Origin of the sequence: Streptomyces ureilyticus (genome assembly GCF_011045025.1) — a bacterium.
In the GTDB taxonomy this organism is placed as follows: domain Bacteria; phylum Actinomycetota; class Actinomycetes; order Streptomycetales; family Streptomycetaceae; genus Streptomyces; species Streptomyces ureilyticus.
Genome location: NZ_JAAKZX010000003.1, coordinates 56687 through 113768, shown reverse-complemented (window position 1 = coordinate 113768; position 57082 = coordinate 56687). Strand labels below are relative to the sequence as shown.

The 57082-nt window shown below is 70.7% G+C and carries 49 protein-coding genes and 6 pseudogenes (2 of these 55 cut by a window edge); 30 read left to right on the top strand and 25 right to left on the bottom strand.

Features of this window, described 5'->3' with window-relative positions; genetic code table 11:
- The 7 genes and pseudogenes from G6048_RS01720 to G6048_RS01695 all read right to left on the bottom strand — a co-directional run.
- On the bottom strand, positions 1–505 hold the start of the coding sequence (locus G6048_RS01720; RefSeq protein ID WP_165337600.1) for an NAD(P) transhydrogenase subunit alpha. Its footprint begins 611 nt before the window's first position; only the first 505 of its 1116 coding nucleotides appear in the window; its start codon is at positions 503–505; the stop codon falls past the left edge of the window.
- A 48-nt stretch (positions 506–553) separates the two neighbouring features.
- The gene (locus tag G6048_RS01715; RefSeq protein WP_206341049.1) at positions 554–1594 is read right to left on the bottom strand and encodes a zinc-dependent alcohol dehydrogenase; all 1041 of its coding nucleotides are present in this window, start codon (positions 1592–1594) and stop codon (positions 554–556) included.
- A 66-nt stretch (positions 1595–1660) separates the two neighbouring features.
- A pseudogene (locus tag G6048_RS50820) lies at positions 1661–1990 on the bottom strand (DUF779 domain-containing protein); the annotation flags it as partial.
- A gap of 41 nt (positions 1991–2031) precedes the next feature.
- A complete protein-coding gene (locus tag G6048_RS01710) occupies positions 2032–3552 on the bottom strand; it encodes an aldehyde dehydrogenase family protein (protein ID WP_165337598.1) in 1521 nt (506 codons plus the stop codon).
- 41 nt (positions 3553–3593) lie between these two features.
- A complete protein-coding gene (locus G6048_RS01705; protein WP_165337597.1) occupies positions 3594–4946 on the bottom strand; it encodes a sigma-54-dependent transcriptional regulator family protein in 1353 nt (450 codons plus the stop codon).
- A 431-nt stretch (positions 4947–5377) separates the two neighbouring features.
- Positions 5378–6406: a type I glyceraldehyde-3-phosphate dehydrogenase gene (gap, locus tag G6048_RS01700; RefSeq protein ID WP_165337596.1), complete on the bottom strand. Its 1029-nt coding sequence runs from the start codon at positions 6404–6406 to the stop codon at positions 5378–5380.
- A gap of 137 nt (positions 6407–6543) precedes the next feature.
- A complete protein-coding gene (locus G6048_RS01695; RefSeq protein WP_165337595.1) occupies positions 6544–7236 on the bottom strand; it encodes a response regulator in 693 nt (230 codons plus the stop codon).
- A 320-nt stretch (positions 7237–7556) separates the two neighbouring features.
- On the opposite strand from G6048_RS01695, the gene G6048_RS01690 reads away from it, so the two are divergent.
- The 6 genes from G6048_RS01690 to adhE all read left to right on the top strand — a co-directional run bounded on the left by G6048_RS01690 (position 7557) and on the right by adhE (position 17411).
- Positions 7557–8429 carry a universal stress protein gene (locus G6048_RS01690; RefSeq protein WP_165337594.1) on the top strand — a complete coding sequence of 291 codons (873 nt, stop codon included), beginning with the start codon at positions 7557–7559 and terminating at the stop codon, positions 8427–8429.
- A gap of 128 nt (positions 8430–8557) precedes the next feature.
- Entirely contained in the window at positions 8558–9568 is a 1011-nt protein-coding gene (gene adhP, locus G6048_RS01685) for an alcohol dehydrogenase AdhP (protein WP_165337593.1), read from the top strand.
- A 116-nt stretch (positions 9569–9684) separates the two neighbouring features.
- A complete protein-coding gene (ppdK, locus tag G6048_RS01680; protein ID WP_165337592.1) occupies positions 9685–12369 on the top strand; it encodes a pyruvate, phosphate dikinase in 2685 nt (894 codons plus the stop codon).
- Positions 12370–12588: 219 nt separating this feature from the next.
- Positions 12589–13017: a hypothetical protein gene (locus G6048_RS01675; RefSeq protein WP_165337591.1), complete on the top strand. Its 429-nt coding sequence runs from the start codon at positions 12589–12591 to the stop codon at positions 13015–13017.
- A gap of 636 nt (positions 13018–13653) precedes the next feature.
- Positions 13654–14379, top strand: a complete 726-nt coding sequence (locus tag G6048_RS01670) for a CBS domain-containing protein (protein ID WP_165337590.1) — start codon at positions 13654–13656, stop codon at positions 14377–14379.
- Positions 14380–14735: 356 nt separating this feature from the next.
- Positions 14736–17411: a bifunctional acetaldehyde-CoA/alcohol dehydrogenase gene (gene adhE / locus G6048_RS01665; protein WP_165337589.1), complete on the top strand. Its 2676-nt coding sequence runs from the start codon at positions 14736–14738 to the stop codon at positions 17409–17411.
- A gap of 408 nt (positions 17412–17819) precedes the next feature.
- Here the strand turns inward: adhE and G6048_RS01660 are convergent, their stop codons facing one another.
- Positions 17820–18044 carry a hypothetical protein gene (locus tag G6048_RS01660; RefSeq protein WP_165337518.1) on the bottom strand — a complete coding sequence of 75 codons (225 nt, stop codon included), beginning with the start codon at positions 18042–18044 and terminating at the stop codon, positions 17820–17822.
- 44 nt (positions 18045–18088) lie between these two features.
- On the opposite strand from G6048_RS01660, the pseudogene G6048_RS01655 reads away from it, so the two are divergent.
- The 8 genes and pseudogenes from G6048_RS01655 to G6048_RS01625 form a co-directional block, all read left to right on the top strand.
- Positions 18089–18655: pseudogene (locus G6048_RS01655) on the top strand (glycosyl hydrolase family 65 protein); the annotation flags it as partial.
- 140 nt (positions 18656–18795) lie between these two features.
- Positions 18796–19668, top strand: coding sequence for a potassium channel family protein (locus G6048_RS01650; RefSeq protein ID WP_165337588.1), 873 nt, complete (start codon positions 18796–18798; stop codon positions 19666–19668).
- A gap of 263 nt (positions 19669–19931) precedes the next feature.
- Positions 19932–20300, top strand: a complete 369-nt coding sequence (locus G6048_RS49145; protein WP_235989411.1) for a cation transporting ATPase C-terminal domain-containing protein — start codon at positions 19932–19934, stop codon at positions 20298–20300.
- Positions 20237–20500, top strand: a complete 264-nt coding sequence (locus G6048_RS51270) for a cation transporting ATPase C-terminal domain-containing protein (RefSeq protein WP_328825647.1) — start codon at positions 20237–20239, stop codon at positions 20498–20500. The genes G6048_RS49145 and G6048_RS51270 overlap by 64 nt, the downstream gene beginning before the upstream one ends.
- A 76-nt stretch (positions 20501–20576) precedes the next feature.
- Positions 20577–20741, top strand: a complete 165-nt coding sequence (locus tag G6048_RS01640; RefSeq protein WP_408056108.1) for a CBS domain-containing protein — start codon at positions 20577–20579, stop codon at positions 20739–20741.
- 123 nt (positions 20742–20864) lie between these two features.
- Positions 20865–21614, top strand: coding sequence for a glucose 1-dehydrogenase (locus tag G6048_RS01635; protein ID WP_165337620.1), 750 nt, complete (start codon positions 20865–20867; stop codon positions 21612–21614).
- 28 nt (positions 21615–21642) lie between these two features.
- Positions 21643–22308, top strand: coding sequence for a hypothetical protein (locus G6048_RS01630; protein ID WP_165337587.1), 666 nt, complete (start codon positions 21643–21645; stop codon positions 22306–22308).
- 23 nt (positions 22309–22331) lie between these two features.
- Positions 22332–23006, top strand: a complete 675-nt coding sequence (locus G6048_RS01625; RefSeq protein ID WP_165337586.1) for a hypothetical protein — start codon at positions 22332–22334, stop codon at positions 23004–23006.
- A 95-nt stretch (positions 23007–23101) separates the two neighbouring features.
- Here the strand turns inward: G6048_RS01625 and G6048_RS01620 are convergent, their stop codons facing one another.
- Entirely contained in the window at positions 23102–24442 is a 1341-nt protein-coding gene (locus tag G6048_RS01620; protein ID WP_206341029.1) for a wax ester/triacylglycerol synthase family O-acyltransferase, read from the bottom strand.
- 144 nt (positions 24443–24586) lie between these two features.
- Positions 24587–24871 (bottom strand): cupredoxin domain-containing protein, encoded by a 285-nt coding sequence (locus G6048_RS01615; RefSeq protein ID WP_235989410.1) that lies wholly within the window; start codon positions 24869–24871, stop codon positions 24587–24589.
- A gap of 227 nt (positions 24872–25098) precedes the next feature.
- Here G6048_RS01615 and G6048_RS01610 point away from each other — a divergent pair, with 227 nt between their 5' ends.
- On the top strand, positions 25099–25362 hold the full coding sequence (locus G6048_RS01610) for an SHOCT domain-containing protein (RefSeq protein WP_165337619.1): 264 nt from the start codon (positions 25099–25101) through the stop codon (positions 25360–25362).
- Positions 25363–25413: 51 nt separating this feature from the next.
- Positions 25414–25665, top strand: a complete 252-nt coding sequence (locus G6048_RS01605) for a DUF2933 domain-containing protein (RefSeq protein WP_165337584.1) — start codon at positions 25414–25416, stop codon at positions 25663–25665.
- 548 nt (positions 25666–26213) lie between these two features.
- Here the strand turns inward: G6048_RS01605 and G6048_RS01600 are convergent.
- The 3 genes from G6048_RS01600 to G6048_RS01590 all read right to left on the bottom strand — a co-directional run bounded on the left by G6048_RS01600 (position 26214) and on the right by G6048_RS01590 (position 30327).
- A complete protein-coding gene (locus G6048_RS01600) occupies positions 26214–26840 on the bottom strand; it encodes a hypothetical protein (RefSeq protein WP_165337583.1) in 627 nt (208 codons plus the stop codon).
- Positions 26841–26984: 144 nt separating this feature from the next.
- Positions 26985–29369, bottom strand: a complete 2385-nt coding sequence (locus G6048_RS01595; protein WP_165337582.1) for a phosphoketolase family protein — start codon at positions 29367–29369, stop codon at positions 26985–26987.
- Between the two features lie 127 nt (positions 29370–29496).
- Entirely contained in the window at positions 29497–30327 is an 831-nt protein-coding gene (locus G6048_RS01590; protein ID WP_206341028.1) for a universal stress protein, read from the bottom strand.
- 623 nt (positions 30328–30950) lie between these two features.
- Between G6048_RS01590 and G6048_RS01585 the strand changes: the two genes are divergently transcribed.
- From G6048_RS01585 to G6048_RS49140, 4 genes and pseudogenes are all read left to right on the top strand, one after another.
- The gene (locus G6048_RS01585; protein ID WP_165337581.1) at positions 30951–32492 is read left to right on the top strand and encodes a cytochrome ubiquinol oxidase subunit I; all 1542 of its coding nucleotides are present in this window, start codon (positions 30951–30953) and stop codon (positions 32490–32492) included.
- Between the two features lie 73 nt (positions 32493–32565).
- The gene (gene cydB, locus G6048_RS01580; RefSeq protein WP_165337580.1) at positions 32566–33564 is read left to right on the top strand and encodes a cytochrome d ubiquinol oxidase subunit II; all 999 of its coding nucleotides are present in this window, start codon (positions 32566–32568) and stop codon (positions 33562–33564) included.
- A 55-nt stretch (positions 33565–33619) separates the two neighbouring features.
- Positions 33620–37114, top strand: a complete 3495-nt coding sequence (gene cydD / locus G6048_RS01575) for a thiol reductant ABC exporter subunit CydD (RefSeq protein WP_165337579.1) — start codon at positions 33620–33622, stop codon at positions 37112–37114.
- Between the two features lie 121 nt (positions 37115–37235).
- Positions 37236–37519 (top strand): annotated as a pseudogene (locus G6048_RS49140) (5-formyltetrahydrofolate cyclo-ligase); the annotation flags it as partial.
- A gap of 150 nt (positions 37520–37669) precedes the next feature.
- Here G6048_RS49140 and G6048_RS01565 read toward each other — a convergent pair.
- The 7 genes and pseudogenes from G6048_RS01565 to G6048_RS01535 all read right to left on the bottom strand — a co-directional run bounded on the left by G6048_RS01565 (position 37670) and on the right by G6048_RS01535 (position 44475).
- Positions 37670–38614, bottom strand: a complete 945-nt coding sequence (locus G6048_RS01565) for a DUF3644 domain-containing protein (RefSeq protein ID WP_235989409.1) — start codon at positions 38612–38614, stop codon at positions 37670–37672.
- A 340-nt stretch (positions 38615–38954) separates the two neighbouring features.
- Entirely contained in the window at positions 38955–39701 is a 747-nt protein-coding gene (gene pflA / locus G6048_RS01560) for a pyruvate formate-lyase-activating protein (protein WP_165337578.1), read from the bottom strand.
- Positions 39698–41956 (bottom strand): formate C-acetyltransferase, encoded by a 2259-nt coding sequence (gene pflB / locus G6048_RS01555; protein ID WP_165337577.1) that lies wholly within the window; start codon positions 41954–41956, stop codon positions 39698–39700. Before pflB ends, pflA begins: the two co-directional genes overlap by 4 nt.
- 158 nt (positions 41957–42114) lie before the next feature.
- Entirely contained in the window at positions 42115–43038 is a 924-nt protein-coding gene (locus G6048_RS01550; protein WP_165337576.1) for a carbamate kinase, read from the bottom strand.
- A 3-nt stretch (positions 43039–43041) separates the two neighbouring features.
- Positions 43042–43221 (bottom strand): annotated as a pseudogene (locus G6048_RS01545) (ornithine carbamoyltransferase); the annotation flags it as partial.
- Positions 43222–43240: 19 nt separating this feature from the next.
- Entirely contained in the window at positions 43241–44149 is a 909-nt protein-coding gene (locus G6048_RS01540; protein WP_165337574.1) for a universal stress protein, read from the bottom strand.
- Between the two features lie 125 nt (positions 44150–44274).
- A complete protein-coding gene (locus tag G6048_RS01535; protein ID WP_165337573.1) occupies positions 44275–44475 on the bottom strand; it encodes a hypothetical protein in 201 nt (66 codons plus the stop codon).
- A gap of 194 nt (positions 44476–44669) precedes the next feature.
- Between G6048_RS01535 and G6048_RS01530 the strand changes: the two genes are divergently transcribed.
- The 4 genes from G6048_RS01530 (at position 44670) to G6048_RS01515 (ending at position 48018) form a co-directional block, all read left to right on the top strand.
- Positions 44670–45134: a Crp/Fnr family transcriptional regulator gene (locus G6048_RS01530; protein WP_165337572.1), complete on the top strand. Its 465-nt coding sequence runs from the start codon at positions 44670–44672 to the stop codon at positions 45132–45134.
- Positions 45135–45175: 41 nt separating this feature from the next.
- The gene (locus G6048_RS01525; protein WP_165337571.1) at positions 45176–45829 is read left to right on the top strand and encodes a CBS domain-containing protein; all 654 of its coding nucleotides are present in this window, start codon (positions 45176–45178) and stop codon (positions 45827–45829) included.
- A gap of 304 nt (positions 45830–46133) precedes the next feature.
- Complete coding sequence (locus tag G6048_RS01520; RefSeq protein ID WP_206341027.1) at positions 46134–47126, top strand: Acg family FMN-binding oxidoreductase; 993 nt, start codon at positions 46134–46136, stop codon at positions 47124–47126.
- A 178-nt stretch (positions 47127–47304) separates the two neighbouring features.
- On the top strand, positions 47305–48018 hold the full coding sequence (locus tag G6048_RS01515) for a polyphosphate kinase 2 family protein (protein WP_165337570.1): 714 nt from the start codon (positions 47305–47307) through the stop codon (positions 48016–48018).
- A gap of 13 nt (positions 48019–48031) precedes the next feature.
- On the opposite strand, the gene G6048_RS01510 is transcribed toward G6048_RS01515, so the two are convergent.
- The 3 genes from G6048_RS01510 to G6048_RS01500 all read right to left on the bottom strand — a co-directional run bounded on the left by G6048_RS01510 (position 48032) and on the right by G6048_RS01500 (position 51144).
- Positions 48032–48937, bottom strand: a complete 906-nt coding sequence (locus G6048_RS01510) for a universal stress protein (RefSeq protein WP_165337569.1) — start codon at positions 48935–48937, stop codon at positions 48032–48034.
- A 30-nt stretch (positions 48938–48967) separates the two neighbouring features.
- A complete protein-coding gene (locus G6048_RS01505; RefSeq protein WP_165337568.1) occupies positions 48968–49873 on the bottom strand; it encodes a universal stress protein in 906 nt (301 codons plus the stop codon).
- Between the two features lie 272 nt (positions 49874–50145).
- Positions 50146–51144, bottom strand: coding sequence for an Acg family FMN-binding oxidoreductase (locus G6048_RS01500; RefSeq protein ID WP_165337567.1), 999 nt, complete (start codon positions 51142–51144; stop codon positions 50146–50148).
- Positions 51145–51437: 293 nt separating this feature from the next.
- Here G6048_RS01500 and G6048_RS01495 point away from each other — a divergent pair, with 293 nt between their 5' ends.
- The 3 genes from G6048_RS01495 to G6048_RS01485 all read left to right on the top strand — a co-directional run bounded on the left by G6048_RS01495 (position 51438) and on the right by G6048_RS01485 (position 53746).
- Positions 51438–51869, top strand: a complete 432-nt coding sequence (locus G6048_RS01495) for a PPOX class F420-dependent oxidoreductase (RefSeq protein ID WP_165337566.1) — start codon at positions 51438–51440, stop codon at positions 51867–51869.
- A 401-nt stretch (positions 51870–52270) separates the two neighbouring features.
- A complete protein-coding gene (locus G6048_RS01490) occupies positions 52271–53233 on the top strand; it encodes a universal stress protein (protein WP_165337565.1) in 963 nt (320 codons plus the stop codon).
- 255 nt (positions 53234–53488) lie between these two features.
- Positions 53489–53746 (top strand): hypothetical protein, encoded by a 258-nt coding sequence (locus tag G6048_RS01485; RefSeq protein ID WP_165337564.1) that lies wholly within the window; start codon positions 53489–53491, stop codon positions 53744–53746.
- 31 nt (positions 53747–53777) lie between these two features.
- Here G6048_RS01485 and G6048_RS49135 read toward each other — a convergent pair.
- A pseudogene (locus G6048_RS49135) lies at positions 53778–54670 on the bottom strand (NAD(P)-dependent oxidoreductase).
- A 308-nt stretch (positions 54671–54978) separates the two neighbouring features.
- A complete protein-coding gene (locus G6048_RS01475; RefSeq protein WP_165337563.1) occupies positions 54979–55419 on the bottom strand; it encodes a pyridoxamine 5'-phosphate oxidase family protein in 441 nt (146 codons plus the stop codon).
- Positions 55420–55734: 315 nt separating this feature from the next.
- Between G6048_RS01475 and G6048_RS51740 the strand changes: the two are divergent.
- The 3 genes and pseudogenes from G6048_RS51740 to G6048_RS01465 form a co-directional block, all read left to right on the top strand.
- Positions 55735–55884, top strand: a pseudogene (locus G6048_RS51740) (STAS domain-containing protein); the annotation flags it as partial.
- Between the two features lie 79 nt (positions 55885–55963).
- Positions 55964–56125, top strand: a complete 162-nt coding sequence (locus tag G6048_RS51735; RefSeq protein WP_408056109.1) for a hypothetical protein — start codon at positions 55964–55966, stop codon at positions 56123–56125.
- Positions 56126–56335: 210 nt separating this feature from the next.
- Positions 56336–57082 carry the beginning of an oleate hydratase gene (locus tag G6048_RS01465; protein WP_165337562.1) on the top strand. 825 nt of this gene lie beyond the right edge of the window, so the window shows 747 of its 1572 coding nt (coding positions 1–747); the start codon lies at positions 56336–56338; its stop codon lies off the right edge, out of view.

Sequence of the window (57082 nt, the reverse complement as noted above, 5' to 3'; positions counted from 1 at the left end):
GCATGGTGCCCGCCGCGGTGGTCAGCATCGGGAAGAACCGGTCGTACGAGTCCGCCGCCACCAGTGCCGCCTTGTAGCCCGCGACACTGGCCTGGGACGTCAGCGCGTCCATGGACTGGGCGCGGCTGAGGGTGCGCGGCAGCAGGTCGAGACTCACCGTGCGCACCCCGCGTCCGGTCAGTTCCTCGGCCAGGGCGGGGTTGCGCAGTGGTTCGAGCAGGCCGATCAGTGTCTGCCCGGCGCGCAGGGCCTGAGCCGTCTCCACGTCCGGCGGGCCGACACACAGCACGGCGTCGGCACGCGCGTACAACTCGTCCGGCGGTACGACGGTCGCGCCGACGTCGGTGTACTCGGCGTCGGTGAACCAGGCACCGGAGCCGGCGCCGGTCTCGATCAGGACCGCAAGTCCGGCTCGGCGCAGGAGGGTTACGGCCTCGGGGACGAGGGCGACACGGCGTTCGCCGGGCGCTCGCTCCCGTACGGCACCTATGGTGAGGGTTCCCATGATCTGCTGCCTTTCTCTGTGACCCGGTGGTGCCGGGCCACGGAACTCTCAGAACTCGAAGACGAGCCGTGCTTCGGCCCGTCCGCCGAGGACCTCGTCGAAGGATTCGTTGACCTGGTCCAGGCGCCGCGGTTCGGCGATGACCTGGGTGCGTCCGGCGGCGTGCAGCGCGAACACCTCGGCGAGGTCCTGGCGGGTGCCGACGATGGAGCCGATGACGGAGATCCCGCTGAGCACGGTCTCGAAGATCGGCACGTTGATCGCCGCGTTGTCGGCGGGCAGGCCGACCATGACCAGGCGCCCGCCCCGGTTGAGGGACCGGTAGGCCTGCTCGAACGCCTTGGGCGAGGCGGCCAGTACGACGGCCACGTCCGCGCCGCCGGCCTTCTTGATCTCCTCGACCGGATCGTGCGTACGGGCGTTGACGATCTGGTCGGCACCGAGCTTGTGGGCCAGGCCGAGCTTGTCCGGTTCGAGGTCGACGGCGGTGACGAAGCCGCCGACGAGCCGTGCGTACTGGACGGCCAGGTGGCCGAGGCCGCCGACGCCGAAGACGGCGACCCGCTCGGCCGGCACCACGTGCGCGACCTTGATCGCCTTGTACGTGGTGACGCCGGCGCAGGTCAGCGGCGCCGCGTCGAACGACGACACGCCGTCGGGGACCGGGACGACGGCGCCCGCGTCGGCCACGGCGTACTCGGCGTAGCAACCGTCCACGGAGTAGCCGGAGTTGACCTGGCTCTCGCAGAGGGTCTCCCAGCCGGAGACGCAGTGGCGGCAGGTGCCGCAGGACGAGCCGAGCCACGGGATGGCGACCCTCCCCCAGACTCCGTCCGGGCGGTGCCCCCAGCCGACCAGGTCGGCGCTGACGCCTTCGCCGACAGCTTGCACGGGGCCTACGCCCTCGTGTCCGGGGATGAACGGCGGCTGCGGCTTGACCGGCCAGTCGCCGTGGGCCGCGTGGATGTCGGTGTGGCAGAGGCCGGAAGCCTCCATACGGACGAGTACCTGGCCGGGGCCGGGTTCGGGGACGGGGAGTTCCTGGATCTCCAGGGGCTTCCCCAGGTGAGTGACGACTGCTGCCTTCATGATCTGCTCCTCAACTGGGCTGTATGCCGGAAGCCGGCTCTCTGCCGGGTCCTCGATCCGTGTGACGAAACGCAGCCCGTCCCCTGCTGCGAGGGAGAAGCCGCCCGGTGTGCCCTCTTCGACGTCCAGGACGAAGCGCGGGCGGCCGAGTGCCTCGTACAGGTCGGCGTCGATGTGGAAGGTGCCGCCGTCCAGGACGCCGAGCATCATGTCGCCGTCGCCGAGGGCGAATTCGCCGCCGGGGAAGCACATCGGGTCGCTGCCGTCGCAGCAGCCGCCGGACTGGACGAACATCACCGGCCGGCCGTGGGCGGCGCGCAGGGCCTTGATGGCCCGGTGCGCCGCCCGGGTGGCGGTGATGCGCCCGGAGTTGCCGTTCACTAGCCTCGCGGGCATGTCGGTGCACCCTTTCGGATCCGCTGGAATCGCTGGCTCGGCTAGAACAGCCCGAGCGGCTTGGTGCCGTAGCTGACCAGGAGGTTCTTGGTCTGGCTGTAGTGATCGAGCATCATCTTGTGCGTCTCGCGGCCGATGCCGGAGACCTTGTAGCCACCGAACGCGGCACCCGCCGGGTACTGGTGGTAGCAGTTCGTCCAGACTCGGCCGGCCTTGATGGCGCGGCCCATCCGGTAGTTGCGGTTGGTGTCGCGGCCCCACACGCCGGCCCCGAGGCCGTACAGCGTGTCGTTGGCGATCTCCAGTGCCTCGGCCTCGTCCTTGAAGGTGGTGACCGCGAGGACGGGTCCGAAGATCTCCTCCTGGAAGACCCGCATCTTGTTGTGGCCCTTGAGGACGGTCGGCTCGTAGAAGTAGCCGTCCGCGAACTCACCGCCGAGGGCGGGGCGGTGGCCGCCGACGAGCAGTTCGGCGCCCTCCTTCAGACCGATCTCGACGTACGAGGCGATCTTCTCGACCTGCTGCCGGGAGACCTGGGGGCCGATCATGGTGGCGGGGTCGAGCGGGTCGCCCTGCTTGATGGCGCGGATGCGCTCCAGGCAGCGGGCCATGAACTCCTCGTAGATGTCCTCCTGGATGAGGGCGCGCGACGGAGCGGTGCAGACCTCGCCCTTGTTGAACGCGTACAGCACGAGTCCCTCGACGGCCTTGTTCAGGAAGTCGTCGTCCTCGGCGGCCACGTCGTTGAAGAAGATGTTCGGCGACTTGCCGCCCAGCTCCAGCGTGACCGGGATGATGTTCTGCGCCGCGTACTGCATGATCAGGCGGCCGGTGGTGGTCTCGCCGGTGAAGGCGACCTTGGCGATGCGCTTGTTGGTGGCGAGCGCCTTGCCGATCTGGGCGCCGGGGCCGTTGACGACGTTGAGGACGCCCGGCGGCAGGTGGTCGCCGATGACCTCCATCAGCTTCAGGATCGACCACGGGGTCGGCGACGCGGGCTTGATCACCGTGGCGTTGCCGGCGGCGAGCGCCGGGGCCAGCTTCCACGCGGCCATCAGCAGCGGGAAGTTGAACGGAATGATCTGCCCGACGACACCCAGCGGCTCATGGAAGTGGTAGGCGATGGTCTCCTTGTCGATCTCGGTGATCGAGCTCTCCTCGGCGCGGATCGCGGCCGCGAAGTAGCGGAAGTGATCGGCTGCGAGCGGGATGTCGGCGGCGAGTGTCTCGCGGACCGGCTTGCCGTTGTCCCAGCTCTCGGCGATGGCGAGTTCCTCGCGGTGCGCGTCGATGGCGTCGGCGACCGCGTTCAGGACCGCGGCCCGCTGCGTGGTGGACGCCTCGCCCCACTTGTCCTTTGCGGAGTGGGCTGCGTCCAGGGCGAGTTCGATGTCCTCGGGTCCTGACTTCGGGACCTCGCAGATCGGCTTGGCGGTGGCGGGGCACAGGTTGGTGGAGTACTCACCCGTGGTGGGCGCCTCCCACTTGCCGCCGATGAAGTTCTCGTACCGGGGCGCGACGTCGACGGGACTGCCCTGCCTGCCCGGAGCCTCGTAGGTCATGATCGTCACCTTTCGTGAGGATTGTGGTGATGTTCAGCACGCTAGGACCGGGAACGCTGCAGCAACGCTGCATGCCGTCGGACCTGCGGCAGTCGGGGAAGGAGAGACGACTCGGTGTCCAGTGCGCGGGCCCGGGCCGCCGCTGCGGCGCGCTGCGGCGAACCGCCCGGCAGCGCGCGGGCGAGCGCCTGCCACGCGGGGGCGTCGTCGGCTCCCCAGGCCGCGTCCACCCAGCGGCGCAGCAGCCGGGCGTCGCCGCTGCCGAGGACGGCACCGCGCAACTGCTGTTCCAGGGCCCGCCGTTGCTCCACGACGACCGGCGCGTCGGAGCGCGGCAGCAGCGGACCGGGGTAGCCGGCCAGCGCCTCGCTCACCCGTCCTTCGGCGAGCAGCGCGGTCACGTCGGCGAAGTCGGTCCGCACCGGGCTCAGCAGTGCGTACGGCCGTGACCCGAGCAGGGCGGGGCCGAGCGCCGTGCGCAGCCGGGTCAGCTCGGCCCGCAGCGTCGAAGGGGACAGCTCCCGCTCCGACAGGTCCACCGCGAGCCGGTCGCCGGTCACGCCGCGGCCCTCCAGGGCGAGCGCGACCACGATCTCGCTGTGCCGCGGGCTCAGTCGGTGGACTCTCCCGTCACACTCCAGCAGTGCGCTGTCCCGGCCCAGCGCCATCAGATGTACGGCGCCGTCCCGTCCCGGGCGGGACGCGTCCTGCGTACGCACCACGCGCCCGTCGGGACCGAGCAGTACCGCCGGCGCGGTCAGCTTGCGGGCGAGTTCTGCCTCGGCCGCCAACGCGGCACCCCGTACCGCGGCCAGAGCAGGGGGCGCGGCGATGGTGCCGCCGCCGGAGAGGTCGACGACACCGAGCACCCGGCCGGTGCCCGGATCACGTACCGGGGCGGCGGCACACGACCAGCCGTGCGCGGCGGCGCTGTAGTGCTCGCCGGCCACGATCTGGACGGGCCGGCCCAACTCCAGTACCAGTCCGGGGGCGTTGGTCCCGGCCTGTGCCTCGGACCACACGGCGCCCTCGGCGAAGTGCATCCGCTCGGCGCGCTCCACAGCCGCGGTGTCGCCCTCGACCCACAGCAGAGTGCCGTCGGTGTCACCGACCGCGAAGACGTGACCGTCGTCCGCGGCACCGGCTCCCAACAGCTCCCGGAACAAGGGGAGCACCGCGACCAGCGGGTGGGTACGCCGGTAGGCCGCCAGCTGTTCGGCCGTCCCGCGCAGCGGCGGCAGACGGCTGCCGTCGGGCTGTACGCCGCGCGCCGCGCAGCGCTGCCACGAGTCGGCCACCAAGCGCCGCACACCCTCCGGCGTTCCGAGCGAGGTCAGGAACCGCTCGTGCGCGGAGCGCAGCGCGGATGCCGAGGTAACGGTGGAAGCATCCATGCGGCCAGCACCTCCCACGTGTCTTCGTCCAGTGCGGTCGCACCAGCCTCACCCGCATCCGGGGAAGGGTGCAGGGGCCGAACGGCCCCTGTGCCAGGGACGCTTGGGCCTTCGGCCATGGCGCACGGGCCGCCCCACCGAGTGCGGGGTCGGGTACGGACGCAGGAGCGGGCAGGCAGGTCGCGCAGGGCGAGGGCGTTGGCGCCGACGTCGGTGTCATGGCCGACGTGCACCGGCCGAGCGCGCTGGCACCGAGGACGACCCCGCCGATCGTGAGCTGCCGCTCGCGGCCTTGGCGTCGGTCCACGATCAGTACCGCCAGGGACGGCGACAGCACCCCCCAGAGAGCGAACTGCGCGACGGCACAGAGCCGCCGACCGGCTTCGGTGTCCGGTCCGGCGGCCCCATGCCGCCTGTCGGTTGTCGGTCTGTCAGCTCTGCGGGAGCCGGGCGGCGACGTACTCGGTGAGGTCGAGGAGCCGGTTGGTGTATCCCCATTCGTTGTCGTACCAGCCGAACACCTTCACGAGGTTTCCGTGGGCCTGGGTGAGCGGGGCGTCGAAGACGCAGGAGGCGGGGTCGCCGACGACGTCGCGGGAGACGATCGGGGCGTCGGACACCCGCAGGATGCCCTTCAGCGGCCCGTCGGCGGCCTCCCGGAAGGCGGCGTTGATCTCGTCCGCACTCACGGGCCGGTCGAGCACCAGGGTCAGGTCGGTCAGGGAACCGTCCTCGACCGGCACGCGTACGGCGATGCCGTCCAGGGTGCCGGACAGCTCCGGCAGGACCAGGCCGACCGCGCGGGCGGCGCCGGTGCTGGTCGGGATGATGTTCACCGCGGCGGTGCGGCCGCGGCGCAGATCCTTGTGCGGCCCGTCGAGAACCACCTGGTCGTTGGTGTAGCCGTGGATGGTGGTCATCAGCCCCTTGTCGATGCCGAATTGCTCGTCGAGCACCTTCACCATCGGCGCCACGCAGTTGGTGGTGCACGAAGCGTTGGAGACCACATGGTCCCGGTCGGGGTCGTACGTGCTCTCGTTGACGCCCATGACGATCGTGGCGTCAACTCCCTTGCCCGGCACGGACAGCAGCACCTTGCGCGCGCCGGCCTTCAGGTGCTGTCCGGCGTCCTCGCGGCTGCGGAAGCGACCGGTGGACTCGATGACGACGTCCACACCGAGGTCGCCCCAGGCCAGCGCAGCCGGGTCGCGTTCGGCGGTCACCGCGATGCGATGCCCGTCCACGGTGATCGAGTCGTCGTCGTGCTCGACGGTGCGGCCGAGGCGGCCGTACGTCGAGTCGTACGCCAGGAGGTGGGCCAGGGCCGTCGGCGAGGTGATGTCGTTGATGGCCACCACCTCGACGGGCGTGCCCGCCCCGGTCTCCGCGCGCTCCAGTACGCAGCGCAGGTAGTTGCGTCCGATGCGGCCGAAGCCGTTGATGCCCACGCGCACGCTCATGTCCGTAGTCCTCCCGATCGATCCGCTTCTGGTGTGCGCTGCCAGCCTGCTGGCAGGGGATCGGATCGGGCTTGGGCCGTCCGGGGGCCAGGTGAGGGACGTTCGGCCCGGCGGACCTCGATGCCCCGTACGGACTGTCAGGCCCTGTCGTGCTTGAGCCGCTCCTGGACCTGGGTGGCGATGACCGCGGCCTGGATGCGGCGCTCCACGCCGAGCTTGGCCAGTAGCCGGGAGATGTGGTTCTTGACGGTCTTCTCGGCGAGGTAGAGCCGCTGGCCGATCTGGCGGTTGGTCAGCCCCTCGCCGATCAGCGCGAGGATCTCCTGCTCCCGGCTGGTCAGGCCGGGCAGCGCGTCAGGTTCCTCTTCCTTCTGTTGGTCGTTGCGCAGGCGGGCCATCAGCCGGGTGGTGGCGCTGGGATCGAGCAGGGACTGGCCCGCGGCGACCGTGCGGACGGCGGAGACCAGGTCCGAGCCCTGGATCTGCTTGAGCACGTAGCCGGAGGCTCCGGCCATGATCGAGTCGAGCAGGGCCTCTTCGTCGTCGAACGAGGTCAGCATCAGACAAGCCAGCTCCGGCATACGCGAGCGCAGTTCCCGGCACACGGTGATGCCGTCGCCGTCGGGCAGGCGTACGTCGAGCACGGCGACGTCCGGGCGCAGGGCGGGCACTCGCACCAGAGCCTGTTCGACATTGGCGGCCTCGCCGACCACGGTGATGTCCGGCTGGTCGTCCAGCAGGTCGTGCACCCCGCGCCGTACGACCTCGTGGTCGTCCAGCAGAAAGACCCGGATCGCGGTCTTGGGGGTGGGCTGCTCGCTGTCCGTCATCGACGGCTCCTGTCCTGCGTCGTCTGTCTCCCGCGCCGGAATCCGCCTGGTGGGCGGGACCGGTCCTCCCTGTGAGAGATCCTGCGGGATTCCGGGCCGAAGGGCCAGGGCCGATCGGCCCTTTCCCTTGTGGCGGTTTCCCCTGTGGCGGTGCCGAATGCTGTGTGGGACGGACGGGCCCTGGCCGACAGGGCCAAGCAGTCCGGATCGGGACCATCGGCCCCTGGAGTCGCGGCAGCCCTGTCGTGAGGCTCAGGGTGAGGGTCGGCGCAATCGTCCGCGGCCCGCTGGTCCCGTTTCGGACACGGAGGTCTCTTCCCATGATTCGCCCCATCACCGTCGGCCTGGACGGTTCCCCCGAGAGCCTGGCCGCCGCCGACTGGGCAGCCCGCGAGGCACAGCGCCGCGATCTGCCACTGCATCTGGTGCACGCCTGGATCTGGCAGCCGCACGACGTGCCGGTCGCGCAGGACCTGGACACGCAGAAGCACTGGGCCCTGCGTATTCTGCGGGAGGCCGAGGAGGAGCTGCGAGGGCGGCATCCGGAACTGAAGGTCAGTACCGAGCAGCTGTCCGACACCGCGGCCGAAGTGCTGCTGGGTCAGGCGGAGAAGGCGGAGCTGCTGGTACTGGGCTCCAGCGGTCACGGCGCCGTCGCCGGGTTCCTGCTCGGCTCCGTCGGCCAGCACGTGCTCGCCCGGGCGAACAGCCCGGTGGTCACGGTGCGGGCGAACGCCCGCTCGGCCGCCAAGCACGACGGCGGGGAGGTCGTGGTCGGACTCCAGGACCTGGGCGACCCGGCCGGGCCGCTGCTGGAATTCGCCTTCGACGCGGCCGCCGCCCGCAGGACCGCGCTGCGCGCCGTGCACGCGCCGAACCTGCCGCCGCTGTACGGATACGGCCCCGCGGTCGGGCAGCAGGCCGGCCGAGAGGGCGGGATCACGGGGCAGGCAGAGAAGGCGCTGTCCGACGTTCTCAAGCCGTGGCGCGACAAGTACCCGCAGGTCCCGGTCGCTCACACGGTCGATCTCGCCCGCCCGTCCACAGTCGTGCTGCAGGCCGCAGCCCAGGCCGGCCTCGTAGTGGTCGGTCGCAGGGCGCACCGGCCCGCGCTCGGTATGCGCATCGGGTCGGTCGCCCATGCCGTCCTGCACCACGCCGCCGCCCCGGTCGCCGTCGTCCCGCACGACTGAGGGCTGAATTCCGCACAGCTTGAGGGCCGAGCGGCCCCACAGGCGAGGACGTCCAGGACCTGCCCGCCGCGTCGGGGCCCGTTCGACGCTGGAACCGCACCGAACAGACAGAACCGAGGAGCATCAAAATGAAGGCAGCAGTCGTCCGGTCCTTCGGCGAGCCGCTGGTGATCGAGGAGCGCCCGGACCCGGAGCCCGGCCCCGGCCAGGTCGGCATCCGCCTGGAGGCATCCGGACTGTGCCACACCGACATCCACGCCGCGCACGGCGACTGGCCCATCAAGCCCACCCCGCCTTTCGTCCCCGGCCACGAGGGCGTCGGCATCGTCGAGGCGCTCGGCGACGGGGTGACCCACCTGGAGATCGGGCAGCGGGTGGCCGTGCCCTGGCTGGGTTGGGCCTGCGGGCGCTGCGAGCACTGCCTGTCCGGCTGGGAGACGCTGTGCGCGCAGCAGCAGAACACCGGCTACAGCGTGGACGGCGGCTACGCCGAGAAGATGCTCGCCCCCGCGGACTTCGCCGCGGTGGTCCCCGACGGCATCGACCCGCGCGACGCGGCCCCGCTGACCTGTGCCGGTGTGACCACGTACAAGGCGCTCAAGGTCGCCGGCGTCCGGCCCACCCAGCTGGTGGCGATCTCCGGCATCGGCGGTCTGGGCCACCTCGCCGTGCAGTACGCGAAGATCGCCGGAGCCACCGTCGCCGCGATCGACGTCACCGACGACAAGCTCGAACTCGCCCGGGAACTCGGCGCGGACATCCTCATCGACGCCCGCAAGGAGGACCCGGCCGAGGTCCTCAAGCAGCACGGCGGCGCCCACGCGGCGATCGCGCTGGCCGTCAACGAGCAGGCGTTCGCCTCCGTCTACGGCGGACTGCGGCGCGGCGGCAAGCTGGTCATGGTCGCCCTGCCCGCCGGCGGCACCATCAGCGTGCCGATCTTCGACACCGTCCTGAACGGCACCTCGGTCATCGGCTCCATCGTCGGCACCCGCCAGGACCTGGACGAGGTCTTCCAGCTCCACGCCGCCGGACGCACCAAGGTGATCTACGAGACCCGCCCGCTGGACACCGTCAACGACTCCATCGCCGAAGTGCTGAACGGTCAGATCAAGGCACGCATCGTCTTCGAGATGTGAAACACCCGCGCCAGTCCGCCGCACGCCGTAGCCCGATGGGGACCACGGGCGGCGGACGGGCCACGTACGGCAGGTCCCCCGGGACATCGTCGGATATCGGAAGGAGAGCACACGTCATGGTCCGCTACGTGTACGAGTTCACCGAGGGCGGCCGTGACATGGCCGGCCTGCTCGGCGGCAAGGGCGCCAACCTGGCCGAGATGACCCGCATGGGGCTGCCCGTGCCACCCGGGTTCACCGTCACCACCGGGGCCTGCCGCGCCTTCCTCACCACGGGCGCCGAGCCGGACGGCTTGGCCCGCGAGGTCTCCGTTCACCTGACCGCCCTGGAGCAGGCCGCCGGACGGCGGCTGGGACAGCCGGACGACCCGCTGCTGCTGTCCGTCCGCTCAGGCGCCCGGTTCTCCATGCCCGGCATGATGGAGACGATCCTCGACATCGGCCTGGGCGACGACTCCGTGCTCGGCCTGGCGAAGACCTCCGGGAACGAGCGCTTCGCCTGGGACTCCTACCGCCGCCTTGTGCAGATGTTCGGCAGCACCGTCATGGGCGTCGACAGCGCAGTGTTCGAGCAGGCCATGACGCAGCTCAAGGACCTGCGCGGCGCCCCGGACGATCTCCACCTGGACGCCGGCGACCTCGCCCAGCTCGTGGAGACGTACAAGAACCTGATCAAGTACGAGACCGGGGAGGACTTCCCCCAGCTCCCGGCCGAGCAGCTACGGCGCGCGGTCCTCGCCGTCTTCGAATCCTGGAACGGCGAGCGCGCCCGCCTCTACCGCCGCCGGGAACACATCCCGGACGACCTGGGCACCGCGGTCAACGTGCAGACCATGGTCTTCGGCAACCTCGGCCCCGACTCCGGCAGCGGCGTCGCCTTCACCCGCGACCCGGCCACCGGCGCCCGGGGCGTATACGGGGACTACCTGTCCAACGCGCAGGGGGAGGACGTCGTCGCCGGGATCCGCAACACCGTGCCGCTGGACCAACTGGGCCGCCTGAACCCCGAGGCGTTCGCCCAACTCCGCGACCACATGCGGACGTTGGAGTCGCACTACCGGGATCTGTGCGACATCGAGTTCACCGTCGAGCGCGGCAAGCTGTGGATGCTGCAGACCCGGGTGGGCAAGCGCACCGCGGAGGCCGCGTTCGCCATCGCCGCCGAGCTGGTCGACGAGGATCTGATCACCCCGGACGAGGGTCTGGCGCGCGTCAGCGGTGACGGCCTCGCCCGGCTGATGTTCCCCCGCTTCGACACCGCGGCCGTCGGCCAGGCGCTTGCGCACGGCATTCCGGCCTCGCCGGGCGCCGCCGTCGGCGCCGCGGTGTTCGACTCCGCCGAGGCAGTCCGGCGTGCCGCCGCCGGGGAGAAGGTCGTCCTCGTACGGCAGGAGACCACGCCCGACGACCTGCCCGGCATGATCGCCGCCCAGGCCGTGCTGACCAGCCGCGGCGGCAAGACCAGCCACGCGGCCGTCGTCGCCCGCGGCATGGGCAAGGTGTGCGTGTGCGGGGCCGAAGAGATCACCGTGGACTCGCAGGGCCGCCGCTTCACTGTGGGCGACACCACCGTCGAGGAGGGCACGGTCATCTCCGTCGACGGTTCGGAAGGCGCCGTCTATCCCGGCGCGGCTCGGCTGGTGGACTCGGCCGTGATGCGGTACTTCGAGACCGGCGAAGCCTCGGCCGGGCTGGTCGACGCCGTGGCCCGCGCCATGCAACAGGCAGACGGCGTACGGCGGTTGGGCGTGCGGGCGAACGCCGACACCCCCGAGGACGCCGCCCGCGCCCGCCGGTTCGGAGCCGAGGGCATCGGCCTGTGCCGCACCGAGCACATGTTCCTCGGCGACCGACGGCAACTCGTCGAGGCGATGATCCTGGCCCGCACCGACACCGAACGCGAACGGGCGCTGGACGCGCTGCTGCCGCTCCAGCGGCAGGACTTCATCGGGATCCTGGAGGCGATGGACGGCCTGCCCGTCACCATCCGCCTCCTCGATCCGCCACTGCACGAGTTCCTGCCCGACCGCACCGAACTCGCCGTACGGCTCGCCGCCGCCGAGGCGCACGGCAACCCGCCCAGCGCCCACGACTCCGAACTGCTCGACGCCGTCAACCGCATGCATGAGGAGAACCCGATGCTCGGCCTGCGCGGCGTACGCCTGGGCCTGGTGGCACCGGGACTGGTCGTCATGCAGGTACGGGCCATCGCCGAGGCGGTCGTGGACCGCAAGCGGGCCAGCGGAGACCCACAGGCGGAGATCATGGTTCCGCTCATCGACACGGTCGAGGAACTGCGGCTCGTGCGCGAGGAGGTGGAACAGGTACTGGCCGAGGTCAGCACGGAGTCCGGCGTCACCGTCGAGTGCCCGATCGGCACGATGATCGAGCTGCCGCGGGCCGCGCTCACGGCGGGCCGGATCGCCCAGGAGGCACAGTTCTTCTCCTTCGGCACCAACGACCTGACCCAGACCACCTGGGGCTTCTCCCGCGACGACGTCGAGGCGGCGTTCTTCTCCGCCTACCTCGACAAGGGCATCTTCAAAGTGTCCCCGTTCGAGACGATCGACCGCGAAGGCGTCGGCCGCCTGGTCGAGATCGCGGTCGCCGAGGGCCGCGCCGCCCGGCCGGGCCTGAAGATCGGCGTCTGCGGCGAGCACGGTGGGGATCCGGACTCGGTGCACTTCTTCCACGGCGCGGGCCTCGACTACGTCTCCTGCTCACCGTTCCGCGTCCCGGTCGCCCGCCTGGAGGCGGGTCGGGCCGCGCTTCCCGAGACGGACGCCAGCGACAGCAGGTGACACATCCTCCGGGGGGACTGGAGCTGTAAGCCCGGCTTCGACCCTCCCGGCGGACTGCTTTGCCCGGATCCGGCGCAAGCCCGCCCCATCAGCGGGGTCGGCCGTGATCACGACGGGACCCACGGCCCGTCCGCCGGGGCCGATCGGCCCTGGGGCCACGGCCGGTCTCGGCGAAAGGCTGGAGCCGGCAGAGAACGAGAACAAGAAGGAGTGGTCGGCATGACTGGCAGGGACGCTGGAGCCCGGGATACCACCGCTGTTGTCCAGGTACGGGCCGAAGGCGAGGTCAGTGAGGAGGCTCTCGCGTACGCCCGTTCCAAGATCGACGCTGTCGTGAACCGGCCGGGGCTGCCGGCGGTCACCGGCGAGGTGAGGATCGCCAAGGCGGCGGCCCATCACGCCGAGCACCCGTGGTCGGCCGTGGCCGACCTCCGGGTGGGCCGCACCGTCGTGGTCGTTCACGCGCAGGAGGCCACCAGCCAGGAAGTCACCGACCGGCTGCAGGACCGGCTGCGCCGTCAGGTGGAGCGAGCGGCTCACGGGGGCAACGCCGCCCACAAGTCGGTCATCCCGCCCTGGCGCGGCGGGCAACCGGACGACGCCCTCGCGGGCCGCGACGCGGGACAGCAGGACACCCGGTCGACGTGACCTGCCCGGGCAACGATCCGTGCAGGGCCTGGACCGCGGCGCCGTTCCAGGAATACCCACTGCGCACTGGGCTGTGCGGACGAAAGCGCACAGAACGGCGCCTTCGGCCTCAACCACGCCGACGCCGCTTGGCGCCGGAGCGTACAGAACCGGCCGGGTCCAGCCGGGCCGAACCGTCACGGACCTCAGCCTCAGTGACGTTCGGCATCGCCGCCGCGCTCTGAGCGGCTGCCGCCGTCGTGACAGTGGGCGCGGTAACTGTCGTACCCCGCTTGATGGTTGCAGTCCTCGTCGCCCGGCGGCGCGGCGGGCCGGCCTTCCTGGCCTTCTGTGTGGCGGTTCCGCGCCCGGACCAAGTGCGGCCGAGGAGAGGGCGGTTCGGCCCGGGGACTCAGGACCGGTTGGCCCCTGCGCCATCAAGCCGGTGCGCGGGAGGCTGAAGAGGCATCGGAGGGCCGGCTACCCGGGACAGTCCAACGGGACAGCAGCGGCCGGAGCGGCCGCCATCACCCGCGAGTTCCGGCCCCCGATGCCCACCGCAGGAGCACGACGCCGTGCAGGGATCCGTCGCCCGCAAGGGCCGTGCGCAGGGGACACCGATCGCGCTCCGCACGCACCAGTGTGAAGGGAACTGCCATGAAGACCTCCAAGGTCGGCGAAGTGATGACCTCCGAGGTCATCGGGGCCCGCCAGGAGACACCGTTCAAGGACGTGGCACAGCTGCTGGCCCGGCACCGGATCAGCGGGCTACCGGTCGTCGACGCCGACGACAAGGTCCTCGGCGTGATCTCCGAGACCGACCTGATCCGCCGACAGGCGGCGAAGGCCGAACGGGACCGGGGAGGCCGCTTCCGGCTGCCGGCACTGCGCCGGAAAGTGCGTATCTCGACCGCGAAGGCCCGCGCCATGACCGCCGGGCAGCTGATGTCGACACCCGCGATCACCGTGCACCCGGAACAGCCCGTCGCGGACGCCGCACGGGTCATGGAGCGCCACCACATCGAACGGCTGCCCGTGGTGGACGAGGAGGACCGCCTGATCGGCATCGCCACCCGCCGCGACCTGCTGCGGGTCTTCCTGCGCACCGACGAGGAGATCCGCCAGGAGATCATCGACGAGGTCATGACCCGCGCCATGTGCCTGCCGCCCCACACCATCATCGTCTCGGTCCACGACGGCACGGCCACGCTGGAGGGACGCCTGGAACGCCGTAGCGACATCCCGGTGGCGGTCCAGCTGACCTGGCGGGTGGACGGCGTGGTGGGCGTGATGAGCAGCCTCACCTTCCGCATCGACGACACCCGGCCGCCCGAGAAGCACCCCTCGCGCCGGGTCGCCCACCACTGGCTACCCGAGCGGTAACCCCGGCGCCGCTTCAACGACCCCGCCGATGATGATCGGCACCACGTGGCCGAGGTGGACATCTGGCGGGAGTCGGCGACGTCATAGGTCGTCGATCTTCAAGTGATCGAAAACGTCTCTGTACAGCCGCACGCGGAGGCTTTCGCGCGAGCCGGCACACCTCGCCCTCAGGTGCCGACCGGCCCGGTGACCCGGGGCCGGTCAGGCCCCGGCCGGGACCTTCGGCGCCTGGGTGACGGCTCCCGCCTGCGAGACGGTGGTACTGGGAGCGGTACCGATCCCTCGCGATGCCGTTCCTCACACGGCAAGTTGCCGGTCTTCCGGCCCATGACCTCGACGACGGAGGCGCAATCCCCATGACCCGACAGGACGCCCGAACCCCAGCCGCCGCCCCGGGCGGCGCGCCGTCCGAGACCGCCATCGCGGTGGACCGACTGGTCACGAACGGGCTGAAGGCGCTCTCCGACTACGAGGCGCTGACGCAGGAGCAGGTCGACCACATCGTGAAGAAGGCGTCGGTCGCCGCCCTCGATCAGCACACCGCGCTGGCCCTGCTCGCGGTGGAGGAGACCGGCCGTGGCCTCTTCGAGGACAAGGCCGCCAAGAACATGTTCGCGTGCGAGCACGTCACGCACAGCATGGGCCCCATGAAGACCGTCGGCGTCATAGCCCGCGACGACATCGACGACATGATCGAGATCGCCGCACCGGTCGGCGTCGTGTGCGCGGTCACGCCCGTCACCAACCCGACCTCCACCACGATCTTCAAGGCGCTCATGGCACTGAAGACCCGCAACCCCGTCGTCTTCGCCTTCCACCCCTCCGCCCAGCGGTGCAGCGCCGAGGCGGCCCGCATCGTGCGGGACGCGGCCGTCGCCGCGGGAGCGCCGAAGCACTGCGTGCAGTGGATCGAAACGCCGTCGATCCAGGCGACCGGCGCGCTGATGCACCACGCGGGGGTGTCTCTGATTCTGGCGACCGGCGGCAACGCGATGGTGAAGGCCGCGTACTCGGCGGGGAAGCCCGCGCTCGGTGTGGGCGCCGGCAACGTCCCGGCGTATGTGCACAAGAGCGCCAAGCTGCGCCGGGCCGTCAACGATCTGGTGCTGTCCAAGTCGTTCGACAACGGCATGATCTGTGCCTCCGAGCAGGCCGTCATCCTGGACAGTGAGATCTACGACGCGGCCCTGGCCGAGTTCCGCAGCTTGCACGCCCACCTGGCCACGGCCGAGGAGAAGGCGAAGCTGGAGGCGTTCCTCTTCCCGACCGACAAGGCCGCGGGCGGTGGTTGCGAACCCAAGGTCAACGCGGCGGCGGTCGGGCAGAGCCCGGCCTGGATCGCGGAGCAGGCCGGCTTCAGCGTGCCCGAGGACACCTCGGTCATCCTGGTCGAGGCCGAACGGGTCGGCCCGGACGAGCCGTTGACCCGCGAGAAGCTCTGCCCGGTCCTCGCCGTGCTGCGCGCCGGCTCCGAACAACAGGGCTTCGACCTGGCCGCCGACATGGTCGCCTTCCACGGCCAAGGCCACACCGCCGTCATCCACACCGAGGACAAGGCACTGGCCGAGGCGTACGGCACCCGCATGAAGACGGTACGGATCATCGTCAACGCGCCCTCCTCGCAGGGCGCCATCGGCGGCATCTACAACAGCCTGCTGCCGTCGTTGACGCTCGGCTGCGGCTCCTGGGGCAGCACGTCGGTGTCCAACAACGTCTCCGCCGCCCAGCTGCTGAACATCAAGCGGGTCACCTCCCGCCACAACAACCTGCAGTGGTTCAAGGTCCCGCCGAAGATCTACTTCGAGCCGGGATCCATCCGCTACCTGGCCTCCATGCCGGACGTCCACCGCGTCACCATCGTCACCGACGCGACCATGACCCGCCTCGGCTTCGTCGACCGCATCGGCCGCGTCCTGCAACGCCGCCCCCAGCCCGTGACCCTGCAGATCATCGACAACGTCGAACCGGAGCCCAGCATCGACTCCGTCCAGCGCGGCGCCCGGCTCATGCGCGACTTCCGCCCGGACACCATCATCGCGCTCGGCGGCGGCTCGCCCATGGACGCGGCGAAGGTGATGTGGCTGCTGTACGAGCAGCAGGCGGCTGGCAAGGACCTGGACTTCGCGGACATGCGGCAGAAGTTCTCCGACATCCGCAAGCGGGCCTTCCGCTTCCCGGTCCTCGGTGAGCTCGCCCGCCTGGTGTGCATCCCCACCACCTCCGGCACCGGTGCGGAGGTCACTCCGTTCGCCGTCATCTCCGACCCCGCCACCGGCAAGAAGTACCCCCTCGCGGACTACGCGCTCACCCCCAGTGTGGCCATCGTCGACCCGCTGCTCACCGCCGATCTGCCCCCGGCCCTCGCGGCCGACAGCGGCTTCGACGCCCTCACCCACGCCATCGAGGCGTACGTGTCGGTGTACGCCAACGACTTCACCGACGGCCCGGCCCTGCACGCCATCCGGCTCATCTTCGACCACCTCGACGCCGCGGTGAACAACCGTGCGGGCAGTGCCGAGGCGCGGGAGAAGATGCACAACGCCGGCACCATCGCCGGCATGGCCTTCGGCAACGCTTTCCTCGGCATCGTCCACGCCATGTCGCACACTCTCGGCGCCACCTTCCACATCGCCCACGGACGTACGAACGCCGTGCTGCTGCCGCACGTCATCCGCTACAACGGGACCGTGCCGAGCAAGCTCACCGGCTGGCCGAAGTACGAGAACTACCGTGCCCCCGAACGCTTCCAGGACATCGCCCGCGCCCTGGGCCTGCCCGCCGCCACCCCCGCCGAGGGCGTCGAATCCCTCGCCACCGCGGTGGAACGGCTGCGTACCGCCGTCGGCATCGAGCCGTCCTTCCAGACCCTCGGCGTCGACGAGCGCGCCTTCCTCGACGCCCTGCCCCAGCAGGCCATGAACGCCTACGAGGACCAGTGCGCGCCGGCCAACCCGCGCATGCCGATGCTCGACGACATGCAGCAGCTCATGAAGGCGGCCTACTACGGACCGGTCGACTTGCCTGGCGAGTAGGACCGGTCGGGCGGCGGGACCGTGGGCAAGGGCCCCAGCGAAGCGAGATCGAGCCGATGCTTGATCGACCCTCTGGGGTCCTTGCCCACGGCCCCGCCGCCCCTCCCTGTCGGTATGCCGTGGCAGGTCCCGGCTCCACACTCACCCGCGCGAGTTCCACCCGCACGCCGGCGATTTCCCGGTGGGCCGGTCGCGTTTCGAGAAGCGCGGTCAGGGCCTGGCGCAGGCCGTCCTCGTCGCCCTCGGGGCTCGTCCGCTGCAGCCCCCACGGCCTGTCGTCCTGGGCGAGGACGTACTGAACGTCCCACGGGGCACTTGTACGCCAGTTCCGTGCTACCTCGACGTGGTCGACGACCGTGCAGCGGAAGGTCACCGTGACGGGGAAGTCGCAGTCGCTGCCGTATGCCGTCAGCTCCCAGTGGGCGGATACTCGCCTGCCGGGGCGGACATTGACCAGGGCACGGCGGTGCGCCGCGTGGGAGCGGCTGTCCCGGTCGTGTACGCCCTGCCTACGTCGTGCACGAGAACCTCACCGCGCCCGGCGATCAGCGGATGGCGCCGCTCGCGCCACGCGCTCCACCGCCACCGCGGCCGCAGCTCGCGATGCCGGACGATCGGGTAACGGCCTGTCATGCAAACCACTCCTTCGTCGTGGGTACCGCAGGGCCGTCGCCACGTCCAAGCAGGCCGACGTGCTGATGCTCGGTTACCTCTTCTCGGCCGCCGAGCTGCGGGACCTGTTCCGCCGCCTCGGCTACGACGTGGACGACGAGATCTGGCGCAGGACCGTCGATTACTACCTCAAGCGCACCAGTCACGGCTCCACTCTCAGCGGCCTCGTCCACGCCTGGGTCCTCGCGCGTGCCAGACAGGCCGAGGCGTGGACGTATTGCAAGGAAGCCCTGGAACAGGACGTCGCCGACCTTCAGGGCGGCACGACCGGTGAAGGCATCCACCTCGGTGCCATGGCCGGCACCCTGGACCTGGTGCAGCGCGGCCTGACCGGGCTGGAGACCCGCGAGGACGCCCTCCGGCTGGACCCCGTGCCGCTTCCGGCACGGTCGGAGTACGGATTCTCACTGCGCTACCGCGGCCACTGGGGCGTCCGCGTCCGGCTGCGCAGCGGACAGGTGGGAATCGGTGTGCCCGACTCGGAGGAACCCCCGATCCGTGTGGTCCTGCCCGACCAGGCTGTCACCGTCGCACCGGGAGAGACCTGCACGCTTGTGCTGCCGGTGAGCTGATCCGCGTGGCGGACCGGAAACGACGTGACGGCTGGTCAGGAATTCCGGGAGCGCGGCGATTCGGAGCCTCGCGGCGGCGTCGTCAGCCTAGGCTCCGGAAGCAGGATCCGCTGCAGGCGACATGGTCGTGGGAGACGTGGATGAAGTGGCTGGTCTCGCTGGTCGGCGCGGGGCTGGTCATGGTCACCCTGCGGGACCTGTTCCACACCCTCTGGCACCCCACCCGCCACGGCGGCCTGATCCGCCTGGTCATGACGGCGCTGTGGCGACTGTCCCGGCGCTTCCGTGCGCGTAGGCGTGTGGTCGGGCTCGTCGGGCCGCTCGCCATGGTCACGGTGGTGGGCATGTGGGCCGCCACCGTCATCATCGGCTGGGCCATCGTCTACTGGCCCCACATGCCCGGAGCGTTCACCTTCTCGCCGGGTTCCAAGGCGGCGCAGGAGCCGGCGCTGCTCGACTCCGTGTACCTGTCGCTCGTCACGGTGGCCACCTTGGGGCTGGGGGATATCGCACCCGGCGAGAGCTGGCTCCGCCTGGTCTCACCGTTGGAGGCCCTTGTCGGCTTCGCGCTGCTCACGGCCACGGTCTCCTGGGTACTGGAGATCTACCCGGCGCTGACCCGTCGGAGGGTCCTGGCCATCCGGCTGGCGCTGCTGCGCGACTCGGACCCGGCGACCCAGCAGATCGACTGCACTGCGGGGGCGTTGCTGCTGGACAGCCTGGCCACCGCGGTCGTACGCGTCCGCATCGACTTCACCCAGTACGCCGAGGCCTACTACTTCCACGACGGGGAGGACCACTCGTCGCTGGCGGCCACGGTCGGCTACGCCGACGCCCTTGCCCAGCGCGGACAGGCAGGACGGCGACCGGAGGTGCGGCTGGCCGGTGACCTGCTCGCCGGTGCGCTGAAAGACCTGGCCGCCATCCTCGACCAGCGTTTCCTCCATACGGACGGAACACCCACGGAAGTGTTCGCCGCGTACGCCGCCGACCACGGCCGTGCGCAGCCCTGAGCAAGGGGGCACTCGGAGAGGGCAGAAGGCCGTCTCTCGGGGCGGTGGCCGGGTACACGGCCCGGCCCTGCGTCAGGCCGACATCGGCGTCGCCATGGGCCGGCGCGGCACGGAGGTCGCGCGCCGGGCGGCCGATCTGGTGCTGGCCGACGACAACCCGGCCACCATCGTGTCCGCCGTCGAGGAGGGACGCCGGGTCTACGCGAACGTACGCCGGTTCCTGCTCTACGCGCTCGCGGGGGGGCACCGCGGAGATTCTGGTCATGCTCCTCGGCCCTTTCCTGGGGATGCCGCTGCCGCTTCTGCCCGCGCAGATCCTGTGGATCAACCTGCTCACGCACGGCCTGCCAGGCGTCGCTCTCGGCGCGGAACCCGTTGCCCCGCACACGATGCGCAACTCGCCCCGGCCTCCCGAGGAGAGCGTGTTGGGGGCCGGCCTGTGGCCGCGGATCCTGTTCATGGGGGCCTTCGTCGCCACCGTGACCCTCGTGGTCGGCGTCTGGGCCCGGGAGACCGGGCGCCCCTGGCAGTCCATGATCTTCCTGGTGCCCGGGCGACCCAGCTCGGCGTGGCCCTCGGCTCCCGGGCCCGCCCGGGCAGCCTGGCCAACCCATTCCTGCTGGTCGCCGTGAGGGTGGCGCTGAGCCTTCAGGCCGCCGGTGTCTATCTGCCGCCCCTGCGGGACCTGTTGGGTACAGAGCCGCTTCGGCCCACCGATCTGGCGATCGCCGCTGTGCTGTCCGGCCTCGGGCATGTCGTCATGCGTCTCCAGGCGCGGCTGAGACCGGAACGCCTACCGAAGGCGGGTCTACCGGCAGCCCAGGGACGTTGAGTGACGTGCGCGCCTGTTCCCGGCATGCGCACGGGAGGCGAGGAATCCACACTGGTCTGGAGGAGCGTCGGCCTGGGTGGGCCAGGCCCCGTCGGCCCGCGTGGACGAGCACAAGATTCGCCGACTGCCGGTCATCGACGATCACCGCCTCGTCGGCATGATCAGCGAAGCGGACCTCGCCCGTCACCTGCCCGAGGACCAGGTGGGCCATTCGTCGAGGTCGTCTGCGCGGCCCCCCTGACCGACCCATCGGTCGTCGTCCTGCGGCCCTTGAGACCGGACGTGTCATGCCGTCATGCCGAGTCGGTCACCGCCGATGCCGCTCCTACGGATCTTCGTCGAGGCACTGGTTCAGGAGGTCATGATGGGACGTCTCACCGAGCGGGTGGCGATCGTCACCGGTGGAGCCAGGGGGATCGGCGCCGCTGTGGCACGTCTGTTCGCGGCCGAGGGCGCGGCCGTGGTGGTCGCCGACGTCCTCGATGCCGAGGGGGAGAAGCTGGCGGCGGAACTCGGCGGCCCGGCCCGCTACGCGCACCTGGACGTCAGCACCGAGGACGGCTGGCAGACGGTGGTGGCAGAGACGGAGCAGGAGCTGGGCCCTGTCTCGGTGCTGGTCAACAACGCCGGCATCCTTGCGTGGGGAACCATCGAGGAACAGACCCTCGAATCCTTCCGGCGGGTCATCGACGTCAACCTCCAAGGCGCCTGGCTGGGTACGCGTACGGCGGCACCGTCTCTTCGCCGGGCCGGCGGAGGCGTGATCGTGAACATCTCCTCCATCGCCGGCATCACCGGCTATGCCGGCATCGGATCGTATGTGGCCAGCAAGTGGGGACTGCGCGGGCTGACCAAGGCCGCGGCCCTGGAATTGGCCCCGGACGGGATCCGAGTCTGTTCGGTCCACCCCGGTGCGGTGCGCACCGCGATGACGGCCGACTTCGACGACTCGTTCACAGCCGGACAGCCACTCCCACGATTCGGGGAGCCCGACGAGGTCGCCCGTATGGTGCTCTTCATCGTCGCCGACGCCACCTTCTCGACCGGCGTGGAGTTCGTCCTGGACGGCGGTGTCACCGCCGGCCCACCGACCGTCCTGACTCCGGCCCGATGACCGGGCACCTGGCGAGGTGTGCCTCCCCATGACCCCCGCGTCCAAGGCCCGGGCCGTCGCTTCCGCAGCGGTCACCTTGGTGCTGCATGGCCAGGTCATGCGGCCGATGATGCTGACCTGGGGCGCGACTCGCGAAGAGGCTGCGCGTTCCTGTCCCGGGGATGAGCTCATCCCTGATGCCGACAGTAGCTCGACCATGGCCACGACCCTGCCCGCGCCGCCTTCGGAGGTCTGGCCGTGGCTGGCGCAGATGGGCTGTGACCGCGGCGGCTGGTACAGCTGGGACCGGCTGGACAACGGTGGGCGGCCGAGCGCTGATCGCATCGTCCCCCAGTGGCAGGGCCTGGAGCCGGGACAGCGGCTTGCCTCGGTGCCCAGCGGCCGCGCCTGGTTCACCGTCGCGGTACTCGTACCGGAACGGACCCTGGTGCTGCGGGCCGACACGCGACTGCCGTCCGGCAGCCCGTTCGACGCGTTCCATGGCCCGCCGCCTGTCTCGTTCGTCAGTTCGGTCTGGGGCTTCCACCTCGAACCGGCCGGCGCGGACACCCGCCTTGTCGTCCGCACGCACGGTCGAAGCCGCCCGCGCGTGCTCACGAGGCCGATTGACTTGTTGTTCTGGGAACCCGCCCACTTCATCATGCAGACCCGCCAGTTCCACAACCTGCGCGCGCGGCTCGCCCGGGCCGCGTGACCACGTGCTCCCGGGAGGCTCCGATGTGCGCCGACTCGACCGCCGATCCCACCGGTGAACCGCTGCTGCTGGACGGTGCGCTGCCCGAGTTCGAGTTCTCCCGCCTCGAATGTGTGGCGCTCGCCGCGACACCGCCTGTCGCTTACGAGGCCGCGCGCGGGCTGGACCTGCTCACCATCCATTCCCCGCTTCTCAACGCGGCCGTGTGGGCGCGCGGACTGCCTGAACGGCTCCGCGGCCGGTCCATGCCGACCCCGCCGTCCCTGCGGGTGGCCGACCTGTTCGACACCGCCGGTGAAGCATGGGAAGGTCAGCCCTGGGTGGCGCTGGGCGAGAATCCGGGCCGCGAGCTCGTCTTCGGTGCGGTCGGGAAGCCGTGGCGGGCCTCCATCGAGTGGCGGCGGGTCGAACCGCAGCACTTCACGTCGTACGACGAGGCCGGCTGGGCTAAGATGGCGGCCGCCTTCGTGGTCCATCCGTACGGCACCCAGCGGTCCCTGCTCACCTACGAGGCGCGTACCGCCTGCACGGACCCGGCATCGACCGCCCGCTTCGGCCGCTACTGGACGCTCGTCTCCCCCGGTATCGGCGTCGTTCTGCGCGGGGCGCTCCACGCGGTCAGGGCAACAGCGGAGCAAGCGTCCAGGCGGCCCGGCCAAGGCGCGTCGCGGGGACGGTACTCACCTTCTGGTCCCTGAGCAGCCGGGCGCGGCACATCGCGTGTGGGACCACCTCACCAACAGGGCGCTCCAGCCCGGTCACTGACACCATTAAGGGGTCCTTGCCCGTCAATTCACGCAAGGAGGTGTTGTGATGAGCTCAGCGCCTGCAGGGAATCCCGCACGCCCTGGGCGAAGACGTCGACGTCGGGACAGGCGTTCGCGTCGGCTACGACGGTGATGTTCAACTGCTCGGCATAGGAGAGCGCAGCGACCGCCAGGGTGAAGTTCCCGATGAGCGGCACGACTGGGAAGATCTCGGTGATCCGCGCCCCGGCGAGGTAGAGCGGCATCGGATGGCCGAAGATGTTGGCGACGTACACGTTCGCCCAGCGCTGACGGGCGAGGCCGCGTGTCATGACCCGCTGGAGGACCCGGTTGCGGCCGAGGATTCCTTCGGGAGCGCCAACGACGTACTTCTTCTGTCGGGCGCTCGCCTCGGCGATCAGCCGCAGCCTCCGGATCGGATCGGGCTCACCGATCGGGAGCGGCACGAACATCAAACCGCCCTGGTTGCCGCGTGCCTTGCCGGGTTCCTCCTGGTGGAGCGAGACGGGCACGAAGGCCCGCAGGACCAGATCCTCGACGAGTTCCCCACGGCTGCGCAGCAGCTCTCGAAGGCCGCCTGCGGTGGCTGACATCAGGACGTCGTTCAGTTTCGCGTCGTGGTGGTGAGCGATCTGCTTGGCGGCGTCGAGGCTGCTGCGGATGACCGCCAGTCTGCGGTGCTGGCCGATCGGGATGTTGAAGCTGGTCCGCGGTGCTCGCCCCTTGAGATAGTTCTCGCGTACCGCGGGCCACCTCTCCCGGGCCTGATGCAGCGTGGTGGCGGGCCGACGGAGCTGCGACAGCGTGCCTTCGGCCGCCTGGACGCGCCGGCGAAGGTTGTCCTCGAACAGGTTGCGGCTGGACGGCATGGGCACCGGGGTCCAAGGACGGGCTGGCGTCGTGGGCGCATCAGCGCTCAGATCGAGGAACGTGCCGAGCAGGGTCACCCCCGCCGGGCCGTCGGCGATGGTGTGGTGCACCTTGATGAACATGGCCACCCGGTCGTCGGCCAGGCCGGGCAGGAACCACATCTCCCACAGCGGCCGTGACCGGCTCAGGGGGAGAGCGCGCACGTACTCAACAGTGCGAAGAAGGCGCACCTCGTCAGGGGGAGCAGCGAAGGGGCGGACCCGGACGTGTTCGGTGAGATCGAAGAATCGAGCATCGACCCACAGCGGCCGGCCGAGCCCCCACCGAGGCGTGTAGAGCAGCTGACGAAATCGCGGGACCTGAGGCAGGCGGCTTCCGATCACTTCCCGAACCGCCTCCACCCGAAAGCGGCCATCCGGATCGAGCAGCCCGGTGCCATCGAGGATGGCGAAGGCACCGATCACCTCGGGCCAGCCGAGATCATCTGGCCACAGCATCATGAGATCCTGCGGGCCCAACCGTTCCAAGACCGGGAGCCGGGGGCCGGGATGGGCAGATCTTGGCGCAATGCTTGACTTGTTCATGATCCCACCGCCGCCCAGGACGAAGATCAGAAACCTTGCACACTTCAATAGTCTCGCTCACCCGACTCGCAGTGAAATGTGGGCGGGCAGTCCGGCGCCGACCTTGAGCTCGGGGAAGACCACTCGAGAGGTGCGCTCCCCGGACTCCTGCCGGTCGAAGACCAGCTCAACCGGCGTGCCCTGGCGGACCTTGATGAGGCTGGGGTTGTAGCCGCCCCGCACCGTCACCTCCACCCGCTGCACTCCGCCTTCCATCCGGGCGGCACCCGCACGGCGAGAGCCGAAGAAGAACCAGCCCAGCGCGGCGATCAGTCCTGCGGCGGCCAAGACAACGACGAACATCCATGGCACCCATGGCAGCGCGCCCCCTTCCAGCTCGCTCCTTCAAGGCTCCGCCCGGCTACCCCTACCTGGCAGGGGCTGAACGGCCCACCCGGTCGGGACCATCCGGCCCCAGTGCGCCGCTCCCCGGGAGAGGCACGATGTGTATGAGGACACAGGCTCCTTCAGGGCGCCGGACCTCCGGGCCCGCACCTGATCGCCGAACGATCCGAAGCAGGTGAATGGCGATGTTCTGGTACGGCCACGACGTCAGCGGATGGGGCTGGTTCGCGATGTCCGCCAGCATGATCCTGTTCTGGGCGCTGATCATCACAGTGGGCGTGCTGCTCTTCCGCGCTGTGAACCGGCCTCACGAGCACACCCACACCCCCGCCGCGGCGCAGACACCCGAGCAGGTCCTTCGGGAGCGGTTCGCCCGCGGGGAGATCGAGGAAGAGGAGTACCGGCGCCGCCTGAACACACTGCACGCCGGCCCTCTCACCAAACCCTGAAAGCCGGCCGCACCGGCTGCGGCCTCTGTCCTTTGCTGAAGGAGGCTCGTGATGAACCAGCGCAACTACGGCATGTACGCGCTCGCCGCCGCGATCGTCGTCGTCGGAGCCCTGATGGTCGGCGCCTCGCTGGAGAGCCTCGTCTGGCTCGCCCTCGTGGCCGCCTGCCCGCTGATGATGTTCTTCATGATGCGCGGCATGCACGGCCAGGACACGCACGGCGGTCACAGCCGCGACGACCGGGACGACGACCCGCTGCACAAGCACGACCAGCACCAGCACCCCGGATCCGGCCGGCGCTGACCGGCCGGATACCGGCATCCACGGCCACGGCGAGGAGAACGCCATGAGCGCCGCCGTAGCCATCGGGATCGGCGTACTGATCCTGGCCGCCAGCACGGCCGGATCGACACGGCGACCTACCAGCGCCGGATGAACACTCTGGCCCGCGGCCGACGGCGGCCGACCGCCGATCGAGCTCCCATGAGACCAGCGGCAGGCCGATCCCTCCAGCCGGGTTGCGCAGGAGGCTTCGCATCTCTGCGGCCAGGCAAGCTGCCGACCGATGCCCGCTGAACATCTGGTCCGTCGCCGCCCTCACCGCCGCCTCCGGCCTGATGGTCGCGGTCCGCATGTACGAAACACACCCCCGCTCATGACGGGCTGTACCCCACGTTCTTCCTGCGACAGCAAGGCGAGGAAATGGACAACGGACAGGCGCCAACCCTGTCCGTAACCGCGACGATAAGTACCTGTCCCGGCCCTCGGTCACGAAGCGCTGTGGGCGGCACAAACGACCGGGGCACCGCCGATGTCCTGCGGCGGTGCCCCGGTCCGATGGGGTGCGGAGGTCAGAGCAGCCAGCGGTTGCGGCTGACGAACGGCAGCCGCGCCCACGCCCTGCCCAGGCCCCAGGTGGCGCCGGCGCCCACGGCCGCGAGGGCGATCAGGACGACGGCGTAGATGAGGTGGTAGTCGACGAACGGGTTCGTCGACATGCTTGCCGCGCCATCGGACAGGTGCTTGGCGGGCGGCCACTCCGCGATCCACATCAGCGCCATCATCGTGGTCCCGGCGACGGCGGCGAGCCGCAGCCCGATGCCGGCGGTGACGGCGAGCCCGATGCCCAGCAGACCGAGCATGAACAGCCAGTCCGCCCAGGCATCGCCCGCCCAGGCGTGAAGGGTGGACTCCATCGGCCCGACGGCCACGCCGCTGAGGAAGCCCTTGGTCGGCGAGCCACCGTCGATCCAGCCGTTGCCGGACTGGGTCGCGTAGCCAAAGCCGAAGGTCTTGTCCAGGAACGCCCACAGGAAGACGAACCCGGTCAGGACGCGGAGCCCGGCGAAGACGTGTGCGCGGGTCGCCGTCGCCGCCGCGGTGGTCGTGTCGGCGGACTCGGGTGCCGCCGTCCGGGTCCTGCGCAGGGACGGGAAGTGGAATCCCGGGTGCCGTTGCGGGTGGTTGTGGACTGCCATGATGCTCATCCCTTTCAAGGGGTGCGACGCGCAGGTTGTCGGACGACTCTCGTTGCGTCTCCAATGTCCCGCTCCGCCAAGGGAGTTCGGAGGGGCTGCCAGGCCCGGAGAACTGGGCCGAACGTCCCGTCTCTGCCAGTCCGTTCAGCCGTCCCAGGTCCAGTCGGCGACCTCGGGCAGATCGGTGCCGTGTTCACGGATCCAGTCGTGGTGGCGCAGCCGGGTGTCCTCCATCAACTGCCGTACGGGGGCGGCGCGTACGGCCAGGCCGGGGACGCGGTCGATGACGTCCATGACCAGGCGGTAGCGGTCGAGGTCGTTGCGGACGACCATGTCGAACGGTGTGGTCGTGGTGCCGATCTCCTTGTAGCCGCGCACGTGGAGATTCGCGTGGCCGATCCGGCGGTACGCGAGGCGGTGGATCAGCCACGGGTACCCGTGGTAGGCGAAGATCACCGGCTTGTCGCGGGTGAACAGCGCGTCGTACTCGGCGTCGGGCATGCCGTGCGGGTGTTCCTCGGCGGGCAGCAGCCTGGCCAGGTCGACGACGTTGACGACCCGGACGGCCAGCTGGGGCAGATGGGTGCGCAGCAGTCGCGCGGCGGCCAGCACCTCCTGGGTGGGCACGTCACCGGCGGCGGCCAGCACCACGTCCGGATCCCGCTCGCCGCTCTCCGTGCCGGCCCACTCCCAGATCCCGGCGCCCCGGGCGCAGTGGGCGTGGGCCTGGTCCATGGTGAGCCAGTCGAAGCAGGGCTGCTTGCCGGCGACCACGACGTTGACGTAGTCGCGGCTGCGCAGCACGTGGTCGGCGACCGACAGCAGGGTGTTGGCGTCCGGCGGCAGGTAGACCCGTACGACCTCGGGGCTCTTGTTGAGGACGTGGTCGATGAAGCCCGGGTCCTGGTGCGAGAAGCCATTGTGGTCCTGGCGCCATACGTGGGATGTCAGCAGGTAGTTGAGGGAGGCGATGGGGGCGCGCCAGGGCAGTCGGCGGGTGACGCGCAGCCACTTGATGTGCTGGTTGACCATGGAGTCGACGATGTGCACGAAGGCTTCGTAGCAGGAGAACAGCCCGTGCCGGCCGGTGAGCAGGTAGCCCTCCAGCCAGCCCTGGCAGGTGTGTTCGGAGAGGATCTCCATCACCCGGCCGTGCCGGTCCAGGTGCTCGTCGACCGGGAGCATCTGGGCTTGCCAGGCCTTGCCGCTGGCGTCAAAGACGGCCTGGAGCCGGTTGGAGGCAGTCTCGTCCGGGCCGACCAGACGGAAGTCGCGGCGGCCGCTGGTGTGGTGCATGACGTGTTCCAGGAGACCGCCGAGGACCCGGGTGGGCTCGTGCAGCGTCACGCCGGGCTTGTCGACCGGAACGGCGTACCGGTCCAGCTCCGGCAGGGGCAGCTCGCGCAGCAGCAGCCCGCCGTTGGCGTGGGGGGTGGCTCCCAGGCGCCGGGCGCCCTCGGGCACGCAGGCCAGCACCTGCTCGCGGGGGCGACCGTGCTCGTCGAAGAGCCCTTCCGGCCTGTACGAGCGCAGCCAGCTCTCCAACTGCCGCAGGTGCTCGGGATTGTCGCGGACGGCGGACAGGGGAACCTGGTGTGCCCGCCACGTGCCCTCCACGGGGAGGCCGTCGACCTCTGCGGGCCCGGTCCAGCCCTTCGGGGTGCGCAGCACGATCACCGGCCAGTGAGCCCGTTCGGCGACGCCGTCCTCGCGTGCGGTGCGCTGGATGAGCGCGATGCGCTCCAGGGCGTCGTCCATGGCGGCGGCCATCGCACGGTGCACGGTCATCGGGTCGTCACCGGTGACGTGGATCGGGGCGTGGCCGTACCCCCGCAACAACGCGTCGAGTTCGGACTCGGGCAGCCGGGCCAGCACCGTCGGATTGGCGATCTTGTACCCGTTGAGGTGCAGGATCGGCAGTACGGCCCCGTCGTGGACCGGGTCGAGGAACTTGTTGGAGTGCCAGGAGGCGGCCAGCGGGCCGGTCTCCGCCTCGCCGTCGCCGATCACGCAGGCGACCAGCAGGTCGGGGTTGTCCAGGGCGGCGCCGTAGGCGTGCGACAGGGAGTAACCGAGTTCGCCGCCCTCGTGGATCGAGCCCGGCGTCTCGGGCGCGACGTGGCTGGGGATCCCTCCGGGGAACGAGAACTGCTTGAAGAGGCGCGCCATCCCGGCCGCGTCCCGGGTGATGTCCGGATATGTCTCGGTGTACGAACCCTCCAGCCAGGAGTTGGCCACCACGGCGGGACCGCCGTGTCCGGGGCCCCAGATGCACAGGGCGTCCTGGCCGCGGGCCCGGATGACGCGGTTGAGGTGGGTGTAGACGAGGTTCAGGCCCGGGGACGTGCCCCAGTGGCCGAGCAGCCGCGGCTTGACGTGCTCGGGGCGCAGCGGCTCGGTCAGCAGCGGGTTGGACATGAGGTAGATCTGGCCCACGGACAGGTAGTTCGCGGCGCGCCAGTGGGCGTCCAGCGTCCTCAGCTCGTCGTCCGTGAGCCGGGCGGGCGCCTGCTGCGTGTCGACGGACATAGGGGATTCCCTTCCGGGTCGGGGTGTGGGGCGGCGTACATGCCGGTCCGCACCTCCCCACTCTCCGTCCGCCCACCGGGTACCCGACAGGGCCGACCGGGCCATCCCTCGGAGCGTGTGGTGCCGTTCACCCGGTCGGCACGACGATCACCGGGCAGTGGGAGCGGTGCACCAGGGTGTGCGCGACCGGTCCCAGCTGCGGGCCGAGGCGGCTGGTGCGGCGGTGGGCGCCGATGACGACGACGGCGGCCTCGTGGGTGGCCTCCAGCAGTGCCTGCGCCGGGTCGGTGCGGACCGTGCGGGTCTCGACTCCGACCTCGGGGTGCTGCTCCCGCAGCCGGGCCATGACGAAACGCGGCACGGCCTCCTCGGTCCGCTCCTGCTGGGCGAGTTGCCGCTGTCCCGGGCTCGTCGCGGGCACGAGCGAGGGCAGTTCGGGGGTGACGTGCCGGTGGGTCCAGGAGTGCAGGACGCACAGTCGGGCGCCGCGCCGCTCCGCCTCCTGGAAGGCGTAGGCAGCCACGTCCGCGTCGCTGTCGTCGGCCAGGCCGAGCAGCACGTCGCCGCCGTCCCCGCACGCATGGTCACCGCGTACGACCAGCAGCGGACCGTGCGCGTGCGCGGCCAGACGCCGGCTCACCGAACCGAGCAGCAGACCGGTGAGCCCGCCCAGCCCGCGGGCGCCGACGACGGTGAGCGCGGCGCCTTCGCTCTCGCGGGCCAGCGCCCCCACGGCACCGCCTTCCGCGGCCGACGCCACCACCGGCAGGCCGGGGTGACGCTCCCGGACCCGGGAAGCGGCCGACGCCAGGATCGGTCCGGCCTCGTCACTGTCGGGCACGGCGTACACGACGTGGAGCGCGGCACCACGCCGCCCCGCCTCGTCCGCGGCCCGGTCCAACGCCCGTACGGCGACGAGCGAGCCGTCCACTCCGACGGCCACGTAGTGGAGCGTCATGGTGCTGTTCCCTTCTGTTCCGTGCTCGGGTGCTCGGGGTGTTCGGCGGGAAGGGGCTGAGGACGGTGGCGAGTTGGCCGCCGGTCGGCTCGACCGGTTCCCACGGTGGGTCCGTTGACGATGCTCGTCGGCGGCGGACTCGCGGGGCAGGGGCCGTGGGCACCCGCCGACGCGCCGTACGGCCCCTTGTCGCAGGGCCGTACGGTCCCAGCCAGGAACAAGCGGCGAAGGCGGTGCGGGCCTTTTCGGCTTCCGCTCAACGGGGGGGGTGCGGCCGGTGATGAGCGGTGGGCGCAGCGTCTACGGGCTTACGCTGCCCGGCTGGCGCACCCCGGCGTCGGGCCCATGCGACCGGCCCCGGTCGAGCCGGGGCACGACGTCCCGTAGCGGTGGGGCGTCCGCCCGGAAGCCGTGAGCCCTGCAGTGCCATTAGGCCCAGAGGACGGCCGGGACTGTGGGCCGTTCGGCCCCGGTGGCAGGACCGTACGGCGCTGTCCTGGCGGTACGCCCGCCCGCGAGGGTGTCGTCCACGGGCCGGCGCCCTCGGTGGCCGGTCTGGCCATTTCCCTCTGCCTGCCCCCGAACCCGGGGTGCGTGCGACCCCGTACACGAGGAGGCCCGCCGTGGAGCTGGCGCTGGCTCAGGAGACCGTCGCCCGATGGCAGTTCGGCATCACGACCGTCTACCACTTCCTGTTCGTCCCGCTCACCATCAGCCTGGCCTTCCTCGTCGCGGGCCTGCAGACCGCCTGGGTGCGCACGGGCAAGGACAAGTACTTCAAGGCCACCCGCTTCTGGGGCAAGCTCTTCCTGATCAACGTCGCGATGGGCGTGGCCACCGGCATCGTGCAGGAGTTCCAGTTCGGCATGAACTGGTCCGCCTACTCGAAGTTCGTCGGTGACGTCTTCGGCGCCCCGCTCGCCATGGAGGCGCTGCTCGCGTTCTTCTTCGAGTCCACCTTCATCGGACTGTGGATCTTCGGCTGGGACAAGCTGCCCCGGAAGATCCACCTGGCCTGCATCTGGCTGGTGGCGATCGGCACCTTCCTGTCCGCCTACTTCATCCTGGCCGCCAACTCCTGGATGCAGCACCCCGTCGGATACGAGGTCAACGAAGTCACCGGCCGCGCCGAGCTCAACGACATCGCGGCCGTGCTGTTCCAGAAGACCACCCTGGTCGTCGTCTTCCACACCCTCACTGCGACCTTCCTCACGGGCGGCGCCTTCATGATCGGCATCGCCGCGTACCAGCTGCGCCGCGCGTCGAAGGCCACGAAGCCGGACACTCCCGGCCGGATCGCCGCCATGCGCACCTCGCTGCGCCTCGGCCTGGTCACGGTCGTCATCGCCGGTCTCGGCACGGCGGTCAGCGGCGACGCGCTCGCCAAGGTGATGTACGAGCAGCAGCCCATGAAGATGGCCGCCGCCGAAGCCCTCTGGGAGACGGAGGAGTCGGCGCCCTTCTCCCTCTTCGCGTACGGCGATGTCGACGAGGGCCGCAACACCGTCGAGGTCGAGATACCCGGGGTGCTGTCCTATCTCGCCAAGGGCGACTTCACCTCGGCGGTGCCCGGCATCAACACCGTCGAAGCGTTGGAGAGGGCGAAGTACGGCGATCTCGCCGACGACTACAAGCCCAGCATCCCCACCGCCTACTGGTCGTTCCGCTGGATGATCGGCTTCGGCATGGTCTCCTTCGCGATCGGCCTCGCCGGGCTGTGGCTGACCCGGAGGAAGCGGTGGCTGACCGCCGACAAACGGCGCGGCGAGGACGAGATCCCGCTGCTGATGCTCACCCCGAACCGTGAGCTGGGCCCGACCCTGAACACCTGGGCCTGGCGGCTCGCCGTCCTCACCATGGGCTTCCCGCTGGTCGCCAACTCCTTCGGCTGGATCTTCACGGAGATGGGCCGCCAGCCCTGGAGCGTGTACGGGCTGATGACCACCGCCGACGCGGTCTCGCCGAGCGTCTCCGTCGCCGAGCAGATCACCTCGCTGAGCGTCTTCACCGCCCTGTACGCCGTCCTGGCCGTCGTCGAGGTGCGGCTGCTCGTCAAGTACGCCAAGGCCGGCCCCGTCGACGAACTGCCGCCGCCGGAGGTCCCCTCGCTGCGCGGCCCGGCCGCCGACGAGGACACCGACCGCCCGATGACCTTCGCCTACTGAGAACCCGCTGAGATCTTCCGAGACCTTCTGACGACCGTCTGAGACTTCCGGAGAGACGGAGAGAGACACGGCCATGGAGCTGCACGACGCCTGGTTCGCCCTGATCGCCGTCCTGTGGATCGGCTACTTCTTCCTGGAGGGCTTCGACTTCGGGATCGGCATCCTCACCAAGCTGCTCGCCCGCGGCGAGGCCGAACGCCGGGTGCTCATCAACACCGTCGGCCCGGTCTGGGACGGCAACGAGGTATGGCTGCTCACCGCAGGCGGCGCCACCTTCGCCGCGTTCCCGGTCTGGTACGCCACCCTGTTCAGCGGCTTCTACCTGCCGCTGCTGGCCATCCTGGTCTGCCTGATCGTGCGGGTCGTCGCCTTCGAGTACCGCGGCAAGCGCGACGACGCCCAGTGGAAGCGCAACTGGGAGCACGCCCTGTTCTGGACCTCCCTGCTGCCCGCGTTCCTGTGGGGCGTGGCCTTCGCGAACATCGTCCACGGCGTGAAGATCGATGCCGAGGGCGAGTACGCCGGTACGGTCCTGGACCTGCTCAACCCGTACGCCCTCTTCGGCGGCCTCGTCACCCTCACCCTGTTCACCTTCCACGGCGCGGTGTTCGCGGCGCTCAAGACGCGCGGCGACATCCGCGACCGGGCCCGGACCCTGGCCGGCCGGTCGGGCCTCGCCACCGCCGGGCTCGCGCTGGTCTTCCTGCTGTGGACCCAGGGCAGCGGCGGCAACGTCCGCAGCCTCGTCGCGCTCGTCCTCACGGTCGTCGCCCTGCTCGGCGCGCTCGCCGCGAACCAACGGGCCCGCGAAGGCTGGGCGTTCGCCCTCTCCGGCGTCACCGTCGCCGGGGCCGTCGCGATGCTTTTCCTCGCGCTCTACCCGGACGTGATGCCGTCCAGCCTGAACACGGCATGGAGTCTGACGGTGAGCAACGCCTCCTCGTCCACGTACACGCTGACGGTCATGACCTGGGTGGCGGCGATCATGACGCCGGTCGTGCTGCTCTACCAGGGCTGGACGTACTGGGTGTTCCGCAAGCGCATCGGTGTCGAGCACATCCCGGCCGCCTGACAACCTCCGAGCCCCAGAGCACCAGCGTCCTCAGAGCCCGAAAGGCACACACGCGATGAAACCCGTCGACCCGCGGCTGCTGCGGCACGCGCGTGCCGCCCGGCTCTTTCTCGCCGCCTCGGTGGCCCTGGGCACGATCGGCGCGGGGCTGCTCGTGGTCCAGGCCGCGGTCATCGCCGAGGTGGTGGTCGGCGCCTTCGAAGACGGCCGGGACCTGGGTTCTCTGCAAGGCCCTCTGCTCCTGCTGGCCGCCGTGTCGTTCGGGCGGGCCGCGGTCGCCTGGCTCACCGAGTCCGCCGCGCACCGCGCCTCGGCGGCCGTGAAGTCGCAGCTGCGCGGGCGGCTGCTGGAACACGCGACCGCGCTCGGACCGGACTTCGTGGCCGGGCAGCGCAGCGGTCAGCTCACCACACTCGCCACGCGTGGGGTGGACGCGCTCGACGACTACTTCGGGCGGTACGTGCCGCAGTTGGCGTTGTCGGTCGTGGTCCCGGTCGTCGTGCTGGCGAGGATCGTGACCGCGGACTGGCTCTCGGCGGCGATCATCGCGGCGACGCTGCCGCTGATCCCGCTGTTCATGGTGCTGATCGGACTGGCCACGCAGGCGCACACGGACCGTCAGTGGCGAACTCTGTCCCGGCTCTCGCACCACTTCCTGGACGTGGTGGCGGGCCTGCCGACGCTCAAGGTCTTCGGGCGGGCCAGGGCGCAGGCGGCAGCGATACGGCGGATCACCGACGAGTACCGCCGGGCGACCCTGCGCACCCTACGCATCGCGTTCGTCTCCTCCTTCGCCCTGGAACTGCTGTCCACGCTGTCCGTCGCACTCGTCGCGGTGAGCATCGGACTGCGGATGGTCGAGGGCGGACTCGACCTGTACACCGGTCTGCTGGTGCTGGTCCTGGCACCGGAGGCGTACGCCCCGATCCGGGCGGTGGGTGTCCACTACCACGCGAGTGTCGAAGGGCTCACCGCCGCCGGAAAGATCTTCGACGTCCTGGAGACCCCGCTCCCCCGGCGCGGCGACGCCGACGCACCCGACCTCTCCACCACCCCCATCACCGTCAACAACCTCACCGTGACCCACCCGGGCCGCCCCGCGCCCGCCGTCGAGAACCTGTCCTTCACGGTCCGCCCCGGCGAGACGGTCGCCCTGACCGGCCCCTCCGGCGCCGGCAAGACCAGCGTCCTGTCCGTCCTGCTCGGCTTCACCGCCCCAACGGCCGGAACCCTGACCGTCGGCGACCGGAACCTCACCGACATCGCCCCCGAGCTGTGGCACCGCAGGATCGCCTGGGTCCCGCAACACCCGCATCTCATCGCCGGCACCGTCGCCGACAACGTCCGGCTCGCCCGGCCCGAGGCCACCGACGCGGACGTACGCCGGGCCCTGCGCGACGCGAACGCCCTCGATCTCCCCGACGACCTCGCCCTCGGCGAGAACGGCACCGGCCTCTCCGCCGGCCAGCGCCAACGCGTCGCCCTCGCACGCGCCTTCCTCGCCGACCGCCCGCTCGTCCTCCTCGACGAACCGACCGCCCATCTCGACGCTGGCAACGAGTCCGCGATCGCCGACTCCGTCCGCCGCCTCGCCGCCACCCGCACGGTGATCCTCACCTCCCACCGCCCGGCGCTGACGGCCCTCGCGGACCGGTGCGTGGACCTCCGGGCCCCGGCCGCCGGCAAGGAGAGCACGGGTGAGTCAGCCGGGCCGGTGTCCGTGGGTCTCCCTGCCGAGACGTCGCAACAGCGGACGGAACCCAGCGCCCCGGGCCTCGTTCCCAACGGCTCCACGGGCTCCCCGCTGCGCCGACTTGTACGAATGACCGTCACCGGGGGCATACGCACTCGCCTCGCCCTGGCTGTCGTGCTCGGCGCACTCGCCCTCGGGTGTGCCGTCGCGCTCATGGGCACTTCGGGCTGGCTGATCTCGCGCGCCTCCCAGCAGCCGCCGGTGCTGCACCTGATGGTCGCGGTGACCTGCGTACGGGCCTTCGGCATCGGACGCAGCGTCCTGCGCTACGCCGAGCGGCTGGTGGCCCACGACGCCGTACTGCGCGGTCTCGGCACCCTGCGCACCGCCGTGTACGGACGTCTGGAGCGGCTGGCTCCGTCCGGACTGCGCCTGTACCGGAAGGGGGATCTGCTCTCCCGGTTCGTCACCGACGTCGACTCCGTGCAGGACCACCTCCTGCGCTTCCGCCTCCCGGCCGCGGCGGCGGCGCTGGTGGGAACGGCGGCCGCGGCCCTGCTGGGCGCGGTGCTGCCCGCCGCCGGAATCGTGCTCGCCACCGGACTGCTGCTCGCGGGCGTCGGCGTGCCCCTGCTGACCGCGACCACCTCTCGCCGTACCGAACGCCTCCAGGCACCGGCCCGCGGCGAGCTGGCGACCACCGTCCTGGACGCGTTGTCCGGTACCGCCGAGCTCACCGTGACCGGGGCACTGCCCCGGCAACTGGCCGCCGTTCGCTCCGCGGACCGCCGCCTGACCCGGATCGCCGCCCGCTCGGCCGCCACCGCGGGGCTCGGCTCCGGGCTCGTGGCGCTGCTCGCGGGGCTCACGACCACCGTCTGCGCGGCCGTGGGCGTCCAGGCGGTGGCCGCCGGCCGACTGGACGGGGTTCTGCTCGCGGTACTGATCCTCACCCCGCTCGCCGCCTTCGAGGCGGTCGCCGGACTCCCGGCCGCCGCCCAGGTACGGCAGCGCAGCCGGCGAGCCGCGGAACGGGTCGTCGACGTCATCGACGCTCCCGTCGCGGTCCGCGACCCCGAGCGCCCGGCCCCGCTCCCCCAGCCGTCTCTGCCCCTTCGACTGCACGGGCTGACCGCCGTCTGGCCCGGCGGCCGCGAACCAGCGCTCAGCGGCATCGACCTGGACCTCTCCCCCGGTCGCCGGATCGCGGTCGTCGGGCCGAGCGGCTCCGGCAAGACCACCCTCGCCCACGTCCTGCTCCGCTTCCTCGATCCGGCGGCGGGCACCTACACCCTCGCCGGGACCGACGCGACCCGCCTGGCCGGAGACGACGTACGACGTGTCGTGGGCCTGTGCGCCCAGGACGCGCACCTGTTCGACAGCACCCTCCGTGAGAACCTCCGTCTGGCCCGCCCCGAGTGCACCGACGCTGATCTGTGGACGGCGCTCGCCGTGGCCCGGCTCGACGCCTGGGTACGGGACCTGCCCGCCGGCCTCGACACCCCGGTCGGCGAGCACGGCGCCCGCCTCTCCGGAGGCCAGCGCCAACGCCTCGCCCTGGCCCGCGTGTTGCTCGCCGACTTCCCGGTCCTCGTACTCGACGAACCCGCCGAACACCTTGACCTGCCCACCGCCGACGCACTGACGACCGACCTCCTCACGGCCACGCGAGACCGCGCCACCGTGCTGATCACCCATCGGCTGGCGGGACTTGAGGACGTCGACGAGATAGTCGTCCTCGACCACGGCCGCGTGGTCCAGCGTGGCACCTGGGCCCAACTCATGGCCGTACCGGGCCCGTTGCGGCGGACGGCCGAGCGGGAGCAGGCAGCCGAACCCGCGCGAGCTGCCGCCTGAGCGCCTCCACCCTCCCGTCGAGGCCGACGCCAGTCCAAGGCACCGACGTCTCCTGTGCGTCGCCGCCACGCTGTTGGCACGTCCTCGGTGTCCGTGCCCTGAAAGACGGCAAGAGCGTCCACGCTCAGGTGCGCGCATCGACAAGGGCGCCGGGACTCCGACCTTGAAGTCGCGGTCCTCATCGAAGCCGACCTGGTCACTGAGACGACCGTGATCGTTGCGCTCGTGCACCAGCTCCGGGTCATCGGGGACGGCATCCCCGAGACCGAGCACGATTTCTCGGTGGACTACATCGTCACGCCCAACGAGGTGATCTCCTGCCCCAACCGCCGACGTCCGCGCGGCTTGGTCTGGGACGACCTGACGTCAGAGAAGATCGCCGCGATTCCGGTGCTGGCTGCGCGCCATCCGTTGTGGCTAGACTCCAACACCGAGAGCGCCCGACCTTCCCCCGTGGTCGGGCGCTCCATGTTGTTCATGCGCTCTTACTCTGCGAGTAGGGGTCACTCTCCTCCACGGGCGGCCCCGCCTGCTTCGGCGTGGCGACCAGCGTTTTCATGCGAGGCTCCTTGCGTAGACGCAGTACCGGGGGTCGGTGTCGTACGGGTCGGCACCACTCTGGGTGGGCCGCACGCCGAGCCGCCTCCACATTTCCGTGTGCTCCGGCTGGATATGGAATTCGAAGGGAAGCTGCTCTTCCACGAGGCGAGCGACCTGCCCCGGAAGCAGCTTGTCCTTGTCCGCCACCTCGACGTGCTTGACCCTGGTGATCACCGTGCCGAGGCGTCCGGCCTCGACCATGGTCTTGCGCTCCTCCTCAGTCAGGTCGTCGAGCTTGACGAAGTTGATCGCCAGGTCGGCATCCGTCTTCGACCCGACGATGGGTACGAGCCGGACGCGGTAGTCGTACTTAAGGTCTTCCAAGACGGCCGGGTCGATGGCTGCCTCGAACTTTGCCACGAGGTCGCGGGTCTGCTTTGGGAGTTTCCTCGCTGCCGCCTGGAGTTGCTCGCGCCCCTCGGCTGTGAGCGTCTGGAGGGAAATCGGGAAACGAAGCCGATCGGCGAGGCTGCACTTGGAGCCGAAGTGGTCCACCATCTCCTGCTCGTAGTTCATGACGAGCGCCTGCGCCTTGCCACCCGTGGCGATCTTCAGGTTGTGCTCGTACCGGTGTTCCACCTTGTTGCGGAGCGCCACGAAGAGCTCGGCGTTCAGGCGAACCGGGTCGGCGCTGTTGGGGTAGCGCTGCTTCAGGCACCACTCCAGATCCCACGCCTTCGGCTCTCCATCGCTCAGAACGTGCTTGCCGGAGGTGGAATCGACGTAGTGATAGTCGATCTTGACCTTATGGAACTCCGCATGAAGCAAGTAGTGCCACGCCTTGTGCATGTGCGTGAGGAAGTCGCAGTAGTTGCCACTTGAGCAGTTCCACTCGTCAACTGCCTTCAGGGCGTGGCGCTGCGACTCCATGAGGATGTGGTGCCAACGGGCGTATGCCATGTCGTGCGTCCTTCGCGTTCATAGGAAGGATCACACTTACGGCCACCTCGGGACAACCAGGATCCTCACGACTTGTCAGGGGAGACATGGGCATCATCGGGCACAAGATCATTTACCTGGACGTGTCGATCTCCAAGTGGACCTCTGCGCTTGGTGCAGCGGTCGTGCGGTAGGAGTCCATCCTCAGCCGGATGAGGGCGGTGAGCGAGGAGCCGTCGGTCCCGGCCGCGCCGGAAGCGGCCCTTGTCACACCGTGATACGGCGCCCGGTGACGACGAGGGAATCAATGCGCACCCACAGGTCGCGCTGCCTCCCGCGGAGGGTGTGCCATGCCTCCCGGTCAGAACGCCGTCAGACCCCGCTCCCGGAACTGCTCCCGGACCCGCCGGACCAGTTCGGGCCCCGGGCTCGGGGTGTCCCGAAGCGGGAAGGGCAGGCCGAGGGCGTCGTATTTCGCGGCGCCGAGTTTGTGGAACGGCAGAACCTCCACGCGGTCGACGTTGCCGAGGCCGGCCAAGAAGCGGGCGAGGCCGTCGACGGCTTCCGGGGCGTCGGTCCAGCCGGGGACCAGGACGTAGCGGATCCACATCCGGCTACCGAGACGGTCCAGGCGCGTGGCGAAGTTCAGGGTTGGCGCGAGTTCGCCGCCAGTCAGTTTCCGGTAGGCGCGGACGTCGAAGGACTTGATGTCCAGGAGGACCAGGTCGGTGTCGGCGAGGAGTTCGTCGGTGGCGCGGGCGCCCAGGAAGCCGGAGGTGTCGAGAGCGGTGTGCAGTCCGGCCTCCTTGCAGCGGCGCAGGACCGAGGCGGTGAAGGCGGGTTGGAGCAGCGGCTCGCCGCCCGTGAGGGTCACCCCTCCACCTGCGGTGTTGATGAAGGACCGGTACTTCTCGATCTCTGCCACCACCTCGTCGACCGTGGCCTCCCGCCCGTCGCGCATGTGCCAGGTGTCCGGATTGGCGCAGTACAGGCAGCGTAGTGGGCAGCCGTTGACGAAGAGCACGAACCGGGTCCCGGGACCGTCCACTCCCGTGGACAGGTCCCAGGAGTGGATCCGGCCCGTCACCGGCTTGGTCGTGGTGTTCACAGCGATCCGTGGAAGGTGCGGCTGATCACGTCGAGCTGCTGCTCGCGGGTCAGACGGACGAAGTTGACGGCGTACCCGGAGACCCGAATCGTCAACTCCGGGTACTTCTCCGGGTGTTCCATGGCGTCCTCCAGGGTCGCCCGGTCCAGGACATTCACGTTCATGTGGAAGCCGCCGGAAGCCATGTAGGCGTCGAGGATGCCGACCAGGTGGCCCGGCCGCTCGGCCGGGTTATGCCCCAGGCCCTCGGGGGTGATCGTCGTGGTCAGCGAGATGCCGTCGCGGGCCTCCTCGTACGGCAGCTTGGCCACCGAGAGAGCGGAGGCGGCCACTCCGTGCCGGTCGCGGCCGTTCATCGGGTTGGCGCCGGGTGCGAAGGGCTCTCCGGCGCGTCGGCCGTCGGGGGTGTTGCCGGTGTGCTTGCCGTACACCACGTTCGAGGTGATGGTCAGCACCGACTGGGTGTGCTCGGCGTTCCGGTAGGTGGGGTGGCGGCTGACCTTGGACATGAAGGACTTCACGAGGTCGACGGCGATGGAGTCGACACGGTCGTCGTTGTTGCCGTACGCGGGGAACTCGCCCTCGGTCTCGTAGTCGACGGCCAGGCCGGTGTCGTCCCGGATGACCTTCACGCGCGCGTGCTTGGCGGCGGAGAGGCTGTCGGCGGCCACCGACAGTCCGGCGATGCCGCAGGCCATGTAGCGGTACACCGGGTGGTTGTGCAGCGCCATCTCGATGCGCTCGTAGGCGTACTTGTCGTGCATGTAGTGAATGACGTTGAGCGTGTTGACGTACGTGGCCGCCAGCCAGTCCAGCATCCGGTCGTACGCGGCCGACAGCTCCCCGTACTCCAGGTACTCGCTGGTCAGCGGGGGCGCCTCGGGGGCGATCTGCTCACCGGTCACCTCGTCCCGGCCACCATTGATCGCGTACAGCAGGGCCTTGGCCAGGTTCACCCGCGCGCCGAAGAACTGCATCTGCCGGCCCACCGTCATCGCCGACACGCAGCAGGCGATCGCGGTGTCGTCGCCGGTCCGGGGCCGCATCAGCTCGTCGGACTCGTACTGCACGGCGCTGGTGTCGATGGACACCTGCGCGCAGAACTCCTTGAACCCGGACGGCAGCCCGGGCGACCAGAGCACGGTGAGGTTGGGCTCGGGTGCCGGGCCGAGGTTGTAGAGCGTCTGCAGGAAGCGGTAGGAGGTGCGGGTGACCAGCGTGCGCCCGTCGCCACCGATGCCTCCGATGGACTCCGTCACCCAGGTCGGGTCGCCGGAGAACAGCGCGTCGTACTCCGGGGTGCGCAGGAACCGTACGATCCGCAGCTTGATCACGAAGTCGTCGATCAGCTCCTGGGCCCGCGTCTCGTCGATCAGGCCCTCCTCCAGATCCCGCTGCACGTAGACGTCCAGGAACGTGGAGGTGCGGCCCAGCGACATCGCGGCGCCGTTCTGCTCCTTCACCGCGGCCAGGAAGCCGAGGTAGAGCCACTGCACGGCCTCGTGGGCGGTGGCGGCGGGGCGGGAGACGTCGCAGCCGTACGAGGCCGCCATCTCCGCCAGTTCCCCCAACGCCCGTATCTGCTCGGCCAGTTCCTCACGATCGCGGATGACATCCGGGCTGGAGGGCCGCGCGTCCAGCAAGGCGCGCTCGGCCCGCTTGGACTCGATGAGCCAGTCGGTGCCGTACAGCGCGACCCGCCGGTAGTCGCCGATGATCCGGCCGCGGCCGTAGGCGTCCGGCAGGCCGGTGATGATCCCGGCCTTGCGGGCGGCGCGCATCTCGGGGGTGTACGCGTCGAAGACGCCGTCGTTGTGGGTCTTGCGGTAGGTGCCGAAGACGCGGGTGACGAAGGGGTCGGCCTGGTAGCCGTACGCCTTCAGACTGCTCTCGACCATGCGCAGCCCGCCGTTGGGCATGATCGCCCGCCGCAGCGGGGCATCCGTCTGCAGGCCGACGATCAGTTCGCGGTCGCGGTCGATGAAGCCCGGCCGGTGCGAGGTGATCGTCGACGGGTTACTCGGGTCGACGTCAAAGATTCCCTTGCGCCGCTCCTCGGGGAAGTGCGCGCTGACCTTGCGCCAGACCGTGAGGGTGCGCTCGGTCGGACCGACCAGGAACGCCGAGTCACCCTCGTACGGCGTGTAGTTGGCCTGGATGAAGTCGCGTACGTCGATGCGGTCGCGCCAGCGTGTCCCGGCGAAGCCTCGCCATGCCTCGGCCCTTCGGCTGCCAGCTGTCACCGTTGTGGTCATCGCCGGGTGTCCTCTCCCTGTTCGCATGCGTGCGTCTCTCACTGCCAATACTTGTCTTCCGCCGTGCTTGCGGGCAGTGCCGGACAGGGCCTGCGAACGGTGCCGTCCGTCCCCGGGCCATGGGGCCGTTCGGCCCACCAGCCCCGCCCTGACGGACTTCAGCCGATGGACAGATCGGGGCGGACGAGCGTCCCCGACCTCCCGTGCACGATCTCGTACGCCGCGTCGAGGGCACCGATCGCGGCCAGGCCGCCGGTGCGCTCGACGAACCGGGCTGCGGCCTCGGTCTTGGGTCCCATCGAGCCGTCGGGGAAGCCGCCACGGCGCAGGTCGCCGGGGGTGGCGTCGAGGACGGGGTGCTGGTGCTGGGTGCCGTAGTCGGTGTAGACGTTCGGTACGTCGGTGAGGATGAGCAGGAAGTCGGCCTTGAGTTCCTCGGCTAGCAGGGCGGCGGTGAGGTCCTTGTCGACGACCGCCTCGACGCCGGTCAGCGCACCGGTGTCGTGGTCGGCGGTGACGGGGACGCCTCCGCCGCCGGCGCAGATGACCAGCGCGCCGCAGGTGAGCAGGTCGTGGATGGTCTCGGTCTCCACGATCCCCTCGGGCGAGGGGGAGGCGACGACCTGGTGCCACCCGGTGGCGTCCTTGGCGATGTGCCAGCCGCGCCTTCGCGCCAGGGAGCGGGCGACGTCCCGGGGGTACACGGGGCCGACGCGCTTCGTGGGCCGCGCGAGGGCCGGATCGTCGGCCCGTACCAGGGTGTGGGTGACCAGTGCGGCGATCTTGCGGCCGGGCAGCGTGTCGTGCAGGGCGCGGACCAGCAGCGAGCCGATCAGGCCCTCGGTCTGGGCGCCGAGCAGGTCCAGCGGACAGGGGGTGGTCAGGACCGGGTCGGCCGCGCTCTCCATGGCGAGCAGGCCGATCTGCGGCTCGTTGCCATGGGTGATGACGACCTCGTGTTCGAGGGCGAGGCCGGCGACGGCGGTGGCCACCCGGTCGATGTTCGCCTGCTGTACGGCCGCGTCGGGGCGATCACCCCGGCGCAGCAGGGCGTTGCCGCCGAGGGCGATGACGATGCGCACGGTTCAGTCCTCCAGGGTGGCGACCAGCACAGCCTTGATGGTGTGCAACCGGTTCTCCGCCTGGTCGAAGACGGTGTAGGTGGGCGGGGGCAAGACCTCATTGGTGACCTCCGGCCCGTCGAGGCCGTGCGTATCGAGCAGTTCCTGGTCCAGGCGGGTGCGGTGGTCGCGAGGCGCCGGCAGGAGCACCTTGGGAACCGGTTCAGGCATGCGGTACGACGGCGACGGGGCAGCCGACATGGTGCAGCGCCGCGTGCGTCACGGGGCCGATGTGCGTACCAAGGTGACCGTCGCGTGTGCGGCGCCCCACGACGACGAGGGAGGCTCCGGACGACGCGCGCACCAGTGCGGTGGCCGCCCTGCCTTCGGAGACGGTCTCGGTCACGGAGATCCCGGGGAACTTCTCGCACCACGGTCGCAGCGTCGCGACGACGGCGCGTTCCTGCGCCGCGAGAAACTCCGGCCCGGACCCTGTGACCGCGTGAAGGTCGGCGCCGTCGGCCGACGGAACGCTAAAGGCGTGGATCACGTGCAGTGCGGTGCCGTAGCGGCGGGCGGCCTCGAAGGCGAACTCGATCAGCTCGTCGCAGGGGCGCCGGGTGTCCAGCCCGAGAACGACGTCGCGGTACGGGGTCTCGGGGATCTCCTCCGGCGAGACACCGTCGGGTGCCGGAAGGTGTTCGTCGGCGGAGGTCTCGCCCGCGCGGACGAGCACCACGGGGCGCGGCGACCTGGCGACGACCCGCTGGGACACCGAGCCGACCAGGAAGCCCGCCACACCGCTGAGCCCGCGGGAGCCGAGCACCATCAGCTCCGCCTCCTCGGCCGCCGCGAGCAGGGCGTCGACCGCGGAGTCGGCCACCAGCTGGTCGACGATCTGCAGTCCGGGGTGCGCGGCGCGGACGCTGCCGACCGCTTGGTCCAGGGTCTGCTGGGCCCACTCGTGCTCACTCGTGCCCAGCGGTACGGAGGCGGCCGGGCGGGGATGCCACTTCCACGCGTGCACCAGCCTCAACGAGGCTCCGCGCCGCAGGGCTTCCCGGGCCGCCCAGTGCGCGGCCGCGAGACTCTCGGTGGAACCGTCGACTCCCGCGGTGACGTGCTGAAGCATGCTGCTGCCTCCTCCGTCCGAGCCTGTTGTGCATTTCTGATTCGAGCGTCGTGCACGAACGGTCTTGTACGCAGGGGCCGTACAGGCCCTTCACTGGGCCCGTTCGGCCCCACTCCTTCTGTGGCTCAGTGCCGGACCAGGGGCCGAACGGGTCGACGGGACGCCTCGGTCGTCCGCGTGGCCGTCGGCCGGCGCCGGATGCGGCGCCGCTGTGCCCGTAGCACCAGCGCGTCGAGCGCGGCGCTGAGCACGAAGGTGACCGCCATAGAGATCACCAGGAGGACGGCGAACAGCCTCCAGAACTCCGGGGTCAGTGACGTACCCACGATGAGCACCCCCCTTCCAGCGGGTTGTCTCTCGTCTTCATCGAACCGCCAGGCCCGTTCCGGCGCAGGGGGCCCAAGGGCCCTCACGGGGTACCGGGCGGCCCGGCCACGGGGCCGGATGGCCCATGGCCCAGGAGGGGGCACGGGCACACGCTGGACATGGCAGGTTCGTACGCCCTGATCGGAGGCACGTCATGAACGCTCCCGCCACGGCCGGCATGCTGCAGGCGCTGCCCGCCGAGCACCGCCACCGGCTGATGCGCTTCGCCCGGGAGGTGTCCTTCCCCCAGGGCACCCGCCTCTTCAACGAGGGAGGCCGCGCCGACCGGTTCTGGATCATCCGTACCGGCACCGTCGCCCTCGACATGCACGTGCCCGGCCGCCAGGCGGCCGTCATCGAGACCCTCGGCCACAACGAACTCATCGGCTGGTCCTGGCTGTTCGCCCCGCCCGCCTGGCACCTGGGCGCCGAGGCGACCAGCCCGGTGCGCGCCTACGAGTTCGACGCCACCGCGATCCGCTCAATGTGCAAGGACGACCCCGCGCTCGGCGCGAGCGTCGCCCAGTGGGTGGGCGACGTCCTCGCCCACCGCCTGCGCTCGGCCCGCACCCGACTGCTGGACCTGTACGCCCCCTACGGCAGCGGCAGCCTCCTGTGACCGCGCCGACGAACCGAAGCGGCATTGACCAAGGAGGCATCATGCACGGCAGCCCGCACATCGTGAGCGACGTCATGACCCACACGGTCACCGCCATCGGCCGCGAGGCCACCTTCAAGGAGATCGTGCAGATGATGCAGGACTGGAAGGTCAGCGCCCTGCCCGTCCTGGAGGGCGAAGGCCGCGTCGTCGGGGTCGTCTCCGAGGCCGACCTGCTGCCCAAGGAGGAGTTCCGCGACAGCGACCCCGACCGGGCCACCCAGCTGCGCCGCCTGTCCGACTTGGCGAAAGCCGGCGCGGTCACCGCCGGGGAGCTGATGACCTCTCCCGTCCTCACCGTCCAAGCCGACGCGACGCTCGCGCAGGCCGCGCGGATCATGGCTCACGCCAAGGTCAAACGGCTGCCCGTCGTCGACGACGTGGGCATGCTGCAGGGCATCGTCAGCCGCGCCGACCTGCTCAAGGTGTTCCTCCGCGACGACGAGGACATCGCGAAGGAGGTCCGCCGCGAGGTGGTCTCCCATCTCTTCCCCGCGTCGACGTCAGCCGCACGCGTGGCGGTGCGGGACGGGGTCGTGACGCTCAGCGGCCGCATCCGGGACACGTCCCTGGTGCCCGTGGCCGCACGCCTGATCCGGGCCGTCGAGGGCGTCGTGAACGTGGAGTTCGACCTCGCCGAGCACGGCGGTTCCTAGGGACGGACAGTTGTCGTCACGGACTGCCTGTCAGTCCGTCACTCAGCGGGGAACGAGAGGTCGACGTGACCGAGGAACGCCCCGTCACGGAACAGAGCCCGAATCCGAAGCAAGTGCGGGCCGCCGTCCTCGCCGCCCACCGCGAACGGCCCGGGTCAGGTGATCCCGCGAAATGAAGTCAGGCCATTCGGAACCGGATAGGGCCGTACGGCCCCTCCTGCGGCCACTGGCCTGGGCACCACGCTGGCATCTGCTCACGACAAGCCCCGCCGCCCCGTCGGCGTGGGGCGGGGAGGAGTTCCCGATGCGCTCTGCGGTTCTCGCTGTCCCGACCCTGGAGGACCTGGTCTCCGCGGCCGTGGCCGCCCCCTCGATCCACAACACACAGCCCTGGCGGTTCCGGCTGGACCCGGACACCGTCACGCTGGAGATCCGTGCCGCGGCGGACCGCGGGCTGCGCCGCATCGATCCGACCGGGCGCGCCCTGCACCTCTCCGTGGGCTGCGCGGTGCTCAACCTCCGGGTGGCGGTGGCTCACTTCGGCAGGGAGCCGGTGACCCGGCTGCTGCCCCGGCCCGACGAGCCGGACCTGCTCGCGACCGTGCGGCTCGGCGGCACCACCGCCTCCTCCACACCACACCTGTACGACGCGCTGTGGCGTCGGCGCAGCAGCCGCTTCCCGTACTCCGAGCGGCCGCTGCCCACCGCCGTCCTGGCCGAGCTCGCCGAGGCCGCCCACGCCGAAGGTGCCCTGTTGAGTCGTCCCGGCCCGACCGAGTCGGACCGCCTGCTGCAACTCACCCGCGAGGCTGAGCATCGCAACACGGCCGACCCCGACCGGGCCGCGGAGAGCCGCCGCTGGGTGCACGAACCGAACGACGCGGCCCTCGGTATGCCGCCCGCGACGCTGGGACCGCAGGACTTCCTGGACCGGATCCCCATGCGGGACTTCGGCGCCCACCGGCACCCGGCCGTGCTGGCCGCCCGCCCCTTCGAGACGCGGCCGACCCTCATGGTGCTTTCCACAGGGCACGACCGGCGGGCCGACTGGCTGCGCGCCGGCCAGGCACTCGAACGGGTCCTGCTGGTGGCCACCGCGCATGGCGTACGGGCATCCCTGCTGTACCAGGCACTGGAGTGGCCCGACCTGCGCGACCAACTCGGACAGGCCCCTGGCGACCGGCGCGTTCACGCCCAAATGGTGCTCCGCCTCGGATACGGGCCGAAGGGACCGCCTTCCCCGCGCAGGACAGCGGAACAGGCACTGGCCGAGGAACCACCGTCAGCCGCACGCTGAGCGCCGGAAGCGGTGCTTGTGTGACCCCCGTCATGGTGGCCCGCAGTGAGCACGCCGAGTCGGGAGGCCGAGGATGCGCCGCCACCGTGCGGGGGTCCGCGGAGGTCAGTACGGTGCTGCCCTGGCGTTCGACCCTGAGCGTCGTGTCTCCGTCAGGTCATCGAGCGGTGGAGGCAGCGTGGCCGGCAAGAACGCGGCGACACCGCAGCGCAAGACGTACGAGCGGGAACTGCTGTGCCTGCAGACGGAGTTGGTAAAGCTGCGGGAGTGGGTGCGCGCCGGGGGTGCCCGGCTGGTCGTCGTCTTCGAGGGCCGGGACGCGGCGGGCAAGGGCGGCACCATCAAGCGGTACGTCGAGCATCTGCCGGCCGCCGGGGAGATCGTGCTGTTCGACCGCTCCTGGTACAACCGGGCCGGGGTCGAGCACGTGATGGACTTCTGCACGAAGGAGGAGTACCAGCTCTTCCTGCGCCAGTGCCCGATCTTCGAGCGGATGCTGGTGGAGGACGGGATCCTACTGCGCAAGTACTGGTTCTCGGTGAGCGACACCGAGCAGCAGGAGCGCTTCCGGCGCCGGCTCGAGGATCCGCTGCGGCGCTGGAAGCTGTCGCCGATGGATCTGGAGTCGATCACCCGCTGGGAGGCGTACTCCCGGGCCAAGGACGAGATGCTGGTGCACACCGACATCTCCGAGGCACCCTGGCACGTCGTCGAGAGCGACGACAAGCGCCGGGCCCGGCTGAACATGATCGCCCACCTGCTCGACTCCGTGCCCTATCACGAGGTGCCGCCGCCGGTGCTCGAGCTGCCGGAGCGGCCTGCGTCGACCGGTTACGAGCGCCCGCCGCGCGATCTGCAGACCTACGTCCCCGACCACGCGGCGAATCTCTGAGCCGATCCTCGTATCAACTCCGCTGCGGTACGACCGCGACCGGGCAGTCGGAGTGGTGCAGCACCGTGTGGGCGACACGCCCGAGCTGGAGTCCGAAGGTCTGCTTCTGCCGCCTGGCCCCGACGACCATCAGATCGGCGGTGGCCGACGCATCGAGCAGCACCTTACGAGCGGGCCCCTCGGCAGTGCGCCGACGCACCTCCACGGACGGGTGCTCGGCGGCCACGTCGTTCAGCGCGGCCTCCAGCGTCTCGGCGGCCCGCTGTTCGTGCAGGTGGGCGGGCTCACCCGCGAGGAGGGGGTGGTCGGTGGTCTCGTGCGCGGGGCACCGCCAGGCCCGTACGGCCTCCAGCACGGCACCCCGCCGCTCCGCCTCCTCGAAGGCGAAACGCACGGCAGCAGAACCGTGCGCCTCCTCGCCGACACCGAGCAGGATCCGGCCGTGGGTCACGGGCTGTGCCTGCTTGTCGTGGCGGCCGCGCAGCACGATCACCGGGCAGGTGGCGTAGGCGGCCACGCTCAGGCTGACGGAACCGAGCAGCAGCTCGGCGATGCCGCCGCGCCCCCGGCTGCCCAGGACCAGTGCGGACGCGTGTCGTCCATCCCGCACCAGCGCGTACTCCGGCTCCTCCGCCAGTACCTCGGTGGACACCTTCAGGTCCGGTCGCCGGGTGCGCGCCCGCCGGGCGGCGCCGTCGACGATGCCGTTGGCCGGCACCAGCTCGGACGGTTTGCCGAGGTCCTCGGCCAGCGCGGCGCCTTCGTACCGCTGCCACAGCGAGGCGTGCACCAGCCGCAGCGGCACCTGGCGCAGGGCGGCCTCGTCCGCCGCCCAGTCAACGGCCCGCAGGCTCGGCTCGGAGCCGTCCACGCCCACGACCAGAGGGAGTTCCGTGGTGCCTCGGTGTACCTCGTTCATGGTGGCTTCTCCTCGAGAGCCTCGGGTGCGTCAGTCGTGCGCAACGACAGCGACGGGGGCGGTGGCATGGTGCAACACGGCGTGCGTGACCGGGCCGATGTGCGCGCCGAGCGGGCTGCGGCGGATCCGCCGGCCCACGACAACCAGGGATGCCTCCCGGGAGGCGTCGACCAGCTGGATGGCGGGATTGCCGGCGCGGGACTCCTCGACGACCTTGACGGCCGGGTACTTCTCCTTCCAGCGGTGCAGCACCTCGGCCAGTGCGACAGCGTCCTGCTTGCCCAGCACGGCGTTGAGCTCGGGGTCGGCGGGCAGTCCGTACGCGAAGTACGGAGGCAGGTTCCAGGCGTGGACAACCCGCAGGGGTGTGACACGGCGGGCGGCCGCCTCGAAGGCGAAGGCGAGGAGCGTGTCGTCGGGGCTGTCGGTGTCGAGCCCGAGGACGACGGGCCCGGACGGGTCCCCGGCGAACAGGGTTGCGGCCGGATCCATCGCATGCCCGTCCGCGGCCTGCTCCCCGGCCCGCACGAGAACCACCGGCTGCTCGACCTGCGCCACGACGGCCTGGCCCACGGAGCCGACGAGGAATCCGCCGATGCTGCTCATCCCGCGGGAGCCGAGGACCAGCAGCTCAGCGTCCTTCGCCGCCCGAGTCAGCACCTCGGCGGGCCGGCCGGGGACCTGGTCCGCGGTCACGTCCAGCCCGGGGTGACGCAGACGGAGCTCTTCGGTCGCCTCGCGCGGGATCTCCCCCCAGCCTTCGGACTCCGTCTCGGCACCGAGGAGCGACGCCAGAGCTATGGGCTCGGGGACCGCCTCCCAGACGTGGACCAGCTTGAGCGGAAGGAAGCGCCGCTTCGCCTCGCGGGCCGCCCACTCGGCGGCGGCACGGCTCTCGGCCGAGCCATCGAGACCTACGACAACACTGTGAACCATGGCTTCTGCCTCCTCAACGGGGATGTGATTCCAGCGTGGTGGTGCGGGGGTCGGTGGTGTAGGGGCCGCAGGTCCCCGACCGGGGCCGGTGGGCCCTGTAGGCCGGCAGGTGCGGGGTGGGGCAACGGCCCCCTTCTCAAGGCCCGTTGGGCAGCCGGGACTCGATCAGTCTCCCCGGACCGGCCGACGGTGCCCGTTGTGCCCTGCCTCGCCGTTGGGGTGCGGGCCGCTGAGGCGGAGTCAGTCCGCCTGCTCGGTCCCGACACTGAAGGTCATCGGTCACGGCCCGGGGCGGGACGAGTCACGGGGAACGCGGACGCACGCGGCGTGCGGTGACCGTCCGGGCCGTACCCGAACCGGATCAGCAACTGCGGGCAGCACCGACGCCCCGAACCGCCCGTCGCCGCCCGCAGGTCCGGCCACTCCATCGCCTGGTGCAGCATCGAGGTGCGCACCCCGTGCACGGTCGCTGTGAGCAGCACGTGCTCCAGGGCCTGGCCCGCCCGCAGCCAGTCCTCCCTCCCGTCGCGCAAAGTCCACAGCAGGGCCACCTGGGCATGGCGTTCGAAGCGCAGGACGGGCAGGTGCGGCGCGGGCAGCGAGCCGGTGAAGTCCCGCATCGGCATCCGCCCGGACGCATCCCGGGAGCCCAGGGCGGTCAGGGGAATGCCGTAGGGGGTGTCGGCCCGCGGGAGAGTGACCCAGGTGCGCGCCTCGGCGGTGCGGGCCGGCTGGCTGGCGTTGCGGGCCTCGGCCGCCTGGGTCAGGCGCAGCAGGCGTCTGGTCCCCATGATGTCGGGGACATCCAGGTGCGCGCCCTCGACCCGGGCGGCGCTGATCATCTCCGTCACGACCGGGTCCGGCACCGGGCGGCCGGTGAAGGGCATCCGGCTCGTGTGACGCCGCTCGACCGCCTCATACAGGTCGCGGAAGGACGGCGGCCCGTCGGCGGCGGGCACAGCCGTCAGTTGCATGGTGGCCAGCAGGTCGGGGTCGTCCGGGGCGGGCAGCAGTCGTACGACGGGATTCCAGCCCAGATGCGCCGCGGTCACGCGGAGGTTGAAGACGGCCGCGCCCACCGACAGGTGCTGGGCCCGCAGGTCCGGATCGATCATCGGCAGTGGCCGCCTACGGTCGGCGCGGACCTCGATCGACCGGCTGTCCGGGTCCAGGCCGAACCGCCAGGGCTGCGTGTTGTGGATCGACGGCGCGGCCACCGCCGCGGCCATCAGGGCCTGAACGGCCGTAGCGTCGATTTCCCGAGTCTGCATGACGCTCCTCCGCACGGTTCACCCCCGTACCGCCAACCCTCGGCCACCATCCCGCTCCGGAGGAGGGTTGACCGGCCCGTCATCGCGGGCCATGTGGCCTCATATGGCCCGCGGGACGACACGGATCGAGCCCGACGACGAGAGATACGTCCGCAAGGAGCCAAGAGCAGCCCTGGCACGCTGGGACCGGCCGTCGGGGATACCTCCAGGCGCGTCGTATCGGTGCCGATCCGGAGGAATGCCTGTCGTATGGAAGGTGGAAGTCCCTTTCATGCGTAGGCCCGGAGGATGTCATGTCGTTCACCGACGAAGAGATCGCCTACATGCGGTCGCAGCCGCTCGCCCGTGTCGCGACGCTGTCTCCCGACGGCCGGCAGCCCGATGTGGTCCCGCTCGCCTTCGAGTACGACGACACGTACTTCTGGGTCGGCGGGACCGGCTCGGCGGTCGCCGGAACCCGCAAGTTCCGCAACGTACGGGCAGGCCACCGCGAGGTGGCCCTCGTCATCGACGATCTGGTGTCCCTCGATCCGTTCATCGCACGGGGCGTACGTGTCTACGGACGCGCGGAAGAGCCGGTAGAGCGCGTGGGGATGGTCGGCCCGGGCCTCTATATGCGCATCACGCCGATGGTCTCCTGGAGCTGGAACATGGAGGGCCGCCCGGTGGGCAGGGAGTGGTACCCGTCGCGGCGGTCGGTCCACGAGGCCCCGCCTCGCGACTAGTTTCTGCCCGACGCAACAAGGGGCAGTCACATGCTCCGCCAGACAGGCCCCAGGCCGTATGCGAAGCCGTGCGCGGCCGGGGCGGCAGGTATCGCCAGGACGAGCGGGCGACGAGCGGACAGGGTTTCGTGGTCGGCGTGCGGTCGTAGCCGGGCTCGTCGGCTGGGGGCTCGGGTGATGTCCCTGCGCCGGGGCGACGGCCCGGCCGGTACCCAGCCGCACGGGCGGGAACGCGCCGCGCCGGCAGATCCGGCCCGCTCGTCCCCGCCGACCATCCCGATCATCAGGGCCGTACGCCACCGGGCAGCGGGCCACTCGGCCCTGCCGGCGCGGCCGCCTCGGCTGACACCGTGTCAACGGGCCGCACAAGGCCCCCCGTCCACCCCAGGGAGGTCCTCGCCATGCCCCGTACCGTGACCGTCGGACTGGACGGCTCGCCCGAAAGCCTGGCCGCAGCGGAGTGGGCCGCGCGCGAAGCGGAACTGCGGGGCCTCGCCCTGCACTTGGTGCACGCCTGGGACTGGCAGCCGTATGCCCAGCCGGTACCCGACGACGCGGCGCACCGGCACTGGGGCGAGCGAAGCGAGATGGGGGTCCCCCCGGCCGAAGTCCCCCAGCCTTCGGCCGGGGGTGCCCCCAGGGGGAGCGTCCTGCGCGAGGCGACCGAGCGGCTGCACGACCGGCACCCGGGTCTGGAGATCACATCGAAGCAGGTCCCGCAGCCGCCCGTGACCGCGCTGCTGGCGGCGGCCGGCGACGCCGACCCGCTGGTCATCGGCTCCCGGGGGCTGAGCGGCGTCACCGGATTCCTGGTCGGCTCGGTGGGGCTCGGCCTCGTTGCGCAGACCGAGCGGCCTGCCGTCCTCGTACGCTCCGGGGCACGCGCCGAGGACGAGCACCAGCCGGACGCCGACGGCCGCCCCTCGGCCGCCACGCCCTTCCGGGACGTCGTGCTGGGGCTCGATCACGAGCACCCCGACGACGCGGTCATCGCGTTCGCGTTCGAGGCCGCGGCCCGCCGCGCGGCGAGGCTGCGCGTGGTGCACGGCGCGAGCCTGCCGCCCTACTTTGCCTACGGGCTCGCCACTGATCCGGCGCTGGGCGGCGAACTGGCCCGCCAGGAGGAGAGCGCCGTCGAGGCGGTCCTAGCGCCGTGGCGCGAGAAGTTCCCCGGCGTGGAGGTCGTCGAACAGGCCGCAGTCGGGAATGCCGGCGGCCACCTGGTGGACGCCGCGGCCGACGCGTCCCTGGTCGTCGTCGGCCGACGCATCCGCCGCACCCCGCTCGGCCCCCGCATCGGGCCCGTCACCCACGCCGTACTGCATCACACCACGGCGCCGGTCGCGGTCGTCCCGCACCACTGACCGAGGAACCGGGTGATCGGACGAGCCGTCACCACGCACGGGGCCCTACAGGCCCCGGGCGTTTCGCCTCCCCGGTCCGCTCCGATCCGGCAGCGCAGCCCGTCCCCACCTGCGCACCCTGACCCGGCCAAGAGGCGAAAGGGACGGTCGGCCCGTGCCGTGACCCGAGTGGGCCCTGTACCGGAAGACTGTCCGGAGACAGGCTGACACCGACCGCCCGTACCGGATGGAGCCGCTCCTCGTAGGGCCGATGCCATGGTTGCCGTAGCCGCTTTGCTCTGTCTGCTGATTCTTGCCGGCGCGTTGTACGACACGGCCCGCCTGCTGACACCGGCCGAGAACCGGCGGCCGCCGCGGCGCCGGCTCCGAGACCGCCGCACCGCACTCGAGGCCGCCGAGCGGCGACTCGTGGGACAGCGGTTGCACGGCCGGATCGACCCGGCCACGTACCAGGCGAGGATGTGCTCCCTGGCCGACGGGCGGCACGCACCCCGAGCAGGACGTCAGGACTGACGCCGGGATACGTGGCAACCGCAAGCCCGGATTACCCGGCCTCGAGGACATCCCGGACGGGGCGGCGGGGCGTGGCGGGGCCCCGTGGGCCGTATCCGAGGCGCAGCACCATTTGCACGTGGCCCTTGCCCGCCACCGGGTCTCGGACCAGCGGCCACAGGTCGGAGGTCTCCAGCGGATGGGAGGTCAGTGACGTGGCCAGGTCGGCCAGGGTGGCCTCCAGCAGGACGCGTTCCAGCGCCTGGCCGGCGCGCAGCCAGTCGGCGGGGTGTCGCCGGGGGTGCTGAGCAGCGCCAGGTGCGGGGTGTGCTCGAAGGTGGTGGCGCCGCGGTCGGCCACTGGTCGGCGCCCGGCGAAGTCCCGTTGCGGAGCCTTGCCGTCGCGGCGGCGCGGACCGAAGGCGTACTCGGGGACGCCGAAGCCGTGCGCGATCCGCGCGAACGCGGTCCCGATCTTCCCGGTGCCCACCACCCCCGCGGTCCGCCCGTGCAGGTCGCGGCCGATCAGCCCGTCGAGCCGGAAGTCGAACTCGCGGGTGCGGTGCGCGGCCCGCACGACCCGCCGGTCGACGGCGAGCGCAAGCGCCCAGGCGAACTCGGCCACCGAGTACGGCGAGTAGAACGACACCCGCGCCACCGTCAGCCCCAACTCCTCGGCGGCCGTCAGGTCGATGTTGTTGTAGCCGGTGGCCCGCTGGGCGATCATTCTCGTGCCGCCCTTGGCCAGCGCGCGCAGCACGTCCGCGTCCAGGGTGTCGTTGACGCCGCTGAGCACCACCTCATGCCCCGCGGCGATGGGGGCGGTGTCCCGGTTCAAGAACAGCCCCAGACAGCGCAGTTCATGCGCGGCGCCGAACTCCCGGTCGAACGCATCCCGCAGCAGCGGCTGTTCGTCCGCGAGGACGCCATACGCGACGATCTCCATGTGCTCTCCTCCCACAGGGACTTGCTGGCAGCATGCCGAAGAGCCACCCGGAAGGCTGCCCCGGCACCGGAGGACGGACGCGTTGCCGCAGTAAGGAGGCCACGATCGTGGCCGCGGCGCTCACCCTGCTCGCTGAGCAGGGCTACACCCGGATGTCCCTGGGCCAGTGGCCCAGGCCGCCGGGGTCAGCAAGGCCACCATCCACCTCCGCTTCAAGACCAAGATGCTGACCATTGGTTGTGCGTCGTGTACCCATCAGGGCCGTTCAGGCGACGTTTCGGACCGGGCCGTTCGCGCTCAGGTCCGACTCACGGCGTTAGGTCCACCCCGTACAGCGTGTGGCCACCGACGAGCTCGCGCCCGGTCACCAGCTCCGGACGGATGCGGACGAAGACCTCTTCGGGTGAGGGCACCCAGGAGATCGGGCCAACCCGGGCCAGCCGTTTCTGCTCGCCGGGGTCGGTCACGACCGTGGCCCGGCCGGTGACGACGACGCTCCAGCCGGCGTTCCTCGCCGCGTCGACCTCGTCCGCCTCGAAAGCGACCACCGCCCCGTCTACCGCGCGGGCCAGCTCCGAGGCGGCCGAGGTGCGCAGCAGCACCGTGCCGTCGCCATCGAGACAGAAATTGACGGGCAGCACCGCGGGCAGGGCGTGTCGTGTGTGCACGATGCGGCCGACCGGCGCCTTCGCCAGCAGACGGAGGCACTCCTGCGGGTCGAGTTCACGGAATCCGTCGTTGGGGTACATGGCCAGTCCGTCTTTCGCCGGGTACCGCGATGTGCGGTTTCAGACCATCCTCGGCCGAAGGACAGCGCGGGGTGAGGGACCATCGGTCCTGGCCGTGCCGGAAAACAGCCCCAGTCCCACCGGGATCCGGCGGCGGACGGCAAGCGACCCGATACGCACCCACAGGTCACAGCGACTGTTCCTTGAGCCCACGTGCGGGTTCAGGGTTGTTGCCCGGCAGGTCCAGCCGGTCCGGCCGGTCCAGCCGGTCCAGCCGGTCCAGCCGCGGGGTCGATCGGCCCTTCCTCGTCTCGCCTCGCCCTGTTGTCTCAGACCATGTCCGACATCGACACCAGGTCCGTGCCTCACCACACAGACCGCACCACCGGTGAAGCAACCTACGTGGAGCTGCGCGGCGAGATCGACATCTTCACTGCGCCACCTCTCGCGGCCCGGCTGGAGGCTCTGACCGCCGGCCCGCACCCCGATCTGGTGCTGGACCTGCGCTCGATGGCCTTCATCGACTGCGCCGGTCTGGGGGCTTTGCCGGGCTCGGAACCGAGTCGTGGCCCGGCACGGCCGGTTGCGGCTGGTCACCGACAGCGTCCGCTTCCGGCGGATCCTTCGCGCCGTGGGCCTGGCAGGTGTCTTCGAGCTGCACCCCAGTATGGGCGCGCCCCTGGCCCGTACGCCCGGAACCGGCGATGTCCCCGCCCACGCGGGCTGATACCAGGGCCGGCGGTCCACTGCCCGGGCCGCTGTGCCGTCCTCGTCTGAGCGTGTGTATGGCGAGCGGCTGTCTCTGAGTCCGGGCGGACCGTGGTCAAGTCCGGTCGGACCGTAAAGCGGTGACCATCGGCCCAGTGACGGCGGTCGCGGCGTAGGAAACCGTGGGTGACGTGAGTCCGATCGACGGGCGAGGACGAGGAGCTGTGTGATGGCGAAGGCGTATCTGGTGGGCAGCGGCATCGCGGCGCTGTCCGCGGCCACGTTCCTGATCCGCGACGGCGGTTTCCAGGGTTCGGACATCCACCTCTTCGAAGGGCAGCGGAACATCGGCGGCAGCATGGACGCGGGCGGCACGGCGAACACCGGCTACACCATGCGTGGCGGGCGGATGTTCGAGGCCGAATACCGCTGCACGTACGACCTGCTGTCCGGCATCCCCACCCTCGACGACCCGTCGGTGTCGGTGACGCAGGAGATCCTGGCCGGGCACGAGGAGTTCGCCTGGGACGACATCGCACGCCTCGTCGACGGCGACGGGAAGATCGTCGACACGCGCTCGATGGGCTTCTCCGAACACGACCGCCTGGACCTGGTGCGCTGCCTGGCCGCTCCCGAGGGACACCTGGACGGCAGCCGCATCACGGACTGCTTCGGCGAGCACTTCTTCACCACGAACTTCTGGTACCTGTGGTGCACCACATTCGCCTTCCAGCCCTGGCACAGCGCCATCGAGTTCCGCCGCTACCTCAGGCGCTTCATCCACCTCCTCCCCGCGTTCGCCTCCCTGTCCGGCATCCACCGCACCCGCTACAACCAGTACGACTCCATCGTGCGGCCCCTGACCGCCTGGCTGCGCGAACGCGGCGTCACCGTCCACACCGGCTGCCACGTCACCGACCTCGGGCTCGCGCCGGGACGCCGGAGCACCACGGTCACCACCATCTACCTCTCCCGG

Coding starts and splice junctions, on each gene's coding strand:
- G6048_RS01715 (WP_206341049.1), bottom strand. CDS start 1,594: ATGAAGGCAGCAGTCGTCACTCACCTGGGGAAGCCCCTGGAGATCCAG.
- G6048_RS01475 (WP_165337563.1), bottom strand. CDS start 55,419: ATGTACCCCAACGACGGATTCCGTGAACTCGACCCGCAGGAGTGCCTC.
- G6048_RS01525 (WP_165337571.1), top strand. CDS start 45,176: ATGCACGGCAGCCCGCACATCGTGAGCGACGTCATGACCCACACGGTC.
- G6048_RS01595 (WP_165337582.1), bottom strand. CDS start 29,369: ATGTCCGTCGACACGCAGCAGGCGCCCGCCCGGCTCACGGACGACGAG.
- G6048_RS01695 (WP_165337595.1), bottom strand. CDS start 7,236: ATGACGGACAGCGAGCAGCCCACCCCCAAGACCGCGATCCGGGTCTTT.
- G6048_RS01530 (WP_165337572.1), top strand. CDS start 44,670: ATGAACGCTCCCGCCACGGCCGGCATGCTGCAGGCGCTGCCCGCCGAG.
- G6048_RS01500 (WP_165337567.1), bottom strand. CDS start 51,144: ATGCAGACTCGGGAAATCGACGCTACGGCCGTTCAGGCCCTGATGGCC.
- G6048_RS01630 (WP_165337587.1), top strand. CDS start 21,643: ATGACCCCCGCGTCCAAGGCCCGGGCCGTCGCTTCCGCAGCGGTCACC.
- adhE (WP_165337589.1), top strand. CDS start 14,736: ATGACCCGACAGGACGCCCGAACCCCAGCCGCCGCCCCGGGCGGCGCG.
- G6048_RS01675 (WP_165337591.1), top strand. CDS start 12,589: ATGACTGGCAGGGACGCTGGAGCCCGGGATACCACCGCTGTTGTCCAG.
- G6048_RS01505 (WP_165337568.1), bottom strand. CDS start 49,873: ATGGTTCACAGTGTTGTCGTAGGTCTCGATGGCTCGGCCGAGAGCCGT.
- G6048_RS01610 (WP_165337619.1), top strand. CDS start 25,099: ATGTTCTGGTACGGCCACGACGTCAGCGGATGGGGCTGGTTCGCGATG.
- cydD (WP_165337579.1), top strand. CDS start 33,620: ATGAAACCCGTCGACCCGCGGCTGCTGCGGCACGCGCGTGCCGCCCGG.
- G6048_RS01510 (WP_165337569.1), bottom strand. CDS start 48,937: ATGAACGAGGTACACCGAGGCACCACGGAACTCCCTCTGGTCGTGGGC.
- adhP (WP_165337593.1), top strand. CDS start 8,558: ATGAAGGCAGCAGTCGTCCGGTCCTTCGGCGAGCCGCTGGTGATCGAG.
- G6048_RS01705 (WP_165337597.1), bottom strand. CDS start 4,946: ATGGATGCTTCCACCGTTACCTCGGCATCCGCGCTGCGCTCCGCGCAC.
- G6048_RS01620 (WP_206341029.1), bottom strand. CDS start 24,442: ATGCTGTGGCCAGATGATCTCGGCTGGCCCGAGGTGATCGGTGCCTTC.
- G6048_RS01650 (WP_165337588.1), top strand. CDS start 18,796: ATGAAGTGGCTGGTCTCGCTGGTCGGCGCGGGGCTGGTCATGGTCACC.
- G6048_RS01670 (WP_165337590.1), top strand. CDS start 13,654: ATGAAGACCTCCAAGGTCGGCGAAGTGATGACCTCCGAGGTCATCGGG.
- G6048_RS01520 (WP_206341027.1), top strand. CDS start 46,134: ATGCGCTCTGCGGTTCTCGCTGTCCCGACCCTGGAGGACCTGGTCTCC.
- G6048_RS01540 (WP_165337574.1), bottom strand. CDS start 44,149: ATGCTTCAGCACGTCACCGCGGGAGTCGACGGTTCCACCGAGAGTCTC.
- G6048_RS01590 (WP_206341028.1), bottom strand. CDS start 30,327: ATGACGCTCCACTACGTGGCCGTCGGAGTGGACGGCTCGCTCGTCGCC.
- pflB (WP_165337577.1), bottom strand. CDS start 41,956: ATGACCACAACGGTGACAGCTGGCAGCCGAAGGGCCGAGGCATGGCGA.
- G6048_RS01565 (WP_235989409.1), bottom strand. CDS start 38,614: ATGGCATACGCCCGTTGGCACCACATCCTCATGGAGTCGCAGCGCCAC.
- G6048_RS01600 (WP_165337583.1), bottom strand. CDS start 26,840: ATGGCAGTCCACAACCACCCGCAACGGCACCCGGGATTCCACTTCCCG.
- ppdK (WP_165337592.1), top strand. CDS start 9,685: ATGGTCCGCTACGTGTACGAGTTCACCGAGGGCGGCCGTGACATGGCC.
- G6048_RS01710 (WP_165337598.1), bottom strand. CDS start 3,552: ATGACCTACGAGGCTCCGGGCAGGCAGGGCAGTCCCGTCGACGTCGCG.
- G6048_RS01690 (WP_165337594.1), top strand. CDS start 7,557: ATGATTCGCCCCATCACCGTCGGCCTGGACGGTTCCCCCGAGAGCCTG.
- cydB (WP_165337580.1), top strand. CDS start 32,566: ATGGAGCTGCACGACGCCTGGTTCGCCCTGATCGCCGTCCTGTGGATC.
- G6048_RS01495 (WP_165337566.1), top strand. CDS start 51,438: ATGTCGTTCACCGACGAAGAGATCGCCTACATGCGGTCGCAGCCGCTC.
- G6048_RS01490 (WP_165337565.1), top strand. CDS start 52,271: ATGCCCCGTACCGTGACCGTCGGACTGGACGGCTCGCCCGAAAGCCTG.
- G6048_RS01625 (WP_165337586.1), top strand. CDS start 22,332: ATGTGCGCCGACTCGACCGCCGATCCCACCGGTGAACCGCTGCTGCTG.
- gap (WP_165337596.1), bottom strand. CDS start 6,406: ATGAGCGTGCGCGTGGGCATCAACGGCTTCGGCCGCATCGGACGCAAC.
- G6048_RS01605 (WP_165337584.1), top strand. CDS start 25,414: ATGAACCAGCGCAACTACGGCATGTACGCGCTCGCCGCCGCGATCGTC.
- G6048_RS49145 (WP_235989411.1), top strand. CDS start 19,932: ATGCTCCTCGGCCCTTTCCTGGGGATGCCGCTGCCGCTTCTGCCCGCG.
- G6048_RS01660 (WP_165337518.1), bottom strand. CDS start 18,044: ATGACAGGCCGTTACCCGATCGTCCGGCATCGCGAGCTGCGGCCGCGG.
- G6048_RS01635 (WP_165337620.1), top strand. CDS start 20,865: ATGGGACGTCTCACCGAGCGGGTGGCGATCGTCACCGGTGGAGCCAGG.
- G6048_RS01485 (WP_165337564.1), top strand. CDS start 53,489: ATGGTTGCCGTAGCCGCTTTGCTCTGTCTGCTGATTCTTGCCGGCGCG.
- G6048_RS01615 (WP_235989410.1), bottom strand. CDS start 24,871: ATGTTCGTCGTTGTCTTGGCCGCCGCAGGACTGATCGCCGCGCTGGGC.